We start from the raw sequence: 56,879 nt of genomic DNA, 5'->3' as shown, positions 1-56,879 counted from the left end.
CAACACCTGCGATGAGGTTGATGCGCTGGTTGCGGTGGTGCGGCGTTTGTCGACGCGGCGTTAGCGTTTAGCGCTTCCAGGTGCTTCAGGTGTCTGATCAGGATACCTGAAGCACTGCAGGCGCCTGCGCAACACTTAACGCTGCGAGCAGACGCGCACTGAGCCTCGTGGTCTGATTGGCGATTTCGATGACCGTCCCAGGTTCGACGATCGTGCCGCGCAATGCTGCGCCGAGCACCGAAATGTGCGGCGAAGCAGCACCGTTCGCTGCGATCGCGGCTAGCGATGGATCGACCGTAATGCCAAGCCCTACCGGTCCCGTTTGCACAAGGCCGCGCGAAAACAGATTGCGCACCAGGGGCTGCTCACAACCGGCGTGCCAGCGATAGTCGGGCCCGGTGCAGTTGACGACACCCTGGGCGACCATCGTGCGTTCTTCTTCGCTACCGCGTAGCCGGTAACGCACGTTCACGCCTCCCTCCAGAGCTTCCGCGAGATCGTTGACGATGGCCGCCTCGACGCTCAGACGGCCGCTTGTGCGCAGCGCGTCGACCAGCGCTGCGCTGACGGGTGGCGCGCGATGCAGAAACACGTCCCAATGCGGTCTCACGTGCCGGAAGAACCGCTGCCTGTCGATCAACGCTGCGTTATGCCACCAGTCTGCAAGATATGGCCTGAGCGCGCCCGGTAGCGATTGCCAGTCACCGCCATGCGCGATGATGGTTCGAGCTTTTTCGCGTAGTTCGCGCACGACCTGCCGCAATGTGCGCGGCGGTCCCACTCTTCCGAAAGGCGCTTCATCAGGCGCGGGGTTACGCCGTTCGACTGGCGTCAGGCCGTGCCGCGCCAGCACCTTATAGGTACCGCGATAACCCAGCTTTTCGAGCGATACGACGGCGTCGATCATCGTCAGACTTCCACCCACCAGCACGAGCTCGTCTGCGTCGACGAGTGCTGCAAGACGCGAGCAGTCCCACACGTTAGCGACATACTGGCCCGCTTGCGTGAGCCGGCCGTTCGCGTCAAAACGCGGCCGCGACTGGAACACGCCGAGCGCGAGCACCGCGTGATCGGCGAGCAGCACCCGGCCTGCGTCGAGCGCGAGCGTGACGCCGTTTGATGAAACATCGAGATCTTCGACGCGTGCCTGGACATGTTCGAACGTGACGCCGGGCGCAGCTTGCTGCTGTGCCTGCCGCAATTGCTCGCTTACGTAATCGCCAAAACGCCAGCGCGGCACGTACGCCTGGGCGACTGCATCACGAGGCTGGCCGGCAAACTCGGGCTGCAAAGTAAGCCAGTCGACGAAATGCTCCGGTTGCTCTGGATATAGCGTGAAAAGGAGGGCGGGGCCGTTGACCAGATGTCCCGGCTCCCGGGTCGAGTAAGCGAGGCCGCGACCCGGCTGCGCACACGGGTCGACGAGGCGGATCGCGAGGGCTTGCTGTGCTTCGCGCAGCAGCTTGATGGCGAGCGCCGTGCCGGAAAGACCGCCACCGACGATGACGATCTCTGGCGCTCCGCCGTGATGAGCGACCATGATGCTCTCCTGTGAATCCTCCGGCGCGCTCGGGCCGGGACGACAGGATGTTAATGGTCTGCTGAATATGGCCGAAACGACAAATGCTGATAAGCATTTGCGAAAAAATGCTTAAGGACGTTATTGCAGAAACACGCATGCCTGCGCGAGGCAGGCATGCGTGTTGTTAAGACCAAAGAATCAACGCGCGCGAACCGCGCGGGGCTCATCGATCGTCAGAAGTCGAAACCCGGACCGCCTGCGCCCGGCCCACCCGTCGGCGACTGCGGCGGCGCGTCCTTCGGTGCTTCAGACACGGTCGCATCGGTGGTGAGCAGCAGGCCCGCAACCGATGCCGCGTTCTGCAATGCCGTGCGCGTGACCTTGGTCGGATCGAGCACACCCGATTCCACCAGATCGCCGTACTCGCCGGTTTGCGCGTTGTAGCCGAAGTTGCCGCTGCCTTCCGCGACCTTCGCCACTACCACGCTCGCTTCCTCGCCCGCGTTGGCCACGATCTGGCGTAGCGGTTCTTCAAGCGCGCGCAGCACGATCTTCACCCCGGCGTCCTGATCGGGATTACTGCCTTTCAGATCCTTGATTGCGTTCCTGACGCGGATCAGCGCGACACCGCCGCCCGGCACAATGCCTTCTTCCACGGCCGCACGAGTCGCGTGCAACGCATCGTCCACGCGGTCTTTCTTCTCTTTGACTTCGATCTCGGTTGCGCCGCCTACCTTGATCACCGCCACGCCGCCTGCGAGCTTGGCGACGCGCTCTTGCAGCTTTTCGCGGTCGTAGTCGGAGGTGGCTTCTTCGATCTGCACGCGGATCTGCTTGACACGCGCTTCGATGTTCTTCGCGTCGCCGCCGCCGTCGATGACCGTGGTGTTCTCCTTGCCCACCTCGATGCGCTTGGCTTGGCCCAGTTCCGCCAGCGTCGCTTTTTCGAGCGTGAGACCGGTCTCCTCGGCAATCACCTGACCACCGGTAAGGATCGCGATATCTTCGAGCAAGGCCTTACGGCGATCGCCGAAGCCCGGCGCCTTGACCGCCACCGTCTTCAGAATGCCGCGGATGTTGTTAACCACCAGTGTTGCAAGCGCTTCGCCTTCGACGTCCTCGGCGATGATCAGCAGCGGACGGCCTGCCTTGGCAACCTGCTCGAGCACCGGCAGCAGGTCGCGGATATTCGAGATCTTCTTGTCGTGCAGCAGAATGAACGGGCTGTCGAGAACGGCGACCTGCTTGTCCGGATTGTTGATGAAATACGGCGACAGGTAGCCACGATCGAACTGCAGTCCTTCGACCACGTCCAGTTCGTCGGCGAGCGATTTGCCGTCTTCGACGGTGATCACGCCTTCCTTGCCGACGCGGTCGATGGCTTCGGCAATACGCTGACCGATCGATTCTTCACCATTCGCCGAGATCGTTGCAACCTGAGCGATTTCCTTGCTCGTGGTAGTTGGCTTGCTGATCTTTTTCAGTTCTTCGATTGCCGCAGTCACGGCCTTGTCGATACCACGCTTCAGATCCAGCGGATTGAGGCCTGCCGCGACGTATTTCTGGCCTTCGCGGACGATCGCTTGCGCCAGCACCGTGGCGGTGGTGGTACCGTCGCCGGCGGCGTCGCTGGTACGCGAGGCGACTTCCTTCACCAGCTGCGCGCCGATATTCTGCAACTTGTCGGCCAGCTCGATTTCCTTGGCCACGGACACACCGTCCTTGGTCACAACCGGCGAACCGAAACTACGTTCGAGCACGACGTTGCGGCCTTTCGGGCCGAGCGTGACTTTCACTGCATTGGCGAGAATGTTGACGCCTTCGACCAGTTTCGAACGCGCGCTGTCGCTAAAGACGATTTCTTTGGCTGCCATCTTGTGATGCTCCCTTATTGGTGGACTACGGCGACGATGTCTTCTTCGCGCAGCACGAGCAGATCCGTGCCGTCGACCTTGACCTGCTGGCCTGCGTATTTACCGAACAGCACGCGCTCGCCGACTTTCAGGTCCGGCTCGATACGCTTGCCGTCGTTATCGCGCTTGCCGGGGCCGACGGCGAGCACTTCGCCCTGATCGGGTTTTTCCGCGGCGCTCTCGGGAATGACGATGCCCGAAGCGGTTTTCGTTTCCTGATCAAGGCGTTTGACGATCACGCGGTCATGCAAAGGACGTAGGCTCATTTAGACATTCCTGCTGTGGAGATTTGGCACTCTTCGCTGGCGAGTGCTGACCGTGATCGAGTATAAGAATCGCCAACAGGGCGCTCCAATAACGAATCCTCAAATCCTTATCGGCGTTTTTCTGTTTAGTTTATTTGCGAGCCTGGTAAGCCGAGGGCAAGGGGCGTTCTACACATTGGGTTCGATCGATATCACGATTGCTCGTTTTGTCGGCGCCGCTTCAGTTGCTACAGTGGCCAGTTGGCCCATGACGCACTGACACCGATGAAAAAGGTTCGCGACACTTCACCCCATGCAGCCGATAGGCCCACTTCGCGCGGCCGTCGCCGTTTGCTGGGCGGACTCGCCGCGAGCGGTCTGGTGGTCGCACGTGCCGGCGCGGCCGCAGACCCGCTGCTAAAGCCACTTGATATCGCACCATGGAGCCGCACGCCGGGCGCGCCGATACTCGAGCATCCCTATGGCGTGCCCTCAGCGCACGAGGCCGATGTGGTGCGTCGTAGCGCGAAGGCGTGGCCGTTGCCCGGGGCCGCTTCGTCGATGACGCCGCTAGCGGACCTGTTCGGCACGATCACGCCGAACGGCCTCGTCTACGAACGGCATCACAACGGTGTGCCGGATATCGATCCCGATCAGCACCGCCTCGCGATTCATGGTCTTGTACGCGAGCCGAAACTGTTTACGATGGACGACCTGGTTCGCCTGCCGTCCGAATCGCGGATCCATTTCATCGAATGTTCCGGCAATACCGGTGGCGAATGGAATGGACCGAGCGGTCAACCGGTGCAACTGACGCACGGTTTGCTGTCGTGCTGCGAATGGACGGGTGTACGGCTTTCGACCCTGCTGGAAGAGGTGGGGGGCCTGTCGACGTCGAAAGATGGGCAAGGTGGACGCGGCGGCTGGGTGCTGGCGGAGGGCGCGGATGCCGCGGCAATGACGCGCAGCTTGCCGCTCGATCGCATCCTCGAGCGCGCCATGGTGGTCTATGCGCAGAACGGCGAGCGTTTGCGCCCGGAAAACGGCTATCCGCTGCGCCTGATCGTGCCGGGCTTCGAAGGCAATACGAACGTCAAATGGCTGCGCCGCCTGAAGTTCGTCGATGCGCCGCTGCAGACGCGCGAGGAAACTTCTCGATACACGAGCCTGATGGCGAATGGAACCGCGCGGCAGTTCGCATTCGAAATGGATGCGAAGTCCGTGATCACCCGGCCTTCACCGGGGCATCGTCTGAGCACGCAAGGCTATTACCCGATCAGTGGCCTCGCCTGGTCGGGGCGCGGCACGATTCGCAAGGTCGAGGTATCGACGGATGCGGGCGCTACGTGGCAACTCGCGCGCCTCGACGGAACCCCGCGCGATCGCGCGCTGACGCGCTTTCAACTGGACTGGTTGTGGCAAGGTGCGCCTGCAGTGATCCTGTCGCGCGCCACGGATTCGACCGGCTATGTGCAGCCTACGCGGGAAGCGCTAGTGGCGGCACGCGGGTTGAACTCGCAGTATCACTACAACGCGATTCAGCAATGGCGTGTCGACGCGAGTGGCGAGGTGCGAAATGCTTAATGTCTTGAGACGTACGCTTGCGCCTGCAGCTTTTGTCGTTGCGAGCTTGCTCGCGTCGAGCGCACACGCGGGCTACGGCGTCGGCACTCCGTTATCGGACCAGGACCTCGCGGCGTGGAATATCGACATCGCGCCCGACGGCCGTGGCTTGCCCGCAGGCAGCGGCGACGTCGCCACCGGTGCGCGCGTGTTTGCGGCCCAATGTGCCGCATGCCATGGCGCGCAGGGCCAAGGGCTGCTCGGAGATGCGTTGGTGGGTGGTCGCGGTACGCTGGCAAGTGCGAAGCCGAAGCGCACGGTCGGCAGCTACTGGCCCTATGCGACCACGCTGTTCGACTATATTCGTCGTGCAATGCCCTTTACCGCGCCCGAGTCGCTTTCAGCCGATGACGTCTATGCCGTTTGCGCATTCCTGCTCAACCAGAACGGCATCGTGCCACCGGATACCCGTCTGGACGCGCGCTCTTTGCCCGCTGTGAAAATGCCGAACCGCGACGGCTTCGTAGCCGATCCCCGACCGGGACGACTCTGAGCGGAGCCGAGGCGAAGCGGGCCGTTTCCCCTTATCGCCAATGCGGTTTTTGCTACGTTCTCCGAAAACCAATCCACAAAAACTTGTTTGCACTTGCTCGAGCGGGTCACTAGATTTGACTGGATGGTATTCACTCGACGGAGGTCGTATGGCCACGCATTCAGCGACGCTTTTCTGGGGCGGACTTCGCCACCCTGTGCGAAGCCTGCAAAAGCAATTGTCAAAACGCGTACCCGTGAATCTGGATCAATCCCCTGACGAGAGATCGGCGGCAGCCCGCAGCGGCCAATCGTCCGAGCGGTTGGAACGCATTGCCGCCTACGCGCGCAGCGGCTATTTTCATATGGAATACACTGCCGGCATGTTTGTCGTGCCGCTCGACATCCCGCCGGGATGATGCTCACGACCAGAACGCAAAGGAGGGCGCGATGACCGACGCTGTCGGGCAAGGCGATGCGCACAAGCGTGTCGCGTGGATTGCCGGCGTGGGAGCGAGCGCTGGACTCGGTGCGGCGCTTGCGCGCCGTTTTGCTCGCGAGGGCTTTAGCGTTGCCGTGACGGGCCGCTCGCGCGAGCGGCTCGATGCGCTCGTCGATGAAATTCGCGGTACGGGTGGTCATGCTCTGGCATTCCCCGGCGACGTCACAAGCGAGAGCGACCTGATCGCAATTGCAAGGCAACTTGCTGAGACAGGCACGCTCGAAGCGGCAATTTTCAATGCCGCTGGCGGGATACGTGTGCCGACGCTCGAATTGACTGGCGAGCAGTTTGAAGCGGCGTGGCGCGTCACGACGCTCGGCGGCTTCCTGTTCGCCCGGGCGGCGCTGCCTGCGCTGCTGGCCGCGGGCCGAGGTTCGCTGCTGTTCACGGGTGCGACCGCTTCGTTGCGCGGCCGTCCGCCATTTGCCGCATTTGCCTCTGCCAAGGCCGCTTTGCGCTCACTCGCGCAGAGTCTCGCGCGCGAGTTCGGGCCAAAGAATATTCATGTTGCGCACGTGGTGATCGATGGAGGCATCGACGGCGAGCGGTTGCGTACGTCGGCACCGCAGCGGGTTGCCGAAAGCGGTGCGGATGGTTTGCTCAATCCCGACGATATCGCCGAGGCCTATTGGCATCTCCATCAGCAGCGGCGCAGCGCATGGTCGCAGGAAATCGATCTGCGGCCGTTCAGCGAATCGTTTTGAGGGGAAGCACGCTCTGGAATGAGCGCTTTGGTCGTCGATGCGCGCAGCGCTCGCAGTATCGAACTGTGAGCGCTGCGGTTCTTCTGACTAACCGGCCGCGAGGGAGCGGCCGGTGTTCACCCACTTAGAAGCGGTGGGTGATGCCGACGATTGCGGCGAGCTGATGGTTGTCAGCCGAGTAGGTGCTGCTGCTCAGATCGGCCACTGCCTTCTTGCCCGTCGAGTCGATACCCGAAGCGGTTTCGAAGAAGCCGATCGCGTAGAACGAAGTGCGCTTCGATACCGAGTAGATCGCGCCCAGGTTGAACTGGTTGTACTTCGCGCTGCCCACGTCGTCTGCGCCGCTGTTATGCGTGTAGATATACGCGGCTGCCAGCAGCAGAGCCGGGTTCACCTGGTACTTCAGGTTGACTTCGCCCGAGTTGAACGTTGCATTGCCCGTGTACTTCGGAGCCGAGATCTGGCCGATGGCGGTGACCGAACCCAGGTTGCCGAATTGCGTGTTCGAGTACAGCAGGCCGACGGTTGCCGGTCCGATTGCATACGAACCGCCTGCCACGATGATCTGCTGCGAACCCGCCGAAGCGTAGCCGCCGTAGATCTTGTTGTTCATGTTGTCGGTTGCGCTCGCCGAAGCCGTAGTCGTCGGCGTCGACGAATTGCCCTGGTTGCCGTAGGTCGCGTAGTACGGATCCTTCACGAACGTGTAGCCTGCGCCGAGGTGGAGCGGACCGTTCGCATACGAGACTGCCGCGTCGATCACCGAGTTCTTCGTGAAGTCGCCAGCCTGACCGCCCAGGCTGTACAGCGCGCCTGCTTGCAGACCGTTGTAGTTCGGGCTTATGTACTTGAGCGAGTTCTGGACGCGGTTCGACGTATCGACGTTGTCGACGTCGGCGGCGCGAGTGCCGTAGGCGAGGCCCGAAGCGGCCCAATCGGCGCCGGATGCGAACACAGAGGTCAGGTCGTTGCTGGCCGAGTATTGACGGCCAGCCGTCAACGTACCGAACGTGGTGCTGCTCAAGCCGACGAAGGCTTTACGGCCGAATTCCAGGCCACCTTGGGCGAGTGCGCCCGTGCCCGTGGTGTAGCCGCTTTCAAGGGTGAAGATTGCCGACAGACCGCCACCCAGGTCTTCCGTGCCCTTCAAGCCCCAGCGCGACGAGTTTGCCTGCGAGAGTGCGTATTCGTGCAAGCCTTTGACGTTGTTATTGAAAAGAATACCCGCGTCGACGATACCGTACAGGGTCACGCTGCTTTGTGCATGTGCGGCGCCGGCAAACGCGCCAAGAGCGAGTAGTGCCACCGAGGTCTTTTTCATTTTCATCTGATTTCACTTTGTGTGAGTAGGGCTATCGCTCGCAAGGCGGGCGAGCCCCATTTATGTCAGCTGTTCGGTGCACGAATCGTATGGACTACGATATAAACCCCGCGCTCGAACAACCGGCTGATAGCGAGAACGGACGACAGCAATGCTGTTCCCGCTTTTTCTGCTCGGCCAGGACCTCCCCGTCTCCAATTCGGGGTACCGCTGTCAGTGGCCAGTAAGAATGCCGTGAATATATCCAAAACAGAATTGTTTAGGGCTGGAAAATTTTGCTCTGTCTCGTTCTCACAACGTGCATAAGCGGGGCACCTATTACTTTGTTATGTGCATATATCGCGGCTGCACGAAACGGCGGGTGTCGATACCTGATATGTTTTCAAAATGCTTTCAATGTAAGTGACGGCAAGCTTTAAACCGGTCGATTGTCACGGGATTGCCCTGGATTGATGTCACCAGCCCGTGGGTCCATTTCTCATGCTGGCCGCGCAAACGTTAAAACAGAGAGCCTCAGCGCCAACACATAAGCAAAGCGAAATTTCTTGGTTGGGGCTCGCGCGGACCACCGCGATACTTGGTTTCGCAGGGCCAAGGGAGCGCAGGTTATCGCGGGTTGACGTTGGCCTCTGCTTCGCGTTAGCGCTCCATTTCTTCGGACAAGAACTCTTCGCCATCCAGGCGTTTTAACAGCGCAGCGGTCGCGGCTTGCCTGCGAAACCATGCGGGAGATTGAAACCATCATGTCCACCCAGCTCGAATCGGTTACGACGCGCGATGCGGTCAGCGTGAAGGCGGCTGTATCGGCGCGTACCAGGTTTTCGCGTGGCGCGGCCATTACGTGGCTCGCCGCGCTGGCGTGGTTCGGCAGCGCGGGGCTGACCCAATGGTGGCCGGCCGCCGATGATTGGCCCTACACGCGGCAATACCTCGTCATCAAGCTGGTGCTCGCGGTATTGGCTGTTGCCGTCGGCGTGGCCGGGTGGCGCAGCCGGGCGGGTGAAGACGGCAAAGCGGGCGATGCGCGTGCAGCGCAACATAATGTCAAACCGCAGGCGCGCGTCGATGCATGGGTACACGCGATGCCGTGGCTGCTCGCGTTGGCCGTAGGCATCACGGCGTGGGAAGTGCTGACCGCACAACTCGAATGGCTGCCGCGGCCTTTCTTCGCACCGCCGCAGGCGCTGATCGGTGTTTACGCGGAGGACTATCCGCGACTCGGTTTGAGCATCGCGCATTCGTTTGGTCTGCTTGCCTATGGCTACGTACTGGGTGCCGCGACCGGTTTTGTCGTGGGCGTCAGTATTGGCTGGTCGAAGGCGGTGGGCTACTGGGTGCATCCGGTGCTGCGTCTCATCGGCCCGCTGCCGGCGACCGCCTGGTTGCCACTGGCTTTCTTCTTCTTTCCATCGAGTTTCAGCGCTAGCGTGTTCCTGATCGCGCTTGCCACCGCGTTTCCGGTGGCTGTATTGACGTGGTCGGGCGTCGCCAGCGTCAACACGGCCTATTACGACATCGCACGCACGCTGGGTGCGAGGCCCGGGTTTCTGATTCTCAGGGTGGCGATTCCCGCGGCGTTGCCGTCGGTTTTCGTGGGTCTTTTCATGGGACTCGGCGCATCGTTTTCAGTACTGATCGTCGCCGAGATGATGGGTGTGAAGGCCGGGCTCGGCTGGTATCTGCAGTGGGCGCAAGGCTGGGCAGCTTACGCAAACATGTATGCGGCGCTCTTCGTGATGGCACTGATGTGCTCGGGCCTCATCACGCTGCTGTTCCGCGTTCGCGACCGGCTGCTCGGATGGCAGAAAGGATTGCTCAAATGGTAGCCGTACCCGAAGTGCTTGCGCGGTCCGACAGTGGCCTTGCGTTGCGTGGCGGCGCGCGTATCGATGTGCGTCGTGTGAGCCATCAGTTCGCGCTGCGTGGCGCGACTTTGCCGGTGCTGCAGGACATCAACTTCTCTGTTGAACCCGGCGAGTTCGTTGCCTTGCTGGGACCCAGCGGTTGTGGCAAGTCGACGCTGCTGCGGCTTGTCGCCGGCCTCGACAAGCCGGCGCAAGGCACGCTGCACGCGGATGGCACCGAGATCACCGGGCCCGATCCGTCGCGGGTCGTGGTCTTCCAGGATCCCACGCTGTACCCGTGGCGCACGGTGCGCGGCAATGTCGGTGTGGGCCCCGAGGCGCAGCGCCGCCGGCGCGGCTGGCGACGCAACGCGCTTCACGACCAGACGCAGGACCGCATCGATGCCGTACTGCAACTCGTCGGGCTTGGCGAATTCGCCGACGCGTTTCCGCATCAGCTCTCAGGCGGCATGGCGCAGCGTGTGGCGCTGGCGCGCGCGCTCGTCAACGATCCTGCGTTGCTGGTGCTCGACGAACCGTTTGGCAAGCTCGATTCGCTGACGCGCATCCGCATGCAGGGTGAACTGGCGCGCCTGTGGCAGGGCGCAGGTTTCTCGGTCCTGTTCGTGACCCACGACGTCGAAGAGGCATTGCTGCTTGCCGACCGGGTCATCGTGCTGAGCGAGCGGCCGGCACGCATCCTCGCGGAAGTTCGCAACGACGCGCCGTATCCGCGGCATCGCGACGATCCGAAGCTGGTTGCGCTGCGCCGCGAAGTGCTTGCGCAACTGGGTCTGGAAACCTGAGCACGCATCCGTACCATATTGACCACACGACGAAAACCCAAAATGACATTCAGCAACGACACTTCTCCCGTGAGCCTCGCGCGCCGCGCGTGGCTTCGCAAGACCGCCTGGGCAGCCGGGGCGGCCGCGTTTGGCGGCACTTCGCTGGGTCTGGCGGTGCCGCTCGCCTCTGCGCAAACGCCGCTCAAGCCACTGAATCTTTCGTGGAATGCAGGGGCGATCTGCACGGCGCCAGTCGCGGTTGCGGACAAGCAGGGTTTTTTCACCCGTCATGGCCTGCAGGTGGAACTGGTTAACTTCGCCGGTTCGACCGATCAACTCCTCGAGGCGATTGCGACGGGCAAGTCCGACGCGGGCGTCGGCATGGCGCTGCGCTGGCTGAAGCCCCTGGAGCAGGGCTTCGACGTAAAGCTGACTGCAGGTATACACGGCGGCTGCATGCGGCTTCTGGCGACGCGCAGTTCGGGCATCGTCGACGTGGCCGGGCTGAAAGGGCGCATTGTCGGCGTGAGCGACATGGCAAGCCCGACCAAGAACTTCTTTGCGATCGTGCTGAAGAAGCAGGGCATCGATCCCGACACGGAGGTCACGTGGCGGCAGTATCCGGCCAACCTGCTGGGCGAAGCGCTGAAGAAAGGCGAGGTCCACGCAATCGCGGACGGCGATCCGACCATCTGGAACATTCGCGAGTCGGATCACCTGTATGAAGTGTCGAACAACCTGTGCGGCGAGTATCAGACGCGCTCGTGCTGCGTGCTCGGCGTACGCGGTTCGCTGATCCGCAAAGACCGCGCGACTGCGCAGGCATTGACTCAGGCGTTGCTGGAAGCAACCGAATGGACTGCTAATAATCCGGAGAAGGCCGCGCAGATCTTCTCGGTGCACGCGCCATCCGCGGACGTCAACCAGTTGACCGCGATGCTGAAGAGTCACACCGATCATCATCACCCCGCGGGCGATGTGTTCAGGAAAGAAATTGCGCTTTACGCCGACGATCTGAAAGCCGTCAATGTGCTCAACAGCGGCACCGATTCGAATCGTCTCGCTTCGCGGGTGTTTTCGGATGTGTTGACGACGTAGGACGGGCGCTTGTTGCGACGTCTTGCCTGCCTGCTGCTATGGCTCAGGGCAGGCAAGAGGAGCAGGCGCCGTGCCGGCCCTCAGTGCTGTATGCCCCAGCGGCGCACGGTAATGCGCTCGAGCGTATCGAACACCAGATGCTCGATCAGGAGGCCGATCACAATGACGGCCGCAAGGCCCGCGAAGACCCGGTCCGTATATAGCTCATTGCGGTTCTCGAAGATGTACCAGCCGAGGCCGCCGCTACCGGAACTGGTGCCGAACACCAGTTCGGCGGCGATCAGTGTGCGCCACGCGAAGGCCCAGCCTACCCGCAACCCGGCGAGTATCGACGGCAACGCCGCCGGCACCAGAATCGACACGACGTGGCGCAAGCCCGTGAGACCGTAGTTGCGGCCCGTCATGCGCAGTGTCGCGGGCACTGCCTGAAAGCCTGAATACGTGTTCAGTGCAAGCGGCCACAACACGGCGTGAACCAGCACGAACAGCAGGCTTCCCGTGCCAAGGCCAAACCACAGCAACGCAAGCGGCAACAGCGCGATCGACGGCAGCGGATTGAACATCGCGGTCAGCATGGTGAGCAGGTCACGGCCGATGCGGGTCGAAACGGCCAGCGAAGTCAGCACGAACGCGCATGCGACGCCAAGCAGATAGCCGCGCAGCAACACCGACATCGACACGGCAGTCTTCTGCAGCAACTCGCCGGACCAGATGCCCTGCACGAATGCGCTAAGCGTGGCGCTGAACGTCGGCAGTAACAGATCGTTGTTGACTACACGAGCCGCGAATTCCCAGATGACCACGAGGACCAGCGCGATCAGCGTCTTGCGCAGCCATGTCTGCGCGAAAATGCGTTTGCCGATTGGCAAGGACGCTTCGACCGCGATATCGCCGAGCGGCTCCAATGGACGTTCGTATTCCTCACGAACGGGGGGCAGCAAAGTAGGGGGCGTGCTCATTGCGCGGAGTCCGTCTGTTCGAACAGCAGATGATGGATGCGCTCGGCCGTACGCTGAAAATCGCTGCGACCGGTACTGTCCTGCGTGTATTGATGACTATTGAGCTCGGCGCGCACGCGGCCCGGATGCGGGGACAGCAATAGAATCCGGTTGCCGACAATCAACGCTTCCTCGATCGAATGGGTCACGAACAGCAGCGTGAAATTGACCTCTTCCCAAAGACGCAGCAGCTCCTCCTGCATCTTGCGGCGCGTCAAGGCATCGAGCGCGGCGAACGGCTCATCCATCAGCAGAACGCGCGGCTGCATCGCCAGCGCCCGTGCGATCGCGACGCGTTGTTTCATGCCGCCCGACAAGGTATGGGGATACGCTTTCGCAAACGACGCAAGCCCCACCTTGTCGAGGTAGTGCAGTGCCCTTTCATTGGCTTCGGCACGCGAGAGTTTTCTGGCCACGCGCAACGGAAACACGACGTTTTGCAGCACGGTCTTCCACGGCGGCAACTGGTCGAATTCCTGAAACACCACGATACGGTCGGGGCCTGGCCCGTGCACGGGTTGGCCGTCAAGCGAGATACTGCCGGAGGTGGGTTGTATGAACCCCGCGACGGCCTTGAGCAGCGTCGACTTACCGCAGCCCGAGGGGCCGAGCAGCACGAAACGATCGCCGCCGTAGACGTCGAAACTGACCTGATGGGTCGCGCGAACGATCCGTTCGCGCGTGCGGTATTCGAGGCTTACGCGGTCCACCGTCAGAAGTTTTTCACTGGTTTGCGGACGTGTGATGACCGGCGCGGTATCGGCAATCGTATCCATCAGCTTCCCGCCGCCGTCGCTGGGTCGTCGAAGAAGTAGTCTTTCCACGACTTCGGTTCGTTTTTGATCGCGCCAACCCGGTACATGAACTGCGCCAGTCCGAAGGTATTCTGCGGGGCGACCTTGAACTGCACCTGCGGATTCTTGATGATCTTCAACAACAGGTTGCGGTCGATTTTCGACTGGTTCACGCGGATATAGATGTCGGCTGCGGCATCCGGATTGGCGGAAACGAAGCGTGCCGCGTCGGCAAGCGCATCGACGAAGGCCCGATACGTTTTCGGGTTCGAGTCGCGGAATTTTTCAGTCGCATACAGAACCGTGGCCGAGCTCGGTCCACCGAGCACGTCGTACGAATTCAGCACGATGTGCGCCTTGGGATTGCCGGCGAGCTCCTGATCCTGAAACGGCGGATTGCCAAAATGCCCGGTAATTTCCGTGCCGCCAGCGATAATCGCAGCAGCCGCATCGGGATGCGGAATTGCCTGGGTGTACTTGTCAAGACGGTTGTAATCCTTGTCGCCCCACTGTTTTGCGGCGGCGAACTGCAGTACCCGCGATTGAACCGACACGTTGACCGCCGGTACGGCGATGCGGTCCTTGTCGGTGAAATCGGCAATCGTTTTCACGTTCGGGTTGTTGGACACGAGGTAGTAGGGCAGATTGCCGAGCGAGGCGACCCCCTTGACGTTTTGCTTGCCATGCGTGCGGTCCCAGATCGTCAGCAGGGGGCCGACGCCGGCTCCGGCAATATCCACCGCGCCGGAGAGCAGCGCGTCGTTGACCGCTGCGCCACCCGAGAGCCTGAGCCAGTCCACCTTGATGTCGATGCCCTGCTTGTGCCCTTCCTTTTCGATGAACTGCTGGTCGCGCGCCACGTTGAGCAGCAGATAAACCACGCCAAACTGCTCGGCGACGCGAATCTGCCCTTCGGCATGCGCTAGCGCCGGAGCGGCGAGGCTGGCGGCGCCGATCGAGATCGTGAGCATGCTCGCTGCAAAACGGCGAGCGAAAGACGGCCCAACGGCCGTCGGGCGAAAAATGGACTGCATTGAAACTCCGGTCAGCGTGTGGGCGTGCGCAAGCGGGCGCAGACGGACGAACAGGGCCGTCAGAACGGCACGTCGCCTTCGATGGTTGTGCGGTACATCTTGCGGCGCAGATGGTCGGGTGTGCCAGCGGCGAGATGCATCAGCGAGCGGTTGTCCCAGAACACCATGTCGTGTTCCTCCCACTTGTGCGTGTACAGGTGCTCAGGGCGCACGCTATGCGCGAACAGTTCTTCGAGCAGTTGCTGGCTTTCGTCTTCAGGCAGCCCAATGATGCGGGTGGTGAAATGCTCGCTGACGAAAAGCGCCTTGCGGCCCGTCTCCGGATGCGTGCGGACCACCGGATGCACGACCGGTTTGACCTGGGCAATCTGCTCGGCAGACAGATTCGGCCGCCACGGACTACGCTTTTGCAATTCCGCGTACTTCGCGAGATACGTGTGCTCCGCCGAGCGCCCTTCTACAGCAGTGCGCAGATGAGCGGGTAACGTGTCCCACGCAAGGTGCATGTTGGCGAACAGGGTATCGCCGCCTTCGGACGGCAGTTCCTGGGCATGCAACATCGAGCCGAGGCTCGGTGTTTCCTTGTACGACAGGTCGGAGTGCCAGAAATGGCCGGCGTCGCCCAGGCCGATCGGCTTGCCGTCTTCGACGATGTTCGAGACGATCAGCACTTCCGGATGCCCTGAGAGCTGAAACTGGTGCAGCACGTGGATCTGCAGCGGACCGAAGCGGCGGCTGAAGGCAATCTGCTCCTCAGGCGTGATGCGCTGGTCGCGAAACACCAGTACGTGGTGGTCGAGGTGCGCGCGATGAATGCGCGCAAAATCTTCGGCAGCCAGCGGCTGGCTCAGATCGAGCCCGAGGACTTCGGCGCCCACAGGGCCGTCGAAGGCCCGAATTTCAATGGCTTGGGGAATGGCGTGGTGCGCGGACACAGCGCGGTCGGTAGCAATCGTCACACTAAACTCTTTGGTCGGTCGCAGCGGAGGCGCCGGTGGTGGCGCGATGCCCCCAATTTACCGGCCTGTACAGCCAAGAGCAACGAAGCAAATGCTATACGTTTATCTGCTGGAGTGATAAACCCGACGCTGCACCGGACGCGGCGGGCATCGAGCTCAAATTGACGAATTGTCCAATAATGGATAATCTGTCTTTTATCGATGTCCCGTGAGCCGTCCCTATGACGAAACAGACCCCTGAGCAGCGCGCACTGCTCGAGCAGGTCGGCCAGATCGCGGCAGGATTGGCTGAGACTTTTGCGCCGTTTTGCGAGGTGGTCGTGCACGATCTGCTCGACCCCAAACATGCCGTTCTGGCAATCCACAACAATCTGTCCGGCCGGGAAGTCGGCCACCCGGCAACCGAACTCGGACTGGCGCGCATCGCCGACCCGGAATATCCCCAGGTCATTGCGAACTACGCCAATCAGTTTGCGGATGGCCGTGCGGCAAAAAGCACCTCGATCGGCATCAAGGATTCATCCGGCCAGTACGTTGCCGCGTTGTGCATGAATATCGACCTGACGCTATTCCGCGGCTTGCAGAGCGCCGTCGGTCAATTTGTCCGGGTCGATGCGGACTCGGCCATGAAAGAATCGCTGGACCCGGCGGGGGCGGACCTGATCCGCGCGCGCATCGACCAGTTTGCGGCCAGACTCGCTACCACGCCGCGCGCTCTCAAGACGGAAGACCGCCGTACGCTCCTGCGTGAACTTAAGGACTCCGGTGTAATGGAGATCCGCAGGGCGATGGAAGTGACGGCGCAGTATCTGGGTGTCTCACGAGCGACGGTGTATAGCGATGCGAAGTGATGCACGCCGCTGGGGTGTTTTCGGAGCCGGGTCCGGCGCCTGGGTCGGCGACACGCCGGATCGCCACATCATTAACGTCAGGAACGAACATGTCTAAAGCTCAGTACATCGACCCGCTCACTGGAGCGCTGTATCCGTTCGAGCAACCGCGCTGGTGCTCGGATAACCAGACACCGCTTCTCATCACGCCACTGCAAGGCATCGGACGTGACGATATCGACCGCAGCAATCGTTCGCTATGGCGCTACCGTGCTGCGCTGCCGGTCGATATCGCTCAACCGGTTTCGATGGGGGAGGGATGTACCCCATTGGTGCAGAAGGAATGGAATGAGCACCGTCCGTTTTTTAAACTGGAGTGGTTCAATCCGACATGCAGCTTCAAGGACCGCGGCACTGCGGTCATGCTGTCGTTCCTGCGCCAGATCGGCGTGAACGCTGTGCTCGAAGACAGTTCGGGCAACGGTGGCGCATCGGTTGCTGCGTTCGGTGCAGCCGCAGGCATGCGCGTGAAGATTCTTGCCCCGGCTTACACGTCTCCAGCCAAGGTGGCTCAGGTCCGCGCATACGGTGCCGAGATCCAGCTGGTTGAGGGGCCGCGCGAAGAGTCGCAGGCGGAGGCGATTCGCCAATCCGCCGAGATCTTCTACTCCAGCCATAACTGGCAGCCGTTCTTTCTGCAGGGCACCAAGTCCATTGCTTACGAACTATGGGAAGACTTCAATTTCGAGGCGCCGGACAACATCATCATTCCGGTGGGAGCGGGAAGCAACCTGCTCGGTTGTGACATTGGCTTCAAGGAGCTTCTTGCGGCAGGGCAGATCAAAAAGCTGCCACGTCTGTTTGCGTCGCAGCCGCTGAACTGCTCGCCGCTCGATGCATCGTTCCATGCCGGGGTCGACACGCCCGTGGCCCGGCCGGTCCTGAAGACGGTCGCAGAAGGCACGGCGATTGCGCATCCGCTTCGTCTGCGGGAAATGATTACCGCACTGCGGGACAGCGGTGGTTCGACGGTAGCCGTTTCCGAAGACGACATTGTTGCCGCGCTTAAAAAGCTGGCGCGTCAGGGCGTCTTTGTTGAACCGACCTGCGCGCACGCCGCCGCCGCACTCGACGAGTTGAGCCGTCGCGGCACCATCAAGGCAAACGAGCGCACGGTCGTGCTGTTGACGGGGACAGGGATCAAGGCTGCAGGCTACATCGCGGAGCTGTTTGCGCAACCTGCTGCGTAGTTACCACACTCGTTCGAATACTTGTCCAGGTAAGATTTGGCGCAGAGATAATACGGTATATACTGTTTTCGAAACACGTCAACGGCCCTTATCGGCTAAGGAGCATATATGCCGGATAAACATCTCTCCAGCCAGTTTGACGCCGATCTCACGCTGCTCTCCACGCGCTTGCTCGCCATGGGTGGGTTGGTGGAGTCGCAGATCGCGTATGCGATGCAGGCCCTGGATACCTTCGAGCTCGATTTTGTCGAACTCGTCCTCGAAGGCGAGCGCCGTCTGAATACGATGGAAATCGAGCTCGACGAAGAAATCTGCAATGTCATCGCGCGTCGACAGCCGGCCGCTCGCGACCTGCGTCTGCTAATGGCGGCTTCGAAATGCGTCACCAATCTCGAGCGTGCGGGCGACGAGGCGCGCAAGATCGCCAAGCGGATCCGCCGCATTGCGCCGCAGGTCAGTGCGCAGGACGTCAACATCGCCGAGATCAAGATCTCGGGGGCCATGGCTGCGAGCGTGCTGCGCCGCGCGCTGGACGCGTTTGCGCGCATGGACACGGCTGCCGCCGAACAGATCATTCTGGACGACGAGGCGATCGATAACGAGTTCAGGGCCTTTGTGCGCAAGCTCGTGACGTCGATGACGGAAAACCCCCGCACGATCTCGACGGCGTTGGACTATCTGTCTATCGCCAAGGCGATCGAGCGGATTGGCGACCATGCCACCAACATTGCCGAATCCGTCGTGTATGTGGTTCGTGGCACCGATATCCGTCACGAGCATAGAAAGCGGCAAGAACCCGAAGCGGTGCGCACTTAAATACACGGCGGCGGGCCGGGCCCTCGCGGCCCGCCGCCGTCATCCTGCGTAGACACCTTAACCGCCCACGGCGCCCTGGGTGTTCACGTGGACCGCGTAAATGGATTGTGACGAAGCCATGAACAGGCGGTTGCGGGCGCGGCCGCCAAAACACAGGTTCGCACAACGCTCAGGCAGTGCGATGCGGCCGATCGGCTTTCCAGCCGGCGAGATGATCACCACGCCGTCCAGTTCGTCGCTACCCATACCCCAGCCGCACCACAGGTTGCCGTCAATATCGGCGCGCATGCCGTCGATCGTACCTGGCCCCGCATTGTAGAAAACGCGTCCCTTACCGATTCCTTTCCCATCCGGCTCCATCTCATAGACGTGGATCAGGCGCTCAGGCACGGCGCGCGATTCGATGATGTACAGCAAGCGTTCGTCAGGTGAAAAACACAAACCGTTGGGCCCCTTCAGATCACGCGTGACAACGGAAGCTTCTCCCGTGACACCGTCGATCCGGTACACCGAATGCGGAAGTTCCTGCTCGGCCTTGATGCCTTCATAGTGACCCGCGATACCCATTGGCGGGTCCGTGAACCAGATCGAGCCATCCGACTTGACCACCACGTCATTCGGCGAGTTCAGCCGCTTGCCTTCGAACGAATCCATCAGCACGGTAATGCTGCCGTCATATTCGGTGCGTGTCACACGGCGCCCATGTTCGCAGGTGACGAGACGGCCCTGCCGGTCGCGCGTATTGCCGTTGGCGAAGTTCGACGGTTTACGAAACACGCTGACCACACCGGTCTCTTCCTCCCATTTCAGCATCTGATTGTTCGGGATGTCGCTCCATAACAGATAGCGCCCGTCGCCGAACCACACCGGCCCTTCCGTCCAGCGGTAGCCGGTGGCGAGGCGCTCGACCGCGGAGAACGCGACGCGATATTGATCGAACGACGGATCGAGTGAGATGACGCGGGGGTCGGGATAGCGCTCAGCCTGCTGCCACATGGGTTTGTCTCCGTGTTGGGGGTAAGTGGATGGCGGATCATGGCTCAGTATACGGTAAAACGAGTAAGCGCTTTCTCTTGTCTTCCCATCCCGGTTCTACTAAAGTGCCTGAATATTAGATGCTTTCGATTGGGTGGCGGTGCGACTCATACGTCAAAAGAAAGCGATTACATTATTGGAGACATATGGACACGGGAAAGTATCGGTATGTGGTCGCCGGGTTGCTCTTCATGGCCGGCGCGATCAACTACATGGATCGGGCGGCACTCGGCATCGTCGCGCCAATCGTCAGCAAGACGCTCGAACTGTCGCCGTCGCAACTCGGCGTCATCTTCAGCAGCTTCTTCATCGGCTATTCGATCTTCTCGTTCCTGGGCGGCTATTTCGCAGACAAGTTCGGCACGCTGCGCGTCTTCACGTGGGCCATGGGATTCTGGTCGCTGTTTTGCGGACTGACCGCGAGCGCAACCGGCTTTGTTTCGCTGCTGGTGTATCGGGTGTTCTTCGGTATCGGCGAAGGGCCCATGAGCTCCAACACCAACCGCACGATCTCGAACTGGTTTCCCCGTCATGAAACCGCGACGATGATCGGCTTCACCTTCTCCGGACAGACGCTCGGCAACGCGATTGCAGGGCCGGTGGTGGGTTTGATCGCCATCGGCTTCGGCTGGCGCGCGTCGTTTATCGTGATCGCCGTGCTGGGTTTCCTGTGGCTGCTGTTGTGGCGTCTGTTCGTCACCGACAAGCCCAGCCAGAGCCGCCGCGTCGGCGAGGGCGAAGCAAAACTGATCAACGATAGCCGTGCTATTGCGGAAGCACGTAACGTCGAAGACGACGGCATGACGCTCGGCGCGTATCTGCGCCGTCCGAGCACACTGGCACTCGGTGCCGGTCTGTTCGCGGTGAACTACACGCAGTACGTTTTCATCTCGTGGCTGCCCAGCTATCTGACCAACGTGATGCATCTCGACCTGAAGTCGATGAGCATCATCACGTCGATTCCGTGGATCTGCGGAGCGATTGGCTATTTCGGCGGCGGGGTGATCGGCGACATCGTCTATAAGCGCATGGACGATCCGATCAAGGCGCGCAAACTGGTCGCCACGATTCCGCTGGCGTTGTCGGGCGTCGCGGTGCTGAGCATTACCTCGGCCGGGTCGTTGACGGCGGCGGTTGCATTGATTGCCGCCGCGTTGCTGTTCCTGACCGGATCGTGCCAGTCGATCTGGGCGATCCAGCACGAAATCCTGCCGCTGCACCGCCAGGGCGGCGTGGGCGGCTTCATTCACTTTCTGAGCAACCTGTCGGGGATCATCGGGCCGGCGTTGACGGGAATGCTGATCCAGTATTTTGGCGGTTATCACAGCGCGTTTATGTTCGGTGCACTGATCGATTTCGCGGGTGTGCTCGCGATGCTGGTCTTTATCCGCAGCCGGCCGCAGATCAGTGCGGCGGTGGCGGCTCATTCGCCGAATTGAGCAGGCGAGGCGAGTGCGTGGTTCCGCTGCGCGCTTCGGCTGTGAGCGAAGCGTGCCGCTTGCTGACGAAGATGAACCTCGCAACGAGACCGCACAGCGGCGGCTCGTCAGTTGCCCGGCGTATGCAGCAGGGAACGGGCATCGACTGCAGACGGATTGACGCACGTCGCCGTGAGGCGTCCTTCGAGCGCGTCGGCCAGATTCTGCGCAGCGCGGCGCGCCATGGCTTCGCGTGTCTGGGCTGTGGCCGAGCCGATATGCGGCACGAGCACCACATTCGGCAGCGCGCATAGCGGCGAATCGGCGGGCAGCGGCTCGCGTTCGAACACGTCGAGCCCCGCGCCGAGAATGCGGCCCTCACGTAGCGCGTCCGTCAGCGCCGCTTCGTCGACCACCTGGCCACGCGCACAGTTGACGAGAATCGCGCTCGACTTCATCAAACGCAATTCGGCCGCGCCGATCAGCTTCTCGGTCGCGGCGGAAAGCGGCACCAGCACGCACACGAAGTCCGCTTCGGCCAGCAGCGTGGGCAACGGACACCATTTCGCACCGAACGCTTCCTCCGCGGCCACATTGCGCGAGCGGTTCGCATAGAGCACGTTCATCCCGAAGCCGTGCGCCGCGCGCCGGGCCACCGCGGCGCCAATGCGGCCGAGGCCGATGATACCGAGCGTCTTGTGGTGCACGTCGACGCCGAATTGCGCAGGCCCCGACGAGCTCTGCCATTCACCTCGGCGGGTGGAGGCGTCGAGCTCGGCGATGCGGCGCGCCGTGGCGAGGATCAACGCGAACATCAGATCGGCCGTCGTCTCGGTGACTTCGTCCGGGGTGTTGCACAGCACGATGCCGCGGCGCGTGAGATCCGCCACGTCGAAGTCGTCGTAGCCGGCGGAGACGGTCGACACCACTTCGAGTTTGGGCGCAGCATCGAGAAATTCAGCGTTCAGCTTGAGCTTGTTGCCGATCGTGCCATGCGCGTTCGCGAGGGCCGCGAGAAACGCGTCGCGCTGGGTGTCGGCGTCGGCGCAGGTCACGTCGTATTGAGCTTCGAGGATGCGCAGGGCTGCGGCAGGCAGCTTGCGGTAGGCGACAACACTTTTTTTCATCGGGACATCCGGTTTGAAAAGAGAAAGGAGCGCGCAGCCCAAAAAATGTTAACTTTGAGAAAGCGCTTACTTGCGGATCACTATAAGTCTCGTTAGAATCATCGTCAAGATTATCGATAATTTGATCAAGGGACATAGTGATGGCAGACAAGCTCGATAAAGCCCAGCCGGGCGACGATACGCCGGGCGTCGACGCGCCGCGCGGTTTGCGCAAGGGGTTGACCAATTACGGGGACGCGGGCTTTTCGCTGTTCCTGCGCAAGGCGTTTATCAAGGGCGCGGGTTACACCGACGACGCGTTGGCGCGGCCCATCGTCGCCATTGCCAACACCGGCAGCGCCTACAACCCGTGTCACGGCAACGCGCCGCAACTGGTCGAGGCCATTAAACGCGGCGTGATGCTGGCGGGGGGCCTGCCGGTCGAATTCCCCACCATTTCGATCGCGGAAAGCTTCTCGCATCCGACCAGCATGTATCTGCGCAACCTCATGTCCATGGACACCGAGGAGATGATCCGCGCGCAGCCGATGGATGCGGTCGTGCTGATCGGCGGCTGCGACAAGACTGTGCCTGCGCAACTGATGGGTGCCGCCGTCGCGGGCGTCCCCGCCATCCAGCTCGTGACAGGCGCGATGCTGACCGGCTCGCATCGTGGCGAGCGAGTGGGTGCCTGTACGGACTGTCGCCGCTTTTGGGCGAGCTTCCGCGGCGACCAGATCGACGCGGACGAAATCGATGCGGTCAACAACCAGCTGGTGGCGACGGTCGGCACTTGCTCGGTAATGGGCACCGCCAGCACGATGGCCTGCATTGCTGAGGCGATGGGCATCATGTTGCCGGGCGGCGCCTCGCCGCCGGCGGTCAGCGCCGACCGCATCCGCATTGCGGAGCGCACCGGCGCCCAGGCCGTCGCGATGATCGGCGCGAATCTCACGCCTGCGAAAATCCTCACGCCGAAAGCAATCGAAAACGCGCTGCGCGTGTTGCTGGCTATCGGCGGTTCGACCAACGGCATCATCCATCTGACTGCAATTGCCGGGCGTCTGGGCATCAAGATCGATCTCGACGCGCTCGACCGGATGGCACGCGAGACGCCAGTGCTGGTGGATCTGAAACCGTCGGGGCAGCACTATATGGAGGACTTGCATCGCGCGGGCGGACTCACTACCGTCATGCGCGAAATGAAGGGCCTGCTGCATCTCGATGCCTTGACGGTCACGGGCCGCACGCTGGGCGAAGAACTCGATGCGGCGCCCGCCAGCTTCGCGCAGGACGTCGTGCGGCCGTTTAGCAAGCCGATCTTTCCGCAAGGCGGCATCGCCGTATTGCACGGCAATCTGGCGCCGGGCGGTGCGATTATCAAGCAGTCCGCAGCGAATCCGGACTTGATGGAACACGAAGGCCGAGCCGTGGTGTTCGAGAATGCCGAGGACCTCGCGTTGCGCATCGACGATCCCGAACTCGACGTCGAAGCGCATGACGTGCTCGTGCTCAAGCAGATTGGTCCGGTCGGGGCACCCGGCATGCCGGAAGCGGGCTATATCCCGATTCCGCGCAAGCTCGGAAGGCTTGGCGTGAAAGACATGGTGCGCATCTCCGATGGCCGCATGAGCGGCACCGCGGCGGGCACCATCGTGCTGCACGTGACGCCGGAGTCGGCGATTGGCGGTCCGCTCGCGATCGTGCGCACGGGCGACCGGATTCGCCTGAGTGTGGCGCAGCGCTCGGTTGAGCTGCTGGTGAGCGACGAGGAAATCGCCACACGTCTGGCGGCGCTGCCGCCGCGCGAAGCCGAACCGAACCTGCGCGGTTATCGAAAACTGTTTCTGACCACGATCACGCAGGCCGACGAAGGGTGCGACTTCGACTTTCTGAAGGCGCCGCAGACCGTGGCCACGGTGCCTGGAAACAAGCCGTGACGTCAGACCCGATCGGCAACGGTGCGGGGCAACAGCGGCCCAGTGCGGTCGCGCCGGTGCTGCGCGACCGCAATACCGACGAAACGATACGCCGTGTCGCGGACCAGCTTGAAGAGGAGATCGTGCTCGGCCTGCTGCATCCGCGCGAACGTCTGGTTGAAGACGACCTGTGCGAGCGCTTCAATCTGAAGCGTCATGTGGCGCGCCAGGTGCTGGGAGAAGTGGAGCGACGTGGCCTGATCGAACGTCGCAGGCATGTCGGCGCGCTGGTCAAGTCGTTCACCGCAAGCGAAGTGACGCAGTTGTACGCGTTGCGTGAGCTGCTGGAGACCGACGCGGCGAGCCGGATTGTTTTCCCTGTTGGCGCCGCGAAGCTCGCGGAACTGGACACGTTGCAGGCGCAACATGACGCCGCCGCGCAGGCAGGCGATCTGCGCCGCGTGTTTCGCGTCAACATGGCGTTCCATCGGGCGTTTTTCGCGTTATCGGGCAACCAGGTGCTCGTCGACGCGATTCATGAATATGAGCGGCGCACGCACGCGATCCGCTCCGTATCGATCGTATTTCCGGTCTATCTGGAGAAAGCGCGCGCCGAACATCATCAGATGATCGATGCGTTGCGGCGCGGCGATCGCGACGATCTGATCGCGCTGTGCCGCGCGCATCTCGTGCCGTCCCGCGACGCCTATCTCAACGCGTATCACCAGCGCTCGGCCGCGGCCGCGGCCGCGGCGTTTGACTTATCGACACCGAATGGAGACATCGAATGAAACGGGTTTTGATTACCGGCGCAGCTGGCCATATTGGCCGGGTATTGCGCGCCGGCTTGCGCGGCCAATATCAGTTGCGTCTCGCGGACATCGCGCCGCAAGCTGAAGCAGGCGAGGGCGAAGAAATCGTCACGGCCGACATTACCCGGCTAGAGGATCTGTTGCCGGTGATGCAGGGTGTCGACGTGGTCGTGCATCTGGCCGGCATTCCGGACGAGGACCGTTGGGAAAAGATCCGCGACATGAACATCGAAGGTTGCTACAACGTCTTCGAAGCCGCGCGTCAGGCTGGCGTCAAACGCGTGGTGTTCGCGAGCTCCAACCATGCAGTGGGCTTTCACCGGTGCGACCGGATGATCGACAATGCCGTCGCGCCGCGGCCGGACAGCCGCTATGGCGTATCGAAGGTGTTTGGCGAAGCGCTTGGACGGATGTACGCGGACAAGCACGGCATGTCGGTCGCATGCATGCGGATCGGCTCGTTTCGTCCAGACAACACGCCGACGGCGCCGCGGCACCTGTTCACGTGGATCAGTCATCGTGACATGGTGCAACTGACGAGGCGTTGCATCGACTACCCCGACTATCATTTCCTGATCGTGTATGGCGTCTCGGGCAATGCGCGTAACCGCTGGGACAACGCGAATGTGCGGCGGCTCGGTTATGCGCCGGAAGACGACGCCGAACAGTATGCCGCCCAGATCGCGGCAACAGGGCAAACCGAAGACGCGCGTGAGGCGCTGTTTCACGGTGGCTTTGGCTGTCTCGTCGAGTTCGACGGCGATCCGCAGCGGATCGACTAGCCAGGTACTCTGACCCGGCTATCGTCATTGCTGGCTGCCGCACGTTATAGAATGCGGCACAGGGATGGCGCGATGGTGCGCCTCGACTCCGGGCAGGGTGCAAGTTGACCACAGACACTAAGAAAAGAGCGCCGCGTCGCAAATCGAATGCGATTTCCGTCATGGATGTGGCTCGCGCAGCGGGCGTTTCGACAGCGACGGTTTCGCGCGTATTGAATGGCAACGCAACGGTTGCCGCCGAGCTGCAGACCCGCGTGCGCGACATCGCGCGCGATCTCGGCTATACGCCACATGCGGCTGCGCGTGCGTTGGCGTCGCAGAAGTCCAAGACGATCGGCGCGGTGATCCCATCGCTGGAAAACCAGAACTTCGCGATCGGCGTGTTCGCGCTGCAAAAGCGCATCGGCGAAGCCGGCTATACGTTGCTGCTTGGATGCTCGTATTACGATCAGGAAGACGAACTCAAGCAGGTGCGCGCCCTGATCGCGGACGGCATCGCCGGCTTGATGCTCGTTGGCCGTAGCCACTCGCCCGCGCTGTATGAGCTGATCGAAAAGGAACAGATTCCGCTCGTCAACGGCTGGACCGTCGATCACGACCATCCGTATGTCGGTTTCGATAACGTTGCAGTCGGGCGGCGCCTCGCCGACTATCTGCTCGAGCTCGGGCATACCCGCTTCGGCATGATTACGCAAATGACGCAGCACAGCGATCGTGCGGCTGATCGCATCATCGGCGTGCGCGCGGCGCTACAGTCGCGCGGGCTGCAGTTGCGCCACGAGCATCTGATCGAGATGCCGCACAAGATCATTGAAGGCCAGATGGCGATGAAGGCGCTGATGAACGGCCCCGAGCGTCCGACGGCCGTGATTTGCGGCACCGATCTGTTGGCAATCGGCGCGCTGGCGGAAGCGCGCGAGGCGGGTATCGACGTGCCGGGTGACCTGTCGATCGCGGGCATCAACGATATCGAATTCTCGAGCTTTACGTCTCCACCACTCACCACCATGCGGCTCGCCGCCGATGAAATCGGCGCGCGCAGCGCCGAGTATCTGCTCGCGCGGATCGAAGGGCGGCCCGTAAGTTCGCAGTACATCGTGCCGACCGACCTGATCGTGCGCGGTACGACTGCACGTCCTCGCAACAGTTAAGAGGCTGTAGTACGACGTTTTGCGCAAAACACTTTCTCAATGCACGGCCCCAAATTTGCCCGTCAAAGTAAGCGCTTTCTATTGAACTCGCAAGTGAAGTGCCCTAAGATGCCTGATACCCAAGGATATCAAGCAGCGAAGCATCGTTCGTAGCGGCCCTTTAAAGAAAGCGATTACTTGTATCGCCCGTGTCCGGCCGCTGAGCGCAAATTTTTTAGAAGGCAGTGTCCGATGACTGAGGCGATGAGCAAAAACGTGAGCGGGCCAGTGATCCGCTTGCATCCCGCCGACAACGTGGTAATTGCGCGCATCGACGTGGCAATCGGTACGCCGGTTCCAGCCGAAGACTTTGTTTGCCGCAGCCAGGTGAGCGCGGGCTACAAGATCGCAGCGAAGCCCATCAAAAAAGGCGAGCCGGTTCGCAAATACAACGTGGTAATCGGTTTTGCCGCGATGGATATTGTGCCCGGCACGATGGTGCATAGCCATAACGTCGAGTTCCGCGAGTTCGACCGGGACTACGCATTCGGCGCGGACTATCAGCCCGTGGAGATGGTGCCCGAAGCGCAACGCGCCACGTTCCAGGGCATCGTGCGTGACAACGGCGAGGTTGCCACGCGCAACTACATCGGCGTGTTGTCGACAGTCAATTGCTCGGCGACGGTCGCACACCGGATCGCCGAATGGTTCACGCCGGAACGGCTGGCGGACTACCCCAATGTCGACGGCGTGGTCGCGTTCACTCACTCGATCGGCTGCGGCATGGAGATGAGCGGCGAGCCGATGGCGTTGCTGCGTCGAACGATGGCGGGTTACGCGCGGCATCCCAATCTCGCCGCGGCGTTGATCGTCGGGCTGGGATGCGAGCGCAATCAGCTGGCCGGACTGATGGATCAGGAAGAGCTGAAGGTTGATTCGCGGCTGCACACCTTCATCATGCAGGAGAATGGCGGCACCCGCCGGACCATCGAGGCCGGCGTGGCTGCGGTCCAGGCCCTGCTGCCCGACGCGAATCGCGTGAAGCGCACGACGGTTCCCGCGAGCCACCTGAAGATCGGCCTGCAATGCGGCGGCTCGGACGGCTTTTCGTCGATCACGGCCAATCCTTCGCTGGGCGCAGCGATGGACCTGCTGGTCCGTCATGGCGGCACGGCCATCCTCTCCGAAACACCTGAAATCTACGGCGTGGAACATACGCTCACGCGGCGCGCGGTCAGCCGCGAAGTGGGCGAAAAGCTGGTTGCGCGGATCCGTTGGTGGAAAGACGAGTATTCGGTCGGTCGAGACGTTCAGATCAACGGCCAGGTCAGCCCTGGCAATCAGGTGGGCGGACTCGCGAACATCTTCGAAAAGTCGATTGGATCCGCGATGAAAGGCGGCACTGGCCCGCTGATGGAAGTGTATCGATACGCCGAGCGGGTGAAGCAGGCTGGACTCGTTTTCATGGACACACCTGGTTTCGACCCCGTCTCGGCGACGGGTCAGATTGCTGGCGGCGCGAATCTGATTGCCTTCACTACAGGCCGCGGTTCGATGTTCGGCGCCAAGCCCGTGCCCTCGCTGAAGCTCGCCACCAACACGCCGATGTACGACCGTCTCACCGAAGACATGGATCTGAACTGCGGCGGGATTCTGGATGGTGTTGCGTCGATTCGCAGCACGGGCCAGAAAATCTTGGACGCGATTCTTGCCGCCGCGTCGGGCGAGCGAACAAAGAGCGAAATGCTCGGGCTAGGCGACCACGAATTCGTGCCGTGGCAGATCGGCATCATGAGTTGAGTTTTTCAATCGGCTTCCTGCCAGGCCTGCCAACAAGTCGTACCTCCATGGCATTCGTTAGAAGTGCCAGATAACAAAATCCGTCACCCCGACTTATACGGAATAGAGACAACATGAAGACTGGGAAGTATCGCTACGTTGTCGCCTTGCTGCTGTTTATTGCGGGTGCGATCAATTACATGGACCGCGCCGCGCTTGGTGTGGTCGCACCTATCATCAACAAGCAGCTGGGCCTTTCTCCGTCGCAACTCGGCGTGGTGTTCAGCAGTTTCTTCTTCGGCTATTCCATCTTTGCATTTGTCGGCGGTCAACTCGCCGACAAGTACGGACCGCGCCGCGTTTTCTCCTGGGCGATGGGGACGTGGTCGATTCTCTGCGGATTGACCGCAGCCGCGACCGGCTTCGGCACGCTGCTCATTTCCCGGGCGCTGTTCGGCTTCGGCGAAGGTCCAATGAATTCGACGACCAACCGGACCATCACCAACTGGTTTCCCCGGCATGAGACCGCAACCATGGTCGGCTTTACGTTTTCGGGCCAGACGGTAGGCAGTGCGATCGCCGGGCCGGTGGTCGGGCTGATTGCCATCGCTTACGGTTGGCGTACGTCGTTTGTGATCATCGCGGCGCTCGGGCTGACGTGGATCGTCGCATGGCGCATATTCGCGACCGACAAGCCGGCGCAAAGCGCGCGGGTTGGCGCGGCCGAACGCGAGATGGTCGAAGCGAGCCGCGGCGCGGCGCATCCGGCAGAGGGCGGAGACGAAAGCACGCCGTTGCGCAGCTACCTGTTTCGTCCGAGCACGCTCGCACTTGGCGTCGGCCTGTTCGCGGTGAACTACACGCTGTTCGTGTTCATCTCGTGGATGCCGAGCTATTTCACCAACGCGCTGCATCTGGACATGAAGCACATGAGTATCCTGAGCGCGGTGCCGTGGGCATGCGGCGGGATCGGCTACTTTGGCGGCGGCCTGCTTGCCGATGCGTGTTTCAAGCGTATGAGCAACAAGCTGCTGGCGCGCAAGCTCTCGGCGACTGTGCCGCTCGCGCTGTCGGGTCTCGCTCTGCTCGGTGTTAGCGCGGTCGATTCCGTGATCCCCGCAGTACTGCTCGTAGCGTCCGCCGTGCTGTTCCTGACGGCTTCGTCGCAAGCGTGCTGGGCCACCATGCACGAGCTTGTGCCAGGCAGGCATCTGGGCGGCGTAAGCGGCTTTGTTCACCTGATGAGCAATATTTCGGGCATCGTCGGTCCGACCATGATGGGTCTGGCGGTCCAGTACTTCGGCGGTTACAGCAGCGGCTTCGTGCTCGGCGCGGCGGTCGATCTGGTCGGCGTGCTGGCAATGCTGCTGGTCATCGGCCGGCGAGGGGCGGCCACTGCGGAAGATACGCAGACGAAGGCTGCCTGAGCGGTCGTTGCCGCAGATCAACGGCGAGGCCTTACCGTATGTGAAGCAACACCGACTGGTGGCGAGTTGCTCGCGATCCCGTTGGTCTGGAATTCATGACGCCGCCTCAGCGCGCACTCGCGGCATGAACTAACGCATATCCGAGGCCCTGCCTCATTTCCGCAAATGTCATTTGCGAAGGCGGTCATTTTGCCGCTGCTCACCTCATGGCAAGATTTGAGTATCGATAATTGGTACAACGAATCTAAGAGGCGGGAACATCGTAATGGACGAGCAGGAAAGAGCGTTGGGCGGTCAGCGGGCCCGACATGCTCCATCGCGGCGCAGGATGATTGTCGGAAAGCGTCGGCGAAACTGGCTACCACAAGCCCAACGGACAGTTGACGCCGCAGGAAGCATGGTCATTTAGCGCAGGGGCTGTGGTGTGCCGCCTGTTTCTATCCTGTTCTGGAGTGCAAATTGTTTAAATTCTTTGACCTTCAAAAAATTATCAGCCAATTCCCTGACGAGGCAGATAGCACAATCGTCGACACCTATCTCACCGACGAACCATCCGCGAGCTCAAGACTTTTTCGTGTTTATTATCCGATCCCTCGCCATTACCACGAAACGTGCGAAGAGCATCTGTACCTCCTGACCGGGAAGGTCACCTTTGCGATCGAGGACGAGGCGCCTCGCGTCCTTACTGCGGGCCAGCTGGTCACCTTCGAGCGGAACACCGTACACGCAATAACGGAAATACTGGAGTCGCCAGCGGTCTTTTTTACAGTGGACGCTCCGCGTCGTGTACCGACCGATGTTGTGTATGTGAATCCCGATGACGCACATATTCGACCTTTTGTGACTCACCTGGAAGATATCTGAAAGTCAGCGCGTGACGAAGCCTGTTGCGCATGAAACTTGAGAGAGAACTCGGTCGAGCCGGCGAAAGCCGTATCAATGTAAGGAACAGAGATCCAATGCAAAATTTTACGTTTCATAACCCCACCCGCATTATTTTCGGCGAAGGCCAGATTGCTGCGCTTGATGCCCATGTACCGCGCGAAGCGCGCGTGCTGATCACTTGTGGCGGCGGCAGCATCAAGAGCAATGGTGTGCTCGCGCAAGTGCAGGCGGCGCTCGGGGAGCGTGCCTCGTTCGTATTCGAAGGTATCGAACCCAATCCCACTTACGAAACCTTGATGCAAGCGGTTGCTGTCGCACGCGAACGGAACATCGACTTTCTGCTGGCTGTCGGGGGCGGCTCCGTGATTGATGGCACCAAATTCATCGCAGCCGCGCTGAAGTTCAATGGCGAGCCGTGGGACATCCTGGCGAGGCAGGTCGAAGTGCATGAGGCGATGCCGTTCGGTAGTGTTCTGACGCTGCCCGCGACCGGCTCTGAAATGAACAATGGCGGTGTGATCAGCCACCGCGCGAAAGGCGACAAGTTGCCGTTTCGCAGTGAAGCGACGTATCCGGTATTTTCGGTGCTGGATCCGACGACGACCTATTCGCTGCCAGTCCGGCAAATCGCCAACGGTGTGGTCGACGCGTTCGTGCATATCGTCGAGCAATACCTGACCTATCCGGTCGATGCAAAGGTGCAGGATCGTTTTGCCGAGGGCTTGTTGCTCACGTTGACTGAAGTGGGTCCACAAGCACTGGCCGAGCCGAATAACTATGCCGTGCGCGCCAACCTGATGTGGACCGCGACGCTGGCGTTGAACGGCTTGATCGGGGCCGGTGTGCCGCAGGATTGGGCGACGCACATGCTCGGTCACGAGATTACCGCGCTGCATGGCCTCGATCATGCGCAAACGCTGGCAATCGTGCTTCCGGCGATGCTGACCGTGCGCAAGGAGCAGAAACGCGCGAAGTTGCTGCAGTATGCCGAGCGTGTATGGAACATCACCGAAGGCAGCGAGGAAGAACGCATCAGCGCGGCGATCACAGCGACCCGCGTGTTCTTCGAGAGAATGACCGTCGGTACCCGCCTGCGTGATTACAAGATTGGCGGCCAGACCGTCGCCAAGCTGATCGTGAAACTGGAAGAACACGGGATGACGGCGTTGGGCGAACGCGGCGATGTGACGCCCGAGGTCAGCCGTCGAGTCTATCAACTTGCGGTCTGAGCAGGCCCGTGTCCGTCTGGCGCATTACTTTGGAATGTCACTATGAAGATCGGATTTATTGGCCTTGGCTCCATGGGCGCCGCAATCGCAGCGAACCTCATCGAGTCAGGACATGAAGTACATGTTTTCAACCGTACCCCGGCACGCGCTGAACGGTTGCGCGAAGCGGGCGCAAGGGTTGCGGCCAGTCCCGCGGGTGCAGCACGGTCGGCCGACGTCGTGTTTACGATGGTGGCCGACGATGCTGCGCACACAGCCGTGACGTTCGGCGAAGCGGGTATCGCCACGACGCTGAAGCCGGGCGGGGTACACATCTCGATGAGCACGATCAGTGTCGCAACGGCGCAGGACCACGCAACGAAGTATCGCGAAGCAGGTCTGGGCTTCGTGTCGGCGCCCGTTTTTGGCCGACCCGACGCCGCCGCGGCACGCAAACTCTTTATCATGGCCGCGGGCGCCGACGAGCATCTCAAGGTCGCCGTTCCGCTTCTTGAAGGCCTTGGGCAGTCGGTCGGCATCGTCGGCTCGGATCCTTCTCAAGCGAACCTCGTCAAGCTGATCGGCAATTTCATGCTGTCCGTGATCATCGAAACGCTGGGCGAAGCGTGCGCGGTAGCGGGCAAGGCAGGCCTTGACCCGATGCATCTCGTTGAATTGCTGACCAGTGCAAATTTCAACGCAGCGCCGTACAAGATCTACGGCCCGCTGATTGCATCGCAGCGCTTCCAGCCGCCCGGCTTTGCGTTGCCTCTTGGTCAGAAAGACAACCGGCTGATGCTGGCGGCCGCCGAGTCGCTTGGGGTCCCCCTGCCGCTTGCCAGCCTCGTCCACGACCGATTCCTCACGTTACGGTCGCAAGGTCTCGGTGCGGAGAGCGACTGGTCCGCGGTCGCACTGTGCGCGTTGTCCGACGCGGGCTTGAACAAGCAGCAGCCCGGCGCGTGAGGCCGCCGGACAAGCCTGCGAAGCGCCGATCAGACCCGGCGCCATGCAGGCTTGTCCGGATCTGAAAGTTGCAGGTCAACCGGACCCATCCCGAACACCGCGACGACGACCGGCTTTTTCACATGCCGCGGCACGCCATCGTAGTGCGGCGTGCGCGCGGCACGTTTGACAAAGCCACCAGCCGGGACCGGCACCGCGTCTTGAGGTGCGAAATCAGGACCGCTGTTGACCCACCAGGTGCCTGACACTACGACCTGGATCCGATCGGTCGCGTACGAATGCGGTGCGCTGAACCAACCAGGATTCCATTTCATCATCACGAGATACAAGCCAGGTTTGTTGACATCGCCGTAGAGCGGCGCCATCTCGCCGCTGTGTGGCGGGCCGGCTGTCCAAGGCTTGAAAGTGATCTGTTCTCGCGGCAGTACGAATGTCTCATGGGCGTCGATCGGACTGGCATGCGCCATCTCAGGTGCGAATGCGCTGACCATGGACGTTAGCAGAATCAGGCGGCGGTTCAGGTCGATGGGTTCCATGAAGAGCTTTTCCTTGAGTAGCGATTTGTCGCGGAGGTCATGAGTGTCGCGGGACGAACAGGGCAAGCCGATTCGTCAACTCCGATAGATGACCAATCACATTAAAGGATCCCAAGCAGGGGATGAAGATCCCGATGCACAAAAGATCGTTTCTAAAAAAGGGGAAGTGCCGGCCCGCGATTGGGCTCCCCGTTTCTGCCGTGTACCGCGGACGCAGAACACACCCATTTGTGCAAAGGTGATATCGATGCGGGGCACTTCTGCCGCCAATGCTCCGCACCTATAGTCAGATCAGCTCTCGAACGCACGTCACATCGCTTCGATCGGACCTGCGCGAAGCTTCCCTCACTTTCAGGAGCAGACCATGTTGACCAGAACGCTCTCACCGGACTCTGTCGAAACCGCGACCGCGAACCAGGACGCCGAGTACTTCGAGTACACGTCATCAGCCAATCCGATCGGCGCGAAGCTCATCTCGCGCGTGCCATTCCGCAATTTTTCGCCTTCGCTGTACGCAGAGGGCGCCACTCGGATTGTGCCGCTCGACCTCTCCGCGGAACTGGGTTGCCCCAGCCCCGCGACCGGTCCAGGCTTGAGCGTTAATTTCCTGCGCATCAACGCAAGAGACGCATTGACGCTCGCCCCGAACGCCACGTCGCAGCTTTGCTATGTCATCAGCGGGGCCGGCAGCGTGACGCAGGGCGAGACCCGCTTCCCGTTCGCGCAAGGCGATTTCTTTACCCTGCCGGGCGGCGATGATGCTGTGCTGTCCGCCAACGCGACGGCCACGCTCTATTACGTCAACGACGCGCCGCTGCTCACCTATCTGGGTACGACCGGCGTCCAGGCGCGCTTTGCGCCGACGCTCTATCCGGCCGCCCAGGCGCAGGCAGAATTGCGCAAGGTCGCGGAAGAAGCCAATGCGGGGCGCCGCAACCGCATCAGCGTGCTGATGGGCAATGTCAACTTCCCGCAAACGCGAACGGTCACGCACGTGCTATGGGCCATGTTCGGCATAGTTCCACCCAACTCGATTCAGAAGCCGCACCGCCACCAGTCGATCGCACTTGACTTCATCGCTGGGGGCGCCCCGGGCGTCTATACGCTTGTGGGTACCGAACTGGACGAGAACGGCAATATCGTGGATCCGACCCGCGTCGATTGGGAAGCCGGGATGGCGTTCGTCACGCCGCCGGGATACTGGCATGCGCATTTCAATGAAACGAACGAAAACGCTTATGTGATTCCGATCCAGGATGCCGGCTTGCAGACCTGGCTGCGCACGCTCGACATCCGCTTTGCGCGTTAAGGCTGAAGCTCCAGTGCGAGTCCGTCGTCCCAGTACGGGGGCTCGCCGATCGCCTCTGCATAGAAGTCGACAAACGAGCGCACCTTCGACGAGACGATCTTCTTCGGCGGATAGACCGCCCAGATAGCCGGTTCGGCCTTGCCTGTGCGTGCTTCCCATTCGGGGAGGGCGTGGATCAGCCTCCCTTCGCGTACGGCTGTGCCCGCGAGCCAGGTCGGCAGGAGGGCGATACCGCATCCCGAAAGCGCGAGGTCGAGCACAGCCTCGGAGTCGTTTCCGCGCAACCGGCCTTTCAATCCGACGAGTGTCTGCTCCAGGGCAGCTTTGGGACTTCCCGTGCGGGTGAGAAACCACTTGTCAGCGGGTGGCAGCGACAGGCGGAGTGATTCGTGAGCCTCAAGATCAGCAGGGACGGACGGCATACCGTTTCGATCGAAATATTTCGGACTGCCGCAGACGATCCGCCGATGGGGTGCGAGACGTCTGGCCATTAATGAAGAATCGGACAAGACGCCGATGCGAATGGCTAAGTCAATCCCGGCATCGATCATGTTCAGGGTCTCGCCGGTCAGCACGAGGTCGAGGTCAATGTCCGGGTACCGGGTCATGAATGCTGGCAGGTGCGGCACGACATGCCGCCGCCCGAATGCGGATGGCATCGTCACGCGCAGCAGGCCCTGCGGCGTGCTATTCAAGGACGACGTGGCCTGCCGGGCGTCGTCGAGTGCTTCGAGTGCCAGGATCGCGCGCTCACGAAATACCCTGCCGCCCTCTGTCAGCACCAGACCCCGTGTCGAGCGATTGAAGAGGGCGATGCCGAGATCCTTTTCGAGGTCGCTCACATACCGCGAGATGGTCGAGGTCTTGACCGTCATTTCACGCGCAGCTTTGCTGAAGCTCTGCAGTTCCGCCGCACGGACGAAAGCGTGTACCGCTGAAAAATAGTCCATTTTTTGGGGTGCAAATCGAACTTGCTGGAACAGGCCCGGTTCGCACGCCATTGCGTGGCTCAATGAAACGGGCATGGTCCGCTGGCACTGCGCCACGCGACGCGCTCCGGGACGGCAAGTGCGCTCATTGTATCGCGCCCGCCTGGCGTAGTGCGTCCGCTGCAGACGTGTTGTGTTGCGCGAGGGCCATTTGCAGCGCGGTCCCTCCGCGCGCATCGACGTGGTTGACGTTCGCACCGTGCGCCACGATTGTCGTAGGCGCTGAGAATGAGCGCCGTGTAGCCCTCAGCCGTCTTCGTTTCGAGGGGAAAATGGGCGTCGACCAACAACGCTAAGTAATCCTATGTGATTAGGACAATGAAACGATCGTGGCGAGAAGCGTGTGATGTCGGCTAAGTGGGCTGCGTGCCTGCTAGCGGCTTCACGGCTGACTGTGCTGCCCGGGGGTACGCGTTTTTATCGAACCGTCTGTTCTGGCGCTTAACGGTTGACCATCCGCTTGGGCAGCGTCAGGGCAAGCGCGCCCACTAAAAACATGCTGATCGCGAGTGAGATCACGGCCAGTAGCGTCGAATGGGTCGCGTCGATGATCCCGCCGATCAGGTACGGACTGACAAACCCGGCAAGATTGCCCACCGAATTGATCACTGCGATTCCTGAAGCGGCCGCGGCACCGGTCAGCATTGCGGTCGGCAGCACCCAGAACTGTGTCATGGTGACTAACACAGCTGCCGTCGCTACCGTAAGTGCGATTGTGGCGAGCATTGCCTCGTGCATGAATACGGCGCTTGCGATCCAGCCTAGCGTGCCTGCCAATGCCGGGATCGTGATATGCCAACGCCGTTCCTGGTGTGCATCGGAGTGGCGGCTCACGAGCAGCATGGCAACCACCGCAACGGCATAGGGCAGCGCCGTAAGCAGCCCCACACTGAGTGGATTGCTGACGCCGGTGTTCCTGATCAGCGTCGGCAAATAGAAACCCACACCGTATAGGCCCATCATGTTGAAAAAATACAGCATGCACATCAACCAGACACGCGGGTTGGTGAAACCGTCGCGCGTCCTGTGCGACCGTACGCCCTGGCGGTCGTCTGCCAGGTTGCGCGCAAGCAGCGCTTTTTCATTAGCGCTGAGCCAGCGTGCGCTCTCGACGTTGTTATCCAGAAAGAGAAGCACGACAATCCCCATCACCAGTGATGGAATTGCTTCTATCAGGAACAGCCACTGCCAGCCGGCCAGATTGTGTGCGCCGGAAACTGAATTCATGATCCAGCCGGACAGCGGAGCACCCACCACTCCAGCAATGGGAATTCCGGTGATGAATAGCGCGAGAATGTTTGCACGCCGGCGCGCCGGGTACCAGTACGTCAAATACAGGATCACGCCAGGGAACAGACCCGCTTCAGCGAGACCCAACACGAAGCGCAGCGCGTAGAACATCGTCGGCGTTTTGACGAACAGGGTCACTGCCGAGACGATGGACCACGTGATCATCACACGCGCAATCCAGAGTCGCGCCCCGACGCGATGCAACAGTATGTTGCTCGGCACCTCGAAAAGGAAATATCCGAGAAAGAAGATTCCGGCGCCCAGCCCATAAACCGTTTCGCTAAACTTCAGATCCGCGAGCATCTGGATCTTCGCAAAGCCGACGTTGACGCGGTCGAGATAGGCAACCACGTAGCACATGAACAGCAACGGTACGATACGCCGCGTCACCTTTTCGTATATCGAATCGTCATCCATGGCCGAAGATGCTGCGTCTGACGCGAGTATCCCGTTAGCCCGTACCATGCTGTTTCCTTGAACCGAGTAATGCCATTGACAGGTATAGATGCTCCGACCGAATTGCCAGGCATGCACCGCGCTAAAGCAAAGCAGAGTAGGGGTTGGCGAAGCATTGCGAAAGTTACCCGTTACGCAAAACAGTTGTGCGCAAAGGGGTTCGCGCCATTCAGATCAAGCTTGAACAGCGATGCGGGATCATTCAGGCGTCGCCTGACTTGCGATGCAATCGTTGCCGGCATCGGCGGTGCTTCGCCCAAAGCTTGCAAGCGCGGCCAGACCGAGCAGGGCGAGCGCACTGCCAAGCAGGAAATCGTCGGGGACACCGACCGAGTCAACGATGGTCCCACCCACCAGAGAACCCACCGCGATGGCGACCTGAATGATGCTGACAAATAGCGCCGAGCCCGCCTCCGGCAGATCGGGGGTCGCGCGCTGAATCCACACGCTGAAACAAAGCGGCAGCGCGCCGAATGAAATTCCCCAGGCGAGCACGTCAACCGTGATCGCCAGTTGCGAGTGCCTTAGCAAAGGCATCGACAAAAGTGCGAACATCAACAGCGACACCATGGTCGCGAGAGATGCCTTCAGACTTCGGTTGACCGTGCTCGAAACGATGAAGTTGGAGAAGAAGCCAATGATGCCGAACCCCAGCAGCAACCAGGTAATGGTCGACATGCTGAAACTGGCGTTATGCAGCAGAAACGGCGTGATGTAGGTATAAGAACAGAAGTGAGCGCCGAACACGAGCGCCACCATCAGCATGCTTCTACGCGGATAAGGGCGCCGTATCAGCGAGACCAGGTCGGCAAACCGCAGCGCCGCACTCGATGGCAAGGACGGTACCAGCAACAGTTGCGCGACGAACGCGACAGCAACCAGCACACCGGTGGCCATGAAGGAAAAGCGCCAGGATGAGAAGCCGGCGATCAACGTACCAAGAGGCACGCCAATCACCGTAGCGCACGTCACGCCGGTCAATATCATCGCGGTTGCCCTGGCCGCATCTTTGGGCTGTACGAGCCGCCCAGCAGCGGCAATCGCCAACGTCCAGAAGCCTCCCAATGCGGCCCCCAGCAGCGCGCGACCTATCAGCATGACGGCGAAATTGGGTGCGAAGGCCGATAACAGATTGGACGCCAGCAACAGTCCCGTTAGCAACAGGAAGACATGACGGCGGTCCATACGTCCCGCTCCCAGCATGAGCCCTGGCGCGGAGACAGCAGCAATGACACCAGGTACGGTGACCATCAGTCCAGCGGTGCCCGGCAGGACGTCCAGTTCTTTGGCGACGTGCGGCAATAAACCGACCGGCAGAAACTCCGTGGTGACGAAGGCAAATGCACCCAGCGCTACGGCCCCGACGGAAAGCCATTGGCGTAAAGACGACGAATCACCGTTCTCCGGCGCGGGCATGCCCGCCGGCAGATTGCTCTCTACCAACATAGTATTGTTTGTCCCTTGCGGACACTGATTGAAGTGATGCGGATTTGCGGTGCAAATCCAACGCATCATCGGGTTCTGATGAAAACGCCTGGCGTCAGGCGTCCGGGGTGCTGTCTTGAATGACGCACCACCATACCATTGCATTATTTCCCTTGCCGATGCGCTGCCAAAGGCATGACTTGGGGTAGGGGTACTAGAGGGTGAAGCGAGTGTGGGTGAGATCCTCGCACACCTGCCACAAGCGCGCGGCGTTGGCGGTATTGCCTGCCTGGGCGGCAACGTTCGCTTCGCCGACGCTGCTGCCGCGTGCCTCCAGCCATCCTTGCGGACCATAGTAGCCGCCGTCGCGGACATTGGCTGCAGTGGCCGCATAGAGAGTGGGCAGGGCGCCTGCATCATCGGTGTTGAACATGGCGCCGATGACAACCCCCAGGAGGTCTCGCGCCGCTCTCGAGATGGCGGAGCGATCGCCACCGCGAAACAGATTCGTCTTCGCGACGCCGGGATGAGCGGCGACTGACATCACGCGCGAGTTTGCTGCGCGCAAACGACGGTCGAGTTCAAAAGCAAACATCAGATCCGCGAGCTTGGACTGCCGGTAGGCTTGCATCGGCGAATACTGCCTCGTGGATTGCAGGTCGTTGAAGTCGATCTGGCCTTGTTTGTGTGCGATCGAAGCGATCGTGACCACACGCGGCCGGTCGGACGATCCGGTCGCGGCCTGTTCCAGCGCGGGCATCAGGAGCGCGGTCAACGCGAAGTGGCCAAGCACGTTGGTGCCAAACTGCAGCTCGAAACCGTCGGCGGTTTCGAGGCGCTTCGGCGGCGCCATGACGCCCGCGTTGTTGACGAGAATATGAAGCGGGCGTTGCGCGGCGAGTTCCTGCTGCGCGAACTGATGCACTGACGCGAGGCTGGCGAGATCGACAAGCGCCAGTTCGGCGTGCGCTCCGGGTGCGTCGGCGTTCAGACGGGCTAACGCATCCTCACCGCGCTGTTGGTCGCGGCATGCCAATATCACCTGCGCACCTTTGCGAGCCAGCATCAATGCTGCGTGGTAGCCGATCCCGCTGTTCGCTCCAGTGATGAGAATGCGTTTGCCGGCCTGCGATGCAATGTCGGCGGTGGTCCACGGTGTATTCATATCGATCCGCGCAGGGTAGTGGGACTCAACATTGAGACTACCACTAGTCGGAAATAAAAAAGTCCCGCGTAAGACGGGCGGGGCAAATCGATACCAAGGCACTCTGCAAGATGCACGTGTGCCGGCAAATCTCCCCAATCGCGGCTATGATTTGATGCGGCGATCGGCGCCGAAACCCTCCAGGAGACTACCCACATGATCCATGTCTTTGCTACGATCACCGCCCACCCCGGCCAGCGTGAAGCCGTGCTGGCACTCTTTAACGCGAACCGTCCGGCGGTGCTGGCGGAAGCGGGATGCATCAGTTACGAGGCGGTCGTCGACGTCCCCGACTTCGGCGGATTTCAGACACCGCTCGGCAACGACACGTTTGCTGTCGTCGAACGATGGGAAAGCGCGGAAGCGTTGAAGGCGCACGCGGCCGCGCCGCACATGGCCGAATATGCGGGCAAGACTCGCTCGCTGCTCGCGAGCCGCGTCATCAATGTGCTGCACGCGTATTGATTGCGCGATTGACCTGCGCTTAACGAGGCAGCGTCGACAGATACGCAGCTGCGGCTTCGATCTGCGCATCAGTCAAATGCGCCGCGACCGCAGTCATTGACCCAGGCTTGGCGGCGCCGCTCTTCGCGCGCGCCTGAAACTCATGCAAACGCGCGACTGTGAAACTCGCAGGCTGACCCGCAATGCTGGGAAAGCGCGCGCCATTGCCGGTTCCACCGGCTGCGTGGCAAGAGAAACAGGCGGCGAGGCCAGTGCCGCCACCCATTTGCGCGAGTTGCCGTCCAGCTTCCGCCTGCGCGGCTTGTGGAGGCTCCGCGGCATGCGCGAGCGGTGGCTTCTGTGTAGCAAAGTATTGGGCCAGGTCGTGCATGTCGCTGTCGGACAGATTGTGCGCGACGGCTTGCATGACCGGGCTTGCACGGGTGCCATCCTTGAACATCGCTAACGCGTGCGCCATGTAGTCGGCGTTCTGTCCTGCGAGTCTGGGGATTGCAGATGCCGGCGAGCCTTCTCCCGCGGTGCCGTGGCACGCGGCACATGTCGCTACGAGGCCGCTGTGGGGATCGGAAGCAGGCGAAGATGCTGCGAAGGCGCGTGAGGCACCGAGCAGATTCAGGCCTGCGACTAGCGTGATTGCAGCAAACGCGCGAACGGATACTGCAGATGTCTTGCGCGTTGAATCCGCATGCGGCGAGACGGCGTACGAAAGCACATTGACGATGCGACGGAGCGGGTGACCTTGCCGGTCATGCGGGCGGGCGGACCGCTTCGAGGGGGTGATGCACGGCATGGGATATCTTGCACTGGAGACGGGGGAGATTCATTATTTCCGAGGTCCCCAGCGCAGGTATAGTTGGATGTTTCGATTGCCTCTATTGAGGATTCCTATAGAGCGCCATTAATTGAATCTCAGCGTGTCACTGTCCGCTCGATCTGGCAATTTCCGCTTCGTAACGGGCCTTCGTTTCGGCGTTGGGCGGATAGAGGCCGGGTAGTGCGGCGCCGCTGTTGACCTCTTGCAGCACCCATTCCTCAAAGCGTTCCTTGCGCGCGGCGAGTTCGACCACTTCTTCGAGCAATGCCGCGGGAATCAGAACGGCGCCGTCGGTATCGGCCACCACGACGTCATTGGGAAATACCGCTACGCCGCCGCAAGCGACCGGGTCTTGCCAGCCGACAAAGGTCAGCGCGGCCACCGACGCGGGGGCCGCCGTGCCGCGACACCAGACCGGCAGACCAGTGTCGACCACGCCGACCACGTCGCGCACCACGCCATCCGTGATCAGCGCTGCGACCCCGCGCTTGTGCATCCGGGCGCACAGGATGTCGCCAAAGATTCCCGCATCCGTGACGCCCATTGCGTCGACCACGGTAATGCACCCCGCCGGCATCGCTTCAATGGCAGCACGCGTCGAAATCGGCGAGGCCCACGACGCGGGTGTCGCGAGGTCTTCGCGCGCCGGCACGAAACGCAGCGTGAACGCCCGTCCCACCTGGCGCTGCTGGTTGCCGGTCAGCGGTGCGGGACCGCGCATCCAGATCTTGCGTATGCCTTTTTCCAGCAGAACCGTCGACAGGGTCGCGGTGGTGATGCCGGCTAAGGCGCTGGCAATGTCGGGATGCAGAGGGAGTGTTTCGGTAGTCATGAAAAATTAATCCGTAATCAGGCTCGTGAGGCGGGTTAGATACTGGCGATCAGGCCGCCATCGACGCGAATCACCGAACCGGTGACGTAAGCGGCTTGCACGCTCGCGAGAAACGTCACTACCGCGGCATATTCGCGGGGATCGCCGTAACGTCCAACGGGGATCGTTGCGACGCTCTCGGCGCTCACTTCGTCGACGCTTCGGCCTTCGCGCTTCGCTTTCTGCTCGTCGAGGAAGGTGATGCGCGGCGTGGCGATACGGCCCGGCAGCACGATGTTCGTGGTGATGCCATCGCGGCCCACTTCGCGTGCCAGCGTCTTGGACCAGCCCACCAGCGACATGCGCAGCGCATTCGAAATACCAAGCCCGGCAATCGGCGCAACTACGCCGGACGAAGTACTGGTGATCACGCGCCCCCATTTGCGATGACGCATGCCTGGCAACACCTTGTCGGTGATCGCGATCACCGACAGCACCATCGATTCGAAGCTTTTGCTCCACAACTCCACAGACTGTCCGGCCGCCGGCGTGGGCGGCGGTCCGCCTGTGTTGTTGACGAGAATGTCGACACCGCCAAAGGTGTCGTCAATGGCCTGCATCCGGCTCTCGATGACACTCAGGTCGGACAGGTCCCATTGCAGGGGCAGTGCCGTGGCGCCTGCCGCCTCGATGTCCGCCACGGTTTGCGACAACGCGTCTGCATTGATATCGGCGACGGCGATACGGGCGCCTTCAGCGGCAAGCGCTCGCGCAATGCTGCTGCCCAATCCTCCTGCCGCGCCGAACACGAGCGCGGTCTTTCCAGCAATTCCCAGATCCAAAATTCGACTCCAAAAGAGGGGCAACGATGGAGCGGTCGGCTTGATAGCGGACGGCCCGATGCCGGGTTAGTATAGGCAACTAGAAGTTCGATATGAAACCGAGAATTTTTGACCTGAGCATGGAAAAGTTCGATACATGATTCGCTATCTCCGAACCTTCGTCGTTGCGGCGGAAACCGAATCGTTTTCGGCGGCCGGCAACCAGCTTGGCCTGACGCAATCGGCTGTCAGCACGCAGATCCGGCGCCTCGAGGAGGAGTTGGGCTATGCGCTGTTCGATCGCACGGGCAAGTCGGTCACGCTTAGCGATGAGGGCCGCGAAGTGCTCGAACAGGCGGCGCACATTCTTGAATCGTTCGAGGGCCTGAAGCAGAACCCGCGTAGTGCGGGAAGAGGGCCTGTCAGCCTGGGGGCGATCGCCACGGTTCAACACAGCTTCCTGCCGAAGGCGCTGCTGCGCTTCCGGCAGGAGCAACCGGTGGCGCAGATCAATATCATCCCCGGCACGTCGATCCAGTTGCTGACGCGGATCGACTCGCACGAACTGGATGTCGCGGTGATGGTCAAGCCCCGGCTTGGCTTGCCCGCTGACCTTAAGTGGCTTCCGTTGATACAGGAACGCTACGTGGGCGTGGCGCCAGAAGGTTCGCCGGACGACCTGGCCAAGCTCTTTCGCGAACGGCCCTTCATCCGCTATGACCGCCGTTCGCACGGCGGCCATCTGGTGGACCAGTTTCTGAAGCGTCAAGGTTTGTGGACTATGGACAGCATGGAAGTGGATGAACCGGCCGCAATCCTGAAGATGGTGAGCGAAGGATTGGGATGTTCGATCATTCCGGGCGAACTGGTCCCCGTGGCGCACACTGCGGGGATCATGGTGATTCCCCTGCCGGGCAGGCCGCTCGCGCGCGAGATCGGCATTCTCGTCAGGCTGGCGGCGATGAACCGGCAGCCGATCGCGGCGCTGATCGACAGCCTGGCTGCTGAAGCGCAGGCTATCGAGCGGGATCGGGGCTGATCACAGCGGGCGACGCGGCATCGGAGCAGCAAGGGCTGCCGTTGGTCCGCAGTTTTTACTGCGTTTTGCCGGGTTGCCCTGTCGTTGCGACGAGTTCCGGCGTAGCCGCCACCTGAGCGAGTTCATCGCTCGACCACCCGCCGCCGAGCGCATCGAGCAGTTGCACGTTGGCGCTTAGCTGGCGCGTCTGGATGTCGAGCACGCTGCGCTGTGCGTCGAGTTGAACCGTCTGCGCCTGCACCACGTCGAGGTAGCCCACGGTGCCCTGTTTGTACTGTTGCAGCGCGAGGTCCACTGAGGTCTGCGCGGCGGCCGCGGCGTCCCGTTGCTGGCCAAGCGCCGTTCCCAGATACGACAGCAGCGCCAGGTTGTCCTCGACCTGCTGGAAGGCGGTCAGCACTACGCCGCGATAACGGTCGCCGGCCTCTTCGGTGGCGGCCTTGGCGGCATCCAGTTGCGCACGGCGCAAGCCGCCGTCGAAGACGTATTGCACGAGCTGCGGCCCGATGGCCCAGAACAGATTCGGTGCACTAACCAGTCCCGAGTAGGCGGCGCTTTGCACACCGCCTTGCAAGGTCAGCCCGATGTTCGGGAAGTAAGCGGCACGCGCGACGCCAATTTTTGCGTTGGCTTCGGCGACCCGGCGTTCCGCTGCGGCCACGTCAGGGCGCCGTTGCAGCAGTGTGGAGGGCAGGTCGGTCGGAATCGCCGGCAATGCGATGGCGGCGGTCTGTTGTGGCAGGCTGAATTCGGCCGCGGAGGTGCCCACCAGCACCGCGATCGCATGCTCCATCAGCGCGCGCTGCGCAAGGTTCTGCGACAACTGCGACTGTGCCGAGGACAACTGCGTCTGCGCGCGCGAAACGTCCAGACCCGAGACGATGCCGTGGCTGTGCAAGGTCTGCGTGAGTTGCAGGGCCTTCGCGAAGGCCGTCTCGGTCGCGTTCAGCAGGTCGGTTTGCTGGTCGAGACCACGCAGGCGGATATAGCTGTCCGCCAGTTCGACCTCGAGGCTCAGCTTCACCGACGCCAGATCGGCCTTGGTTGCTTGCGCCTCGTCCTTGCCGGCCAGCACGGAGTCGCGCACGCGGCCCCACAGATCGAGGTTGTAGTTGACCTGCGCACCGAGCGTCACGGAGTTGTAGTCGGCGGGCCCGTTGCCGCGCAACGGTGCGGTGTCGGACTGGCGTTCGCGCAACGGTACGGCGTTCGCGCTCACGGTCGGGTACAGCCCGGACTCGACTTGCGCCACGAATGCCTGCGCCTGCGCGTAGTGTGCGTAGGCCGCGCGCAAATCCGTGTTGTTGGCGAGCAGGCGCGTTTCCAGATCGTCGAGCTGCGTGTCGTCGTACATCTTCCACCAGCCGTTGCGGTCTATCTGGTCGGCGGGCTGCGCACTCGTCCAGGGGCCATACGTCTTGTACTGCGCGGCGACCGGGGTGGCCGGAACATCGTACTTCGGCGCGAGCGAGCAGGCGGCGAGCGCGGCGACGCTCGCCAGTACCGCCGGAAGACGCATTGGAGGAAGCGCGGGAAGCCGGACGCTGCGTCGAACCTTAACCATGTGCTGTCGCCTTCTTGTCCGCAACCGTTACGACCTGCACGCTGTCGCCGTCGCTGAGGCCGTCGGGCGGGGTATCGATGATGCGATCGGTCGCAGCGAGACCTGAACCGATTTCCACGGAGTCGCCCAGATCGCGGGCGATCTTCACCGGCTTGAAGTGCACGTGATTGTCCTGGTCGAGCGTGGCGATCACCACGCCGCGGCTGTCGAAGACCACTGCGCTGGCCGGCACGCGTACCGCGTCCGAGGCAACCGGCAAGGTGAACTTGAGGCTGGCGAAGCCGCCCGGCAGCAGCTTGCCGTCGGCATTGTCCACCAGCAGCTGAACCAGCGTCGTGCCGGAATTCGAGTTGACCGAGTCCGCCGCGGCGATCACGTGCGCGGTGAACTGCTGGTCCGGATACTCGGGAACGGTCAGCGTTGCGGTGGTGCCGTTGTGGATGGCCGGTGCATAGTTCTGCGGCACCTGCACGTACACGCGCAACTGCTTGACTTCGGAAACCTCGAACAGCTCCTGGCCCACGCCGCCGCTGCCTGCATTGATCAGTGCGCCGACGTCGGTATCGCGCGCGGTCACCACGCCGTCGAACGGCGCCACGATGCGCGCGAAGGCCTTGGTGGCGACGAGGCGATCGACGTTGGCCTTCGCCGCGGCGACAATCGCGGCCTTCGCCGTGTAGTCGGCCGTGCGTTGATCGACGTCCTGCTGCGCAACGGAATCCGTGCCGCGCAGTGCTTCCCAGCGCTTTGCAGTAGTGCCAGCGACTACGGCATTCGCCTGCGCGCTCTGCAGATCCGCGCGCGCCTGCAGCAACTGCTGATCGAGTTCGGGCGTTTCGATTTCGGCGAGTTGCTGGCCAGCTTTGACGCGTGTGCCGATATCCACATTCCACGATTTCAGATACCCGCTTACCTGCGCGAAAATCGGCGCCCGGGTAAACGCTTCGAGGCGCGAGGGCAGTTGCAGCGACGGACCGTTGGCATCGCGGATCGGCTGGATGACGCTCACGCTCGGTACGGCCTGGGCATCGGTCCAGGTCTTCAGCTTGTGAGCGTCGTCGGCTCTCAGCACGAGACCGGCGGCGACAATGCCGAGCGCAACCAGCAGCGCGACCACGCCGGCTATGCGCAGCGGACGGCGCGAGGGCGGATTAACGGGGAAAGCGGAATCAGACGACATGAGCAGGATCTCCCGAGGCGGGTGCCGGGTTGGACGCACGCCCTGGGCGCGCGTGCACGATACAAAAAATGACGGGGACGAGGAACAGCGATGCGGTGGTAGCGAACAGCAGCCCACCGATCACGGCGCGGCCAAGCGGTGCGTTCTGTTCGCCGCCTTCGCCGAGTGCGAGTGCCATCGGCGCCATGCCGATGATCATCGACAGTGCGGTCATCAGCACCGGACGGAAACGCGTGAAGCCCGCTTCGAGCGCGGCCTTGAACGGATCGCCGTGCTCGGCGAGACGTTCGCGGCAGAAACTGACCACGAGAATCGAGTTGGCCGTGGCCACCCCCATACACATGATGGCGCCGGTTAGCGCGGGCACCGAGAGCGTGGTGTGGGTCGCAAACAGCATCCAGACAATGCCGGCCAGTGCGGCCGGCAATGCCGTGACGATCACGAACGGGTCGGCCCACGACTGGAAGTTGATGACGATCAGCAGATAGATCAGCACCACCGCACCCAGCAGCCCGAACAGCATGCCGGTGAAGGCGCTGTTCATGGTCTGCACCTGACCGAGCAGCGCGACCGACGAGCCCTTGGGCAAGGTGCTGGCGTTGTCGTGCACGATCTTCTGGATGTCGGCCGCCACGGCGCCGAGATCGCGGTCCTGGGTGGTCGCGAAGATCTCGACCATCGGCTGGATGTTGTACTGGCTGACCACTTCGTTGGTGCTGGTGCGTTGCACCGTCGCCAGGCCGCCGAGGATCTGCGAGGTGCTGCCGCCGCGCGCGGTGATCGGCAGGTTTTGTAGCGCGGCAAGCGAATCGAGGCTGTATTGCGGCGTCTGCATCACGATCGGATACGAAATCCCGTTCGCGTTGTTCAACCAGAACGTCGGCGCGACCTGGCTCGAGCCGGCAAGGTTCACCACCATGCTGTTGGTCACGTCGCTCTCGCTGATGCCGACCAGTTGCGCGCGCGTACGGTCCACGTCGACGTTGAAGGTCGGATTGGCATGCGACTGCGCAATGCGCGCATCGACCACGCCCGGCACGTCGCGCACGAGGCGCAGCAGATGGTCCGCGTACGCGAAGTTGGCGTCCAGGTTATTGCCTCGGACCTGCAGATCGATAGGTGCGGGCGAGCCGAAGTTCAGAATCTGGCTGATGATGTCGGCCGGCGGGAACGAGAACGTCACGCCGGGAAATTCGCGCGGCAAGCGCTCGCGCATGAGGCGGACGTACTCGGCGGTCGGCGCGTGGCCTTCGTTGAGCGCGATCTGGATGTCGCCGTCCTGCGAGCCGACCGTGCCGGTGTTGTTGTAGGCGGTATTGATACCGCTCACCGGCAGACCCATGTTGTCGACCACGGCGCCGAGGTCAGCCGGCGGAATGATCTGGCGGACGGCCCCTTCGACATTGGCAAAGATCTGCGCAGTCTTTTCGACCCGAACCCCGACCGGCGCGCGCACGTGCATGAGGATCTGTCCGGCATCCACCGACGGGAAAAAATTGCGGCCGAGAAACGGCACCAGCGCGAACGACACCAGCACAAAGCCGAGGAAGCCGATGACGAACGGACGCCGATGGTTCAGCGCGAGTTCGAGCAGGCCGTGATAACCGGAACGCACCTTTTCGAAGCGCGCTTCGAAGCCGCGCTGGAAACGTCCGAGCGGACCCGGACTCTTTGCCTCATGGCCATGTTCGCCTTGCACGTGCTGCTTGAGCAGGTACTTGGCCATGGTCGGCACCAGCGTTCTCGACAGGATGAACGACGAGATCATCGCGAAGATCACCGCTTCGGCCATCGGCACGAACAGGAAGCGTGCGACACCATCGAGGAAGAACATCGGCACGAACACAATGCAGATACAGAGCAGCGAGACGAACGCGGGCGTCACGATCTGCGCGGCGCCGTCGAGAATCGCGGTCTCCACCTCTTTGCCATGCTCGAGGTGCCAGTTGATGTTTTCAATGGTAACGGTCGCATCGTCGACGAGAATCCCCACCGCGAGTGCGAGGCCGCCCAGCGTCATGATGTTCAGCGTCTCGCCGAGCGCGGACAGGGTGGCGATGGAACCGAGAATGGCGAGCGGAATCGAGGTGGCGATGATGATCGTCGAGCGCCAGCTGCCGAGAAACAGCAGAATCATCAGGCTCGTCAGCACGGCGGCAATCACGCCTTCGCGCGCCACGCCGCTGATGGCGGCGCGCACGAAGATCGACTGGTCGCCGATCGCATCGATCTGCAGGTTATCGGGCCACGAGGCCTTGCCTGCGGCGACCTGTGCCTTGATGCCGGAGATGATCCCCAGCGTCGACACCGAGCCGTTCTTGAGCACCGACATCAGCACCGAACGTTTGCCGTTTACGTGCACGATATTGGTCTGCGGCGGGCTGCCGTCGCGCACGTTCGCCACATCGCGTATATAGACGGTCGTGCCGTTGACGGCCTTGATCGGCAGATCGCCCAAGGCCTTGATCTGCGACGGCGCGTCGTTCAGTTGCAGCGTGTATTCGTAGTCGCCGATTTTCTCCGTGCCGACCGGCGTGATCAGATTCTGGCCAGCCAGTGCATTGGCCACGTCCTGGGCAGACAGGCCGCGCGCCTGCATCGCGGCCGGGTCGACGTCGATCTGCACTTCACGTGTCTTGCCGCCGAACGGGTAGGGGATGGCGGCCCCTGCGACGGTAGTGAGGACCGGGCGCACTGCGTTCAAACCGAGGTCGCCGAGATTCTGTTCGGTCAGTCCTTTACCCGACAGCGCTAGCTGGATGATCGGCACCGTCGAGGCGTTGTAGTTCAGGATCAGCGGCGGCGTGGTGCCTGGCGGCAACTGCCGCAACTGCGTTTGCGCAACCGCGGTCACCTGCGCATTGGCCGTACTGATATTGACGCCCGGCTGGAAGAAGATCTTAATGATCCCGAAGCCTGCGACCGATTCCGCCTCGATATGCTGGACGTCGTTCACGGTGGTCGTCAACGTGCGTTCGAATGGCGAGGTGATGCGGCCGACCATCTGGTCCGGCGGCAGGCCCGTGTATTGCCACACCACGCTGATGACCGGAATCCTGATGTCGGGGAAGATGTCGGTCGGCGTCTTGACGGCCGACAACGGACCGATGATCAGGATAAAGATCGCGAGTACGACGAAAGTGTAGGGTCGCCTAAGGGCAATGCGGACTAGGCCGAGCATGACAATTCCAGGACTTGGAAAAACGTAGAGGTGGTTTGCAATTTATTAAGCGCTTGCGCAATGAAACCTAAAGCGCGAATGTACACAAGGCCCGGGAATTCTGCTGAACGTCAAAAACGCATTGCAGGTTTCTGAACGCCGCTAACCGGGCCATTGCTCTCGCCGGCCTGTCGCGCAAAAATGCCGCGATGACCGGCGCAGACCAGCACCTTTCCCCCTGCGCGCCGGAGAGCCGACGCAGAGTACCGGGCGAGAAGGCGTTATATAAGAGACGGTTTTCGCAAAACAGTCATGCACGAAACGGCAAGAAAACGCTTAGCCTTTTTGCGGTGCCGCTGTTTCGATAGTCACTTCGCCGCGCAACGCGAACTGTTCCATCACCGGCGCGTCGGGCCGGGCATCGGTGACGAGCGTCCAGTCGCGCTCGAGGGGAGTCCAGTGCTGCTGGTTCGCGCGGTCCAGTTTGTTCGACGTCACCAGCACGAAGACATGGGCGGCCTGCCTGATGATGCACTCCTTCAGATAAGCCTGCTCGGCGCTCGCCTCACACAGTCCGCGACCGGCGACGACGCCGTCGGCCCCGAGAAACGCCTTGTCTACCGAGACGCGGCTCAAGGCGAGCTGCGCAAGCGGCCCCAGCGTGCTCATGCTGGTGGGACGCAGATCGCCGCCTATCAGCGTGACAGGCACCTCGCTTGCCGCCAGCAGGTTGACTGCCAGCAGGTTATTGGTGACGACGCGGATGTTGCGGCGGCCGGCCAGCAGTCGCGCCACTTCGGCGGTGGTGGTGCCGCCGTCGAGAAAAATCGTGTCGCCGTCGTGAACGTGGTTCGCTGCGAGCTGGGCGATCGCAGCCTTTTGCTCGCGAAAACTTTCGCGCCGGCTGTCGAGCGATTCCTCCGGCTCGTGCATGCCGATCGAAGCGGCAGCGCCACCGTACGTGCGCACGATGCGCCGCTCTTCTGCAAGCGCGCGCAGGTCGCGCCGCACCGTTGCTTCGGACATCCCGAAGTGTTCGCACAGCGCGCCGACATCGGTCATGCCGGACAGGACAGCCTGCAGCATCGCCTCGCGGCGGTTGGTAACTTTCATGTCTTCGCCACAAAAATGATCGATTCGGTCATTCTAGTCTTTGCCCGGCCATGCGGGCGAATCAGCAAAATCTTACTGGATTGAAGGGTTATTTGCATCCGGATTGCAGACGATGGCGCTGTGCCGTACACTCTGACTGATCGATGTAGTCAAAATAAATGATTGAATCGGTCAAACACGGACAGGAGACACCCATGGCCCAGATACCTATCAAGCGCGCAATTGAACGCGTCCCCGGCGGAATGATGATCGTCCCACTGCTGCTTGGCGCAGTCGTCGCGACCTTTCTTCCAGGCATGCCGAAGTTCTTCGGCTCGTTCACCAGTGCCTTGTTCACCGGTGCGTTGCCTATCCTTGCAGTGTTCTACGTCTGCATGGGCGCGGCGATCGACATCAAGGCCACACCATACCTGCTCAAGAAGGGCGGTGCGCTATTTGTGGCGAAGGTGGGGTCGGCGATCGTGGTAGGTATGGTGCTGGGGCATTTTCTCGGCGAGCAGCCGGTGCCGTCCGGACTGTTCGCCGGCATGTCGACGCTTGCCGTGGTGGCGGCAATGAACGACACGAACGGCGGCCTCTATATGGCGCTAATGGGTCAATATGGCAAATCTGAAGACGTGGGCGCGTACACCATCATGTCGCTCGAATCGGGGCCGTTCCTCACCATGGTCACCCTGGGCGTGGCGGGACTCTCGGCGTTTCCATGGCAAACGCTGGTGGGCAGCATCCTGCCGCTCGTGGCGGGCATGCTGCTCGGCAATCTCGACCGCGAAATGCGCGAATTTCTCGGGCGTGCGGTGCCGGTCATGATTCCGTTCTTTGCGCTCGCACTCGGCGCCAGTCTCGATCTGCACAAGGTCTGGCAGGCCGGTTTGCTGGGCATTGGTCTGGGCGTCGCCGTGGTGGTCGTAACGGGTATTCCGCTGTACCTGACTGATCGCCTGACAGGCGGCACGGGGGTGGCAGGCGTCGCCGCTGCGAATACGGCCGGCAATGGGGCGGCGGTGCCGGCCTTGATCGCCGCGGCCAATCCGGTCTATGCGGAGGCTGCGAAAAGCGCAACGCTGCTGGTGGCCGCCTGCGTGGTGGTGACGGCGATCCTCTCGCCGATCCTGACCGCGGCCGTCGCAAAGCGCGTAGCAAAGCGGGTAGCAAAAGGCACGAGTGAGAGCAAGGACACGAACCATTCGACAGCAGGAGCCAGGCGGTGAGTCATACGAGTCTTCTGATTCTTGCTGATGACCTGTCCGGCGCCGCGGACTGCGCGATCGCCTTTGCGGGCGCAGGAAGGCACACTGCTGTCACGCTGACGGCCACGCGCGCGATGAGCGGCGCGGACGTGGTCGCCGTGGATACCGACACGCGCCGGATGCCGCCAGCCGAGGCCGCGCATTGCGCCGGTGCGGCCTGGCAGGCGCAGCGCGCGCCGGGGCGCCGTTTGTACAAGAAGATCGACTCCACCTTGCGCGGCAACTGGGCTGCCGAAGTCGCGGCCTTGCAGCCGCTCGCCGGTCTCGCGATCGTGGCGCCCGCTTTTCCGGCCACCGGCCGCACGGTAGACGGCGGCAGAGTGTTCGTGCGCGGCGTGCCGCTCGGCGACACTGAGACCTGGAAACTCGAGCACGCCGGCCAGTCAGCCGATCTGTGGGCGATGCTGGAGTCGGCTGGCCTCACTACCGCATTGCTGGGCGTCGATGGGCTACGCGGTGAGCAGGAGTCCTTGCGTGCTGCGATCGCCAGTGTGGCGCAGAGCGGCACGAAGGCACTGATCGTCGACGCGCACACCGAAGCGGACCTGAGAGCGCTTGCACAAGCGACGCTCGCGCTGGAAGCGCCGTGCTTCTGGGTTGGCTCAGGTGGTCTTGCGCGTGAGCTTGCTGCATTGGACGAGCTCTTCTCCGCTGTACCCGTTGACGCTGCCGAAGCGCACCCCACCACGCACGCTCGTGATGGCGCCGTGCTGATTCTGGTCGGCAGCCTGTCGGCGGTGTCCGCGCAACAGTGTGCGATGCTGCGCGAACGTGCGGGTGTCGACGAGGTGATCGTGCCGCCCGCGGTGTTGCGCGATGGCGCGCTCCACCCGCGGTGGGCAGCGTGGCAGAGCCGCATTGCCGGATACCTCGCTGGCCGCACCGATCTGCTGGCGCGAATTGGCCGCGACGACGCGTTTGATCCGGCCGAAGGCGCCCAATTGTCCGCGGCGCTCGCGGCACTCGTCGCTCCGTGCTTTGAGCATCTCGGCGGCCTGATCGTCACCGGCGGCGAGACCGCGCGCGCCATGCTCGGTGCGGTTGGGATCGAAAGCCTTCGCTTGCTCTCGGAAATCGAGCCGGGTGTGGCGGTTGCGCGTCCGCATGGGCATGAGCATCTTACGGTCGTCACTAAAGCCGGCGCGTTTGGCACCGAGCATGCGCTGTATGGCGCTTACGTTCATCTTCGAGGCCTCGCGGAAGTCACGCGCACGGACTCATGAATCATGGGCCTCATGGCCCACCAACGAACTCACTGAAACTCAGGCAGAACATGATGAGCAACTACCTTCCAGTCATCGGCATCACGATGGGCGATGCAGCCGGCGTGGGCCCCGAAGTCGTGGTCAAGAGCTTGACGCACGAATCGCTCTACCGGCAGTGCCGCCCGCTCGTGATCGGCGACGCGGGGCGTCTCGAAGAGGCCAACCGGATTGTCGGCGGCACGGCAAGCGTACGACGCATCGAGAAGGCCTCGGAGGCGCGCTATGAGCCTGGCATCATCAACTGCATCGATCTCGGCCTGATCCCTGCGGGCCTGCCGTTTGGCACGTTGTCTGCCGTTGCCGGCGACGCTGCCTATCGCTACATTGCGCGCGCCGTCGAGCTGGCCAAAAGCGGTGAGATCGACGCGATCTGCACGGCGCCGCTGAACAAGGAAGCCTTGCATGCGGGTGGCCACAAGTATCCCGGGCACACGGAGATGCTTGCGCACCTCACCGGCATCGACGAAGTGTCGATGATGCTCGTCGCGCCGCAATTGCGTGTGATTCACGTGACGACGCATATCGGCATCATCGACGCAATTCGCAAGATCGAACCGGGCCTCGTACAGCGCACGATCGAGCGGGGTCATGCCACGCTCGTCAAGGCGGGTATCGCCAATCCGCGCATTGCCGTGTGCGGCATCAATCCGCACGCGGGTGAGAACGGCCTGTTCGGCTATGGCGAGGAAGAAGAAAAGATCGTCCCCGCAGTGCAGCTTCTGCGCGAGCGCGGCTGGGACATCGAAGGACCGTTGCCCGCGGACACGCTGTTTTACCGCGCCGGCCGCGGCGACTTCGATCTGGTGGTCGCGATGTACCACGACCAGGGTCACGGCCCGGTGAAGGTGCTGGGCCTCGAGGCGGGCGTCAACGTAACGGTTGGCCTCGATGTGATCCGTACTTCGGTCGATCACGGCACCGCGTTCGATATTGCCGGTAAAGGCATCGCAGACGAACGCAGCATGCTCGAAGCATTGCGTCAGGGCGCTGAACTGGCTACCCGGCGCGCCTGAGATGACAGGCAGGATGAACGGTCGGCTCAAGCGCGCCCTGTAGCGCAGATAAGGATCTGTATCGAACCGGTAACCTGCGAAAGGGCGGTGCGCGCTACCGTGATTGTCTACGCAGAGCGTCGCGCCCCCACGGATTTTTAGGCCCACGAGGGGGCCCGCGCGTATGCGACGGATAAACCCTTGAGCGAAGCCAGAATCATTGTCTGATAGCAGGAAGTTGATCTACCGGCCGCGTGTCCGGCCCGGCAGGGCGGCGCGGTTGCTGCGAAAGTGTCTGCGACGTGCGTCGATCGTCTGGGTGGTGCGTGCGCCGCGCCTTGCGGCCATCGCCGCGGCGGTAGCCAGTCTTACCTGGTCTCAAGCGCACGCCCAGTTGAGCGGTGCGGCCGCGCAACCTCAATCGCTCGACGGCCCATGGGGCCTGCGCTTTGCGCCGCAACTCGAAGAGCATCTGCTGCGGCTCGGCCAGGCAGCGGTCGAATTCGGTCTTGGCGATATGGTCTACGGCGTGTCGGCCACCGGCATCGCGCTAAAGGGCCATGGCGAAATACGCGTGAACGCCACCGTCGTGAAGGGCGATGCCATCTATTACGACGAGGACACGGACGTGGCCGATGCATACGGCAACGTACATGTCGTAAGGAATGGCGACGTGTTCGTCGGCCCCGAGGCGCATCTGAGGATCGATGCGTCGGAGGGCTACATGACTGCACCGAAATATCACTTCAACCTGACGAACGGTTCCGGCAGCGCCGCGCGTATCGACATTGTCGACAACGATCGCTCCGTGATTCACCACGGTACTTATACGGGCTGCCAGTGCGTGGACGATCCCGCGTGGTACGTCAAAGCCTCGCGCTTCGATATCGACAACGGGACGAACGTAGGCGTAGCACGAAACGGCGTGATTTTTTTTGAGGGCGTGCCCATCTTCGCCAGCCCGTGGTTGTCGTTTCCGCTCAACGGCGATCGCCGCAGCGGCGTGCTTCCGCCTACCTTCTCCGTGAGTTCGACGAACGGTGAGGATATCGAGCTTCCATATTATTTCAACCTGGCACCGAACTACGATTTGACCCTGACGCCGCGCTTTCTCTCGAAGCGCGGCGCCATGCTGTCCGAGGACTTTCGCTATCTTTCGCCTGACTACTCGGGAAGCCTGAGCGCTTCGTTTCTGCCGGACGATGAGATCACCAAAACCAACCGTTACGCGATCACCTTCATCCACAACCAGAATCTTGGAAACGGTTTTGGAGCGTACGTGAATTACAACCGTGTGTCGGATTCGAACGTGACCACCGACCTCGCTGAAGGCAGTGCAGTTCCGCTTGCGGCCACCACGGAGTTCCAGCAGGAAGCGGGTTTGACCTATAACGACGGACCGTGGTCGATGCTGTTCCGCGATCAGCACTGGCAATCGTTTACGACCAGTCCGTCGTACAACCGCGAACCGGAAGTCGACGTCAAGTACGCGAAATACAATGTTGCCGGCTTCGATTTCGGCGCGGAGGCCGACGCGACGCGCTTCACCATCGACACTGCGGGCGCCACGGAAGGCAGCCGCCTTGTGTTCAACCCGTACGTCAGCTACCCGATCGTGCATCCGGGTTGGTTTTTTACACCGAAGCTGCAATGGCATTTTGCGGCGTACGATCTGACGTCGATCAGCAGTTCCGCGCCGACCGGTCAACCCAAAACCTTTAGTTACAACGTACCCACCCTCACGCTCGATTCCGGAATGGTCTTCGAGCGCAGCGTCAATCTGTTCGGCACGAGCTACATCCAGACCCTGGAGCCGCGGCTCTATTACGTCTACACACCGTATCGTAATCAGACATTCGCGCCGATCTTCGATACCGCCCAGGCGGACTTTGGTCTTGCGGAGATTTTCACCAGCAACACTTTTGTGGGCGGCGATCGTGTGGCCGATCTGAATCGCCTGACGAGCGGTTTGACGACCCGCTTTATCGACCCTTCGACGGGTGACGAGCGGGCGCGC

At 61.8% G+C, this 56,879-nt stretch carries 51 protein-coding genes (2 of these 51 running past the window's edge); 28 read left to right on the top strand and 23 right to left on the bottom strand.

Annotated elements, in window-relative coordinates; all coding sequences use genetic code 11:
- On the top strand, nt 1-64 hold the 3' end of the coding sequence (locus P3T24_RS24275) for a family 2A encapsulin nanocompartment cargo protein cysteine desulfurase (protein WP_429438551.1). 2,024 nt of this gene lie to the left of the window's left edge; 64 of the gene's 2,088 nt are visible here — the last part of the coding sequence; its start codon lies off the left edge, out of view; the stop codon is at nt 62-64.
- 33 nt (nt 65-97) lie between these two features.
- Here P3T24_RS24275 and P3T24_RS24270 read toward each other — a convergent pair whose 3' ends face one another.
- From P3T24_RS24270 to P3T24_RS24260, 3 genes are all read right to left on the bottom strand, one after another.
- Nucleotides 98-1,540 (bottom strand): FAD/NAD(P)-binding protein, encoded by a 1,443-nt coding sequence (locus tag P3T24_RS24270; RefSeq protein WP_429438548.1) that lies wholly within the window; start codon nt 1,538-1,540, stop codon nt 98-100.
- Nucleotides 1,541-1,755: 215 nt separating this feature from the next.
- Nucleotides 1,756-3,396, bottom strand: coding sequence for a chaperonin GroEL (gene groL / locus P3T24_RS24265; RefSeq protein WP_429438545.1), 1,641 nt, complete (start codon nt 3,394-3,396; stop codon nt 1,756-1,758).
- 14 nt (nt 3,397-3,410) lie between these two features.
- The gene (locus tag P3T24_RS24260) at nt 3,411-3,701 is read right to left on the bottom strand and encodes a co-chaperone GroES (protein ID WP_074268040.1); all 291 of its coding nucleotides are present in this window, start codon (nt 3,699-3,701) and stop codon (nt 3,411-3,413) included.
- A gap of 264 nt (nt 3,702-3,965) precedes the next feature.
- Here P3T24_RS24260 and soxC point away from each other — a divergent pair, with 264 nt between their 5' ends.
- The 4 genes from soxC (at nt 3,966) to P3T24_RS24240 (ending at nt 6,980) form a co-directional block, all read left to right on the top strand.
- Complete coding sequence (gene soxC, locus P3T24_RS24255) at nt 3,966-5,264, top strand: sulfite dehydrogenase (protein WP_429438538.1); 1,299 nt, start codon at nt 3,966-3,968, stop codon at nt 5,262-5,264.
- Entirely contained in the window at nt 5,257-5,796 is a 540-nt protein-coding gene (locus P3T24_RS24250) for a c-type cytochrome (RefSeq protein WP_429438535.1), read from the top strand. Before soxC ends, P3T24_RS24250 begins: the two co-directional genes overlap by 8 nt.
- A 148-nt stretch (nt 5,797-5,944) precedes the next feature.
- Nucleotides 5,945-6,193, top strand: a complete 249-nt coding sequence (locus P3T24_RS24245; protein ID WP_074268043.1) for a hypothetical protein — start codon at nt 5,945-5,947, stop codon at nt 6,191-6,193.
- Between the two features lie 31 nt (nt 6,194-6,224).
- Nucleotides 6,225-6,980: an SDR family NAD(P)-dependent oxidoreductase gene (locus P3T24_RS24240; protein WP_074268044.1), complete on the top strand. Its 756-nt coding sequence runs from the start codon at nt 6,225-6,227 to the stop codon at nt 6,978-6,980.
- 124 nt (nt 6,981-7,104) lie between these two features.
- Here the strand turns inward: P3T24_RS24240 and P3T24_RS24235 are convergent, their stop codons facing one another.
- On the bottom strand, nt 7,105-8,301 hold the full coding sequence (locus P3T24_RS24235) for a porin (RefSeq protein WP_074269383.1): 1,197 nt from the start codon (nt 8,299-8,301) through the stop codon (nt 7,105-7,107).
- Nucleotides 8,302-9,044: 743 nt separating this feature from the next.
- Between P3T24_RS24235 and P3T24_RS24230 the strand changes: the two genes are divergently transcribed.
- Genes P3T24_RS24230 through P3T24_RS24220 form a run of 3 tightly spaced genes read left to right on the top strand, consistent with a single transcriptional unit; the run spans nt 9,045 to nt 12,031 of the window.
- Nucleotides 9,045-10,127 carry an ABC transporter permease gene (locus tag P3T24_RS24230; RefSeq protein WP_429438532.1) on the top strand — a complete coding sequence of 361 codons (1,083 nt, stop codon included), beginning with the start codon at nt 9,045-9,047 and terminating at the stop codon, nt 10,125-10,127.
- Nucleotides 10,121-10,951, top strand: a complete 831-nt coding sequence (locus P3T24_RS24225) for an ABC transporter ATP-binding protein (RefSeq protein WP_429438529.1) — start codon at nt 10,121-10,123, stop codon at nt 10,949-10,951. The genes P3T24_RS24230 and P3T24_RS24225 overlap by 7 nt, the downstream gene beginning before the upstream one ends.
- Before the next feature lie 42 nt (nt 10,952-10,993).
- Nucleotides 10,994-12,031, top strand: a complete 1,038-nt coding sequence (locus P3T24_RS24220) for an ABC transporter substrate-binding protein (RefSeq protein ID WP_429438526.1) — start codon at nt 10,994-10,996, stop codon at nt 12,029-12,031.
- Nucleotides 12,032-12,111: 80 nt separating this feature from the next.
- Here P3T24_RS24220 and P3T24_RS24215 read toward each other — a convergent pair whose 3' ends face one another.
- The 4 genes from P3T24_RS24215 to P3T24_RS24200 are packed head-to-tail and all read right to left on the bottom strand — an operon-like array spanning nt 12,112 to nt 15,792.
- The gene (locus P3T24_RS24215) at nt 12,112-12,990 is read right to left on the bottom strand and encodes an ABC transporter permease (RefSeq protein ID WP_429438523.1); all 879 of its coding nucleotides are present in this window, start codon (nt 12,988-12,990) and stop codon (nt 12,112-12,114) included.
- Nucleotides 12,987-13,805, bottom strand: coding sequence for an ABC transporter ATP-binding protein (locus P3T24_RS24210; protein WP_429288580.1), 819 nt, complete (start codon nt 13,803-13,805; stop codon nt 12,987-12,989). Before P3T24_RS24210 ends, P3T24_RS24215 begins: the two co-directional genes overlap by 4 nt.
- Nucleotides 13,805-14,857, bottom strand: a complete 1,053-nt coding sequence (locus P3T24_RS24205) for an ABC transporter substrate-binding protein (RefSeq protein WP_074268051.1) — start codon at nt 14,855-14,857, stop codon at nt 13,805-13,807. The genes P3T24_RS24210 and P3T24_RS24205 overlap by 1 nt, the downstream gene beginning before the upstream one ends.
- Nucleotides 14,858-14,916: 59 nt before the next feature.
- Complete coding sequence (locus P3T24_RS24200) at nt 14,917-15,792, bottom strand: TauD/TfdA dioxygenase family protein (protein WP_429438833.1); 876 nt, start codon at nt 15,790-15,792, stop codon at nt 14,917-14,919.
- Nucleotides 15,793-16,037: 245 nt separating this feature from the next.
- Here P3T24_RS24200 and P3T24_RS24195 point away from each other — a divergent pair, with 245 nt between their 5' ends.
- The 3 genes from P3T24_RS24195 (at nt 16,038) to phoU (ending at nt 18,712) form a co-directional block, all read left to right on the top strand.
- A complete protein-coding gene (locus P3T24_RS24195; RefSeq protein ID WP_429438519.1) occupies nt 16,038-16,667 on the top strand; it encodes a helix-turn-helix transcriptional regulator in 630 nt (209 codons plus the stop codon).
- An 89-nt stretch (nt 16,668-16,756) separates the two neighbouring features.
- Complete coding sequence (locus tag P3T24_RS24190) at nt 16,757-17,896, top strand: threonine synthase (RefSeq protein WP_429409759.1); 1,140 nt, start codon at nt 16,757-16,759, stop codon at nt 17,894-17,896.
- A gap of 108 nt (nt 17,897-18,004) precedes the next feature.
- A complete protein-coding gene (gene phoU, locus P3T24_RS24185; RefSeq protein ID WP_074268055.1) occupies nt 18,005-18,712 on the top strand; it encodes a phosphate signaling complex protein PhoU in 708 nt (235 codons plus the stop codon).
- Nucleotides 18,713-18,769: 57 nt separating this feature from the next.
- On the opposite strand, the gene P3T24_RS24180 is transcribed toward phoU, so the two are convergent.
- Nucleotides 18,770-19,708, bottom strand: a complete 939-nt coding sequence (locus tag P3T24_RS24180) for an SMP-30/gluconolactonase/LRE family protein (protein WP_429438516.1) — start codon at nt 19,706-19,708, stop codon at nt 18,770-18,772.
- A gap of 185 nt (nt 19,709-19,893) precedes the next feature.
- On the opposite strand from P3T24_RS24180, the gene P3T24_RS24175 reads away from it, so the two are divergent.
- Nucleotides 19,894-21,186, top strand: coding sequence for an MFS transporter (locus P3T24_RS24175; RefSeq protein WP_074268057.1), 1,293 nt, complete (start codon nt 19,894-19,896; stop codon nt 21,184-21,186).
- 107 nt (nt 21,187-21,293) lie between these two features.
- Here P3T24_RS24175 and P3T24_RS24170 read toward each other — a convergent pair whose 3' ends face one another.
- A complete protein-coding gene (locus P3T24_RS24170; protein WP_429438514.1) occupies nt 21,294-22,292 on the bottom strand; it encodes a 2-hydroxyacid dehydrogenase in 999 nt (332 codons plus the stop codon).
- Nucleotides 22,293-22,432: 140 nt separating this feature from the next.
- On the opposite strand from P3T24_RS24170, the gene P3T24_RS24165 reads away from it, so the two are divergent.
- From P3T24_RS24165 to P3T24_RS24125, 9 genes are all read left to right on the top strand, one after another.
- Nucleotides 22,433-24,211, top strand: a complete 1,779-nt coding sequence (locus P3T24_RS24165; RefSeq protein WP_429438511.1) for an IlvD/Edd family dehydratase — start codon at nt 22,433-22,435, stop codon at nt 24,209-24,211.
- Nucleotides 24,208-24,981: a GntR family transcriptional regulator gene (locus P3T24_RS24160; protein WP_429438508.1), complete on the top strand. Its 774-nt coding sequence runs from the start codon at nt 24,208-24,210 to the stop codon at nt 24,979-24,981. The genes P3T24_RS24165 and P3T24_RS24160 overlap by 4 nt, the downstream gene beginning before the upstream one ends.
- Nucleotides 24,978-25,784: an NAD-dependent epimerase/dehydratase family protein gene (locus P3T24_RS24155; protein ID WP_429438505.1), complete on the top strand. Its 807-nt coding sequence runs from the start codon at nt 24,978-24,980 to the stop codon at nt 25,782-25,784. Before P3T24_RS24160 ends, P3T24_RS24155 begins: the two co-directional genes overlap by 4 nt.
- A gap of 161 nt (nt 25,785-25,945) precedes the next feature.
- Nucleotides 25,946-26,935 carry a LacI family DNA-binding transcriptional regulator gene (locus tag P3T24_RS24150; RefSeq protein ID WP_429409752.1) on the top strand — a complete coding sequence of 330 codons (990 nt, stop codon included), beginning with the start codon at nt 25,946-25,948 and terminating at the stop codon, nt 26,933-26,935.
- Between the two features lie 243 nt (nt 26,936-27,178).
- The gene (locus P3T24_RS24145) at nt 27,179-28,714 is read left to right on the top strand and encodes a UxaA family hydrolase (RefSeq protein WP_429409751.1); all 1,536 of its coding nucleotides are present in this window, start codon (nt 27,179-27,181) and stop codon (nt 28,712-28,714) included.
- A 113-nt stretch (nt 28,715-28,827) separates the two neighbouring features.
- Nucleotides 28,828-30,120 carry an MFS transporter gene (locus P3T24_RS24140; protein WP_429409750.1) on the top strand — a complete coding sequence of 431 codons (1,293 nt, stop codon included), beginning with the start codon at nt 28,828-28,830 and terminating at the stop codon, nt 30,118-30,120.
- Between the two features lie 459 nt (nt 30,121-30,579).
- A complete protein-coding gene (locus tag P3T24_RS24135; protein ID WP_429438502.1) occupies nt 30,580-30,984 on the top strand; it encodes a cupin domain-containing protein in 405 nt (134 codons plus the stop codon).
- A gap of 95 nt (nt 30,985-31,079) precedes the next feature.
- Nucleotides 31,080-32,234: an alcohol dehydrogenase gene (gene yqhD / locus P3T24_RS24130; RefSeq protein WP_429438499.1), complete on the top strand. Its 1,155-nt coding sequence runs from the start codon at nt 31,080-31,082 to the stop codon at nt 32,232-32,234.
- 42 nt (nt 32,235-32,276) lie between these two features.
- On the top strand, nt 32,277-33,179 hold the full coding sequence (locus P3T24_RS24125) for an NAD(P)-dependent oxidoreductase (RefSeq protein WP_074268066.1): 903 nt from the start codon (nt 32,277-32,279) through the stop codon (nt 33,177-33,179).
- A 29-nt stretch (nt 33,180-33,208) separates the two neighbouring features.
- Here P3T24_RS24125 and P3T24_RS24120 read toward each other — a convergent pair whose 3' ends face one another.
- A complete protein-coding gene (locus P3T24_RS24120) occupies nt 33,209-33,715 on the bottom strand; it encodes a hypothetical protein (RefSeq protein WP_429438496.1) in 507 nt (168 codons plus the stop codon).
- A gap of 364 nt (nt 33,716-34,079) precedes the next feature.
- On the opposite strand from P3T24_RS24120, the gene P3T24_RS24115 reads away from it, so the two are divergent.
- Nucleotides 34,080-35,024 (top strand): cupin, encoded by a 945-nt coding sequence (locus P3T24_RS24115; RefSeq protein WP_429438494.1) that lies wholly within the window; start codon nt 34,080-34,082, stop codon nt 35,022-35,024.
- On the opposite strand, the gene P3T24_RS24110 is transcribed toward P3T24_RS24115, so the two are convergent.
- The 5 genes from P3T24_RS24110 to P3T24_RS24090 form a co-directional block, all read right to left on the bottom strand.
- A complete protein-coding gene (locus P3T24_RS24110) occupies nt 35,021-35,974 on the bottom strand; it encodes a LysR family transcriptional regulator (protein ID WP_074269385.1) in 954 nt (317 codons plus the stop codon). The genes P3T24_RS24115 and P3T24_RS24110 overlap by 4 nt on opposite strands.
- 124 nt (nt 35,975-36,098) lie before the next feature.
- On the bottom strand, nt 36,099-36,221 hold the full coding sequence (locus P3T24_RS24105) for an ankyrin repeat domain-containing protein (RefSeq protein ID WP_254369005.1): 123 nt from the start codon (nt 36,219-36,221) through the stop codon (nt 36,099-36,101).
- 233 nt (nt 36,222-36,454) lie between these two features.
- Nucleotides 36,455-37,720 (bottom strand): MFS transporter, encoded by a 1,266-nt coding sequence (locus tag P3T24_RS24100; RefSeq protein WP_429438491.1) that lies wholly within the window; start codon nt 37,718-37,720, stop codon nt 36,455-36,457.
- 237 nt (nt 37,721-37,957) lie between these two features.
- Complete coding sequence (locus P3T24_RS24095) at nt 37,958-39,205, bottom strand: MFS transporter (protein ID WP_074269386.1); 1,248 nt, start codon at nt 39,203-39,205, stop codon at nt 37,958-37,960.
- 193 nt (nt 39,206-39,398) lie between these two features.
- Entirely contained in the window at nt 39,399-40,349 is a 951-nt protein-coding gene (locus P3T24_RS24090; protein WP_429438488.1) for an oxidoreductase, read from the bottom strand.
- A gap of 195 nt (nt 40,350-40,544) precedes the next feature.
- On the opposite strand from P3T24_RS24090, the gene P3T24_RS24085 reads away from it, so the two are divergent.
- On the top strand, nt 40,545-40,853 hold the full coding sequence (locus tag P3T24_RS24085) for a putative quinol monooxygenase (RefSeq protein WP_074268071.1): 309 nt from the start codon (nt 40,545-40,547) through the stop codon (nt 40,851-40,853).
- A gap of 19 nt (nt 40,854-40,872) precedes the next feature.
- Here P3T24_RS24085 and P3T24_RS24080 read toward each other — a convergent pair whose 3' ends face one another.
- The 3 genes from P3T24_RS24080 to P3T24_RS24070 all read right to left on the bottom strand — a co-directional run bounded on the left by P3T24_RS24080 (nt 40,873) and on the right by P3T24_RS24070 (nt 43,320).
- Nucleotides 40,873-41,643: a c-type cytochrome gene (locus tag P3T24_RS24080; RefSeq protein WP_429438485.1), complete on the bottom strand. Its 771-nt coding sequence runs from the start codon at nt 41,641-41,643 to the stop codon at nt 40,873-40,875.
- Nucleotides 41,644-41,770: 127 nt separating this feature from the next.
- Nucleotides 41,771-42,499, bottom strand: coding sequence for a ribonuclease activity regulator RraA (locus P3T24_RS24075; protein WP_429438482.1), 729 nt, complete (start codon nt 42,497-42,499; stop codon nt 41,771-41,773).
- Between the two features lie 35 nt (nt 42,500-42,534).
- Nucleotides 42,535-43,320 (bottom strand): SDR family oxidoreductase, encoded by a 786-nt coding sequence (locus P3T24_RS24070; RefSeq protein WP_429438479.1) that lies wholly within the window; start codon nt 43,318-43,320, stop codon nt 42,535-42,537.
- A gap of 136 nt (nt 43,321-43,456) precedes the next feature.
- On the opposite strand from P3T24_RS24070, the gene P3T24_RS24065 reads away from it, so the two are divergent.
- Nucleotides 43,457-44,338 (top strand): LysR family transcriptional regulator, encoded by an 882-nt coding sequence (locus tag P3T24_RS24065; protein WP_429438477.1) that lies wholly within the window; start codon nt 43,457-43,459, stop codon nt 44,336-44,338.
- Between the two features lie 55 nt (nt 44,339-44,393).
- Here P3T24_RS24065 and P3T24_RS24060 read toward each other — a convergent pair whose 3' ends face one another.
- The 4 genes from P3T24_RS24060 to P3T24_RS24045 form a co-directional block, all read right to left on the bottom strand.
- Nucleotides 44,394-45,902: an efflux transporter outer membrane subunit gene (locus P3T24_RS24060; protein WP_429438475.1), complete on the bottom strand. Its 1,509-nt coding sequence runs from the start codon at nt 45,900-45,902 to the stop codon at nt 44,394-44,396.
- The gene (locus tag P3T24_RS24055; RefSeq protein ID WP_429438473.1) at nt 45,895-47,082 is read right to left on the bottom strand and encodes an efflux RND transporter periplasmic adaptor subunit; all 1,188 of its coding nucleotides are present in this window, start codon (nt 47,080-47,082) and stop codon (nt 45,895-45,897) included. The genes P3T24_RS24060 and P3T24_RS24055 overlap by 8 nt, the downstream gene beginning before the upstream one ends.
- On the bottom strand, nt 47,072-50,263 hold the full coding sequence (locus P3T24_RS24050) for an efflux RND transporter permease subunit (protein ID WP_074268077.1): 3,192 nt from the start codon (nt 50,261-50,263) through the stop codon (nt 47,072-47,074). The genes P3T24_RS24055 and P3T24_RS24050 overlap by 11 nt, the downstream gene beginning before the upstream one ends.
- A 315-nt stretch (nt 50,264-50,578) precedes the next feature.
- Nucleotides 50,579-51,355, bottom strand: coding sequence for a DeoR/GlpR family DNA-binding transcription regulator (locus P3T24_RS24045; protein ID WP_429438471.1), 777 nt, complete (start codon nt 51,353-51,355; stop codon nt 50,579-50,581).
- Nucleotides 51,356-51,549: 194 nt separating this feature from the next.
- Between P3T24_RS24045 and P3T24_RS24040 the strand changes: the two genes are divergently transcribed.
- From P3T24_RS24040 to P3T24_RS24025, 4 genes are all read left to right on the top strand, one after another.
- Nucleotides 51,550-52,566 carry a 2-keto-3-deoxygluconate permease gene (locus P3T24_RS24040; protein ID WP_429438468.1) on the top strand — a complete coding sequence of 339 codons (1,017 nt, stop codon included), beginning with the start codon at nt 51,550-51,552 and terminating at the stop codon, nt 52,564-52,566.
- Nucleotides 52,563-53,828 (top strand): four-carbon acid sugar kinase family protein, encoded by a 1,266-nt coding sequence (locus P3T24_RS24035; protein WP_429438465.1) that lies wholly within the window; start codon nt 52,563-52,565, stop codon nt 53,826-53,828. Before P3T24_RS24040 ends, P3T24_RS24035 begins: the two co-directional genes overlap by 4 nt.
- Before the next feature lie 53 nt (nt 53,829-53,881).
- The gene (gene pdxA / locus P3T24_RS24030) at nt 53,882-54,883 is read left to right on the top strand and encodes a 4-hydroxythreonine-4-phosphate dehydrogenase PdxA (RefSeq protein ID WP_074269388.1); all 1,002 of its coding nucleotides are present in this window, start codon (nt 53,882-53,884) and stop codon (nt 54,881-54,883) included.
- Nucleotides 54,884-55,142: 259 nt separating this feature from the next.
- Nucleotides 55,143-56,879: the 5' portion of an LPS-assembly protein LptD gene (locus P3T24_RS24025; RefSeq protein ID WP_429438463.1), read on the top strand. Its footprint extends 618 nt past the window's final position; 1,737 of the gene's 2,355 nt are visible here — the first part of the coding sequence; its start codon is at nt 55,143-55,145; the stop codon falls past the right edge of the window.

It is taken from the genome of Paraburkholderia sp. GAS33 (genome assembly GCF_050436645.1).
GTDB classification, from domain to species: Bacteria; Pseudomonadota; Gammaproteobacteria; order Burkholderiales; family Burkholderiaceae; genus Paraburkholderia; species Paraburkholderia phenazinium_B.
Note: the sequence above shows the minus strand (reverse complement) of the source record. Positions and strands in the feature narration are given on the sequence as shown.

What these genes read in the sequence shown, in the direction of transcription:
- soxC (WP_429438538.1), top strand. Translation starts at nt 3,966, where the DNA reads ATGAAAAAGGTTCGCGACACTTCACCCCATGCAGCCGATAGGCCCACT.
- P3T24_RS24110 (WP_074269385.1), bottom strand. Translation starts at nt 35,974, where the DNA reads ATGGACTATTTTTCAGCGGTACACGCTTTCGTCCGTGCGGCGGAACTG.
- P3T24_RS24085 (WP_074268071.1), top strand. Translation starts at nt 40,545, where the DNA reads ATGATCCATGTCTTTGCTACGATCACCGCCCACCCCGGCCAGCGTGAA.
- P3T24_RS24215 (WP_429438523.1), bottom strand. Translation starts at nt 12,990, where the DNA reads ATGAGCACGCCCCCTACTTTGCTGCCCCCCGTTCGTGAGGAATACGAA.
- P3T24_RS24095 (WP_074269386.1), bottom strand. Translation starts at nt 39,205, where the DNA reads ATGTTGGTAGAGAGCAATCTGCCGGCGGGCATGCCCGCGCCGGAGAAC.
- P3T24_RS24080 (WP_429438485.1), bottom strand. Translation starts at nt 41,643, where the DNA reads ATGCCGTGCATCACCCCCTCGAAGCGGTCCGCCCGCCCGCATGACCGG.
- P3T24_RS24140 (WP_429409750.1), top strand. Translation starts at nt 28,828, where the DNA reads ATGAAGACTGGGAAGTATCGCTACGTTGTCGCCTTGCTGCTGTTTATT.
- P3T24_RS24220 (WP_429438526.1), top strand. Translation starts at nt 10,994, where the DNA reads ATGACATTCAGCAACGACACTTCTCCCGTGAGCCTCGCGCGCCGCGCG.
- yqhD (WP_429438499.1), top strand. Translation starts at nt 31,080, where the DNA reads ATGCAAAATTTTACGTTTCATAACCCCACCCGCATTATTTTCGGCGAA.
- P3T24_RS24180 (WP_429438516.1), bottom strand. Translation starts at nt 19,708, where the DNA reads ATGTGGCAGCAGGCTGAGCGCTATCCCGACCCCCGCGTCATCTCACTC.
- P3T24_RS24115 (WP_429438494.1), top strand. Translation starts at nt 34,080, where the DNA reads ATGTTGACCAGAACGCTCTCACCGGACTCTGTCGAAACCGCGACCGCG.
- P3T24_RS24145 (WP_429409751.1), top strand. Translation starts at nt 27,179, where the DNA reads ATGAGCAAAAACGTGAGCGGGCCAGTGATCCGCTTGCATCCCGCCGAC.
- P3T24_RS24210 (WP_429288580.1), bottom strand. Translation starts at nt 13,805, where the DNA reads ATGGATACGATTGCCGATACCGCGCCGGTCATCACACGTCCGCAAACC.
- P3T24_RS24170 (WP_429438514.1), bottom strand. Translation starts at nt 22,292, where the DNA reads ATGAAAAAAAGTGTTGTCGCCTACCGCAAGCTGCCTGCCGCAGCCCTG.
- P3T24_RS24150 (WP_429409752.1), top strand. Translation starts at nt 25,946, where the DNA reads ATGGATGTGGCTCGCGCAGCGGGCGTTTCGACAGCGACGGTTTCGCGC.
- P3T24_RS24240 (WP_074268044.1), top strand. Translation starts at nt 6,225, where the DNA reads ATGACCGACGCTGTCGGGCAAGGCGATGCGCACAAGCGTGTCGCGTGG.
- P3T24_RS24040 (WP_429438468.1), top strand. Translation starts at nt 51,550, where the DNA reads ATGGCCCAGATACCTATCAAGCGCGCAATTGAACGCGTCCCCGGCGGA.
- pdxA (WP_074269388.1), top strand. Translation starts at nt 53,882, where the DNA reads ATGAGCAACTACCTTCCAGTCATCGGCATCACGATGGGCGATGCAGCC.
- P3T24_RS24045 (WP_429438471.1), bottom strand. Translation starts at nt 51,355, where the DNA reads ATGAAAGTTACCAACCGCCGCGAGGCGATGCTGCAGGCTGTCCTGTCC.
- P3T24_RS24195 (WP_429438519.1), top strand. Translation starts at nt 16,038, where the DNA reads ATGACGAAACAGACCCCTGAGCAGCGCGCACTGCTCGAGCAGGTCGGC.
- P3T24_RS24065 (WP_429438477.1), top strand. Translation starts at nt 43,457, where the DNA reads ATGATTCGCTATCTCCGAACCTTCGTCGTTGCGGCGGAAACCGAATCG.
- P3T24_RS24120 (WP_429438496.1), bottom strand. Translation starts at nt 33,715, where the DNA reads ATGGAACCCATCGACCTGAACCGCCGCCTGATTCTGCTAACGTCCATG.
- P3T24_RS24230 (WP_429438532.1), top strand. Translation starts at nt 9,045, where the DNA reads ATGTCCACCCAGCTCGAATCGGTTACGACGCGCGATGCGGTCAGCGTG.
- P3T24_RS24245 (WP_074268043.1), top strand. Translation starts at nt 5,945, where the DNA reads ATGGCCACGCATTCAGCGACGCTTTTCTGGGGCGGACTTCGCCACCCT.
- P3T24_RS24235 (WP_074269383.1), bottom strand. Translation starts at nt 8,301, where the DNA reads ATGAAAAAGACCTCGGTGGCACTACTCGCTCTTGGCGCGTTTGCCGGC.
- P3T24_RS24060 (WP_429438475.1), bottom strand. Translation starts at nt 45,902, where the DNA reads ATGGTTAAGGTTCGACGCAGCGTCCGGCTTCCCGCGCTTCCTCCAATG.
- P3T24_RS24155 (WP_429438505.1), top strand. Translation starts at nt 24,978, where the DNA reads ATGAAACGGGTTTTGATTACCGGCGCAGCTGGCCATATTGGCCGGGTA.
- P3T24_RS24090 (WP_429438488.1), bottom strand. Translation starts at nt 40,349, where the DNA reads ATGAATACACCGTGGACCACCGCCGACATTGCATCGCAGGCCGGCAAA.
- P3T24_RS24075 (WP_429438482.1), bottom strand. Translation starts at nt 42,499, where the DNA reads ATGACTACCGAAACACTCCCTCTGCATCCCGACATTGCCAGCGCCTTA.
- P3T24_RS24100 (WP_429438491.1), bottom strand. Translation starts at nt 37,720, where the DNA reads ATGGATGACGATTCGATATACGAAAAGGTGACGCGGCGTATCGTACCG.
- P3T24_RS24260 (WP_074268040.1), bottom strand. Translation starts at nt 3,701, where the DNA reads ATGAGCCTACGTCCTTTGCATGACCGCGTGATCGTCAAACGCCTTGAT.
- P3T24_RS24250 (WP_429438535.1), top strand. Translation starts at nt 5,257, where the DNA reads ATGCTTAATGTCTTGAGACGTACGCTTGCGCCTGCAGCTTTTGTCGTT.
- P3T24_RS24175 (WP_074268057.1), top strand. Translation starts at nt 19,894, where the DNA reads ATGGACACGGGAAAGTATCGGTATGTGGTCGCCGGGTTGCTCTTCATG.
- P3T24_RS24190 (WP_429409759.1), top strand. Translation starts at nt 16,757, where the DNA reads ATGTCTAAAGCTCAGTACATCGACCCGCTCACTGGAGCGCTGTATCCG.
- P3T24_RS24270 (WP_429438548.1), bottom strand. Translation starts at nt 1,540, where the DNA reads ATGGTCGCTCATCACGGCGGAGCGCCAGAGATCGTCATCGTCGGTGGC.
- P3T24_RS24165 (WP_429438511.1), top strand. Translation starts at nt 22,433, where the DNA reads ATGGCAGACAAGCTCGATAAAGCCCAGCCGGGCGACGATACGCCGGGC.
- phoU (WP_074268055.1), top strand. Translation starts at nt 18,005, where the DNA reads ATGCCGGATAAACATCTCTCCAGCCAGTTTGACGCCGATCTCACGCTG.
- P3T24_RS24225 (WP_429438529.1), top strand. Translation starts at nt 10,121, where the DNA reads ATGGTAGCCGTACCCGAAGTGCTTGCGCGGTCCGACAGTGGCCTTGCG.
- groL (WP_429438545.1), bottom strand. Translation starts at nt 3,396, where the DNA reads ATGGCAGCCAAAGAAATCGTCTTTAGCGACAGCGCGCGTTCGAAACTG.
- P3T24_RS24125 (WP_074268066.1), top strand. Translation starts at nt 32,277, where the DNA reads ATGAAGATCGGATTTATTGGCCTTGGCTCCATGGGCGCCGCAATCGCA.
- P3T24_RS24205 (WP_074268051.1), bottom strand. Translation starts at nt 14,857, where the DNA reads ATGCAGTCCATTTTTCGCCCGACGGCCGTTGGGCCGTCTTTCGCTCGC.
- P3T24_RS24055 (WP_429438473.1), bottom strand. Translation starts at nt 47,082, where the DNA reads ATGTCGTCTGATTCCGCTTTCCCCGTTAATCCGCCCTCGCGCCGTCCG.
- P3T24_RS24050 (WP_074268077.1), bottom strand. Translation starts at nt 50,263, where the DNA reads ATGCTCGGCCTAGTCCGCATTGCCCTTAGGCGACCCTACACTTTCGTC.